This is a genomic window from Methylacidimicrobium tartarophylax (genome assembly GCF_902143375.2).
GTDB classification, from domain to species: Bacteria; Verrucomicrobiota; Verrucomicrobiia; order Methylacidiphilales; family Methylacidiphilaceae; genus Methylacidimicrobium; species Methylacidimicrobium tartarophylax.
On sequence record NZ_CABFVA020000012.1, the window covers coordinates 1 to 56176 of the forward strand.

52 protein-coding genes and 1 tRNA gene (1 of these 53 cut by a window edge) are annotated in these 56176 nt (G+C 60.5%); 28 read left to right on the forward strand and 25 right to left on the reverse strand.

Annotation, left to right across the window (positions count from 1 at the left end):
* The 3 genes from MAMT_RS01400 to MAMT_RS01410 all read right to left on the reverse strand — a co-directional run.
* A partial coding sequence (locus tag MAMT_RS01400; RefSeq protein ID WP_178086841.1) for a roadblock/LC7 domain-containing protein occupies positions 1 to 150 on the reverse strand: 150 nt, incomplete at its 3' end.
* A 147-nt stretch (positions 151 to 297) separates the two neighbouring features.
* Positions 298 to 807: a GTP-binding protein gene (locus tag MAMT_RS01405; RefSeq protein WP_142659163.1), complete on the reverse strand. Its 510-nt coding sequence runs from the start codon at positions 805 to 807 to the stop codon at positions 298 to 300.
* Positions 800 to 1648: a DUF4388 domain-containing protein gene (locus MAMT_RS01410; RefSeq protein WP_142659164.1), complete on the reverse strand. Its 849-nt coding sequence runs from the start codon at positions 1646 to 1648 to the stop codon at positions 800 to 802. Before MAMT_RS01410 ends, MAMT_RS01405 begins: the two co-directional genes overlap by 8 nt.
* Before the next feature lie 220 nt (positions 1649 to 1868).
* Here MAMT_RS01410 and nadC point away from each other — a divergent pair, with 220 nt between their 5' ends.
* From nadC to MAMT_RS01425, 3 genes are read left to right on the forward strand one after another with little or no spacing between them, the layout of a single operon-like run.
* Entirely contained in the window at positions 1869 to 2738 is an 870-nt protein-coding gene (nadC, locus tag MAMT_RS01415) for a carboxylating nicotinate-nucleotide diphosphorylase (RefSeq protein ID WP_142659165.1), read from the forward strand.
* A gap of 26 nt (positions 2739 to 2764) precedes the next feature.
* A complete protein-coding gene (gene thrB / locus MAMT_RS01420; RefSeq protein WP_178086842.1) occupies positions 2765 to 3709 on the forward strand; it encodes a homoserine kinase in 945 nt (314 codons plus the stop codon).
* Positions 3699 to 4247: a cytochrome C gene (locus MAMT_RS01425; RefSeq protein ID WP_142659167.1), complete on the forward strand. Its 549-nt coding sequence runs from the start codon at positions 3699 to 3701 to the stop codon at positions 4245 to 4247. Before thrB ends, MAMT_RS01425 begins: the two co-directional genes overlap by 11 nt.
* A 12-nt stretch (positions 4248 to 4259) precedes the next feature.
* Here MAMT_RS01425 and MAMT_RS01430 read toward each other — a convergent pair whose 3' ends face one another.
* Positions 4260 to 5204: a histone deacetylase family protein gene (locus MAMT_RS01430; protein ID WP_142659168.1), complete on the reverse strand. Its 945-nt coding sequence runs from the start codon at positions 5202 to 5204 to the stop codon at positions 4260 to 4262.
* Between the two features lie 185 nt (positions 5205 to 5389).
* On the opposite strand from MAMT_RS01430, the gene MAMT_RS01435 reads away from it, so the two are divergent.
* Positions 5390 to 6250 carry a menaquinone biosynthesis family protein gene (locus MAMT_RS01435; protein WP_142659169.1) on the forward strand — a complete coding sequence of 287 codons (861 nt, stop codon included), beginning with the start codon at positions 5390 to 5392 and terminating at the stop codon, positions 6248 to 6250.
* Positions 6251 to 6374: 124 nt separating this feature from the next.
* Positions 6375 to 7163: a thiazole synthase gene (locus MAMT_RS01440; RefSeq protein ID WP_142659170.1), complete on the forward strand. Its 789-nt coding sequence runs from the start codon at positions 6375 to 6377 to the stop codon at positions 7161 to 7163.
* A gap of 197 nt (positions 7164 to 7360) precedes the next feature.
* Here the strand turns inward: MAMT_RS01440 and MAMT_RS01445 are convergent, their stop codons facing one another.
* Both MAMT_RS01445 and dnaB read right to left on the reverse strand, forming a co-directional pair.
* A complete protein-coding gene (locus MAMT_RS01445; RefSeq protein ID WP_142659171.1) occupies positions 7361 to 8236 on the reverse strand; it encodes a YihY/virulence factor BrkB family protein in 876 nt (291 codons plus the stop codon).
* Positions 8237 to 8609: 373 nt separating this feature from the next.
* Positions 8610 to 10016 (reverse strand): replicative DNA helicase, encoded by a 1407-nt coding sequence (gene dnaB, locus MAMT_RS01450; protein WP_246186460.1) that lies wholly within the window; start codon positions 10014 to 10016, stop codon positions 8610 to 8612.
* A gap of 52 nt (positions 10017 to 10068) precedes the next feature.
* Here dnaB and mnmG point away from each other — a divergent pair, with 52 nt between their 5' ends.
* The 3 genes from mnmG to MAMT_RS01465 all read left to right on the forward strand — a co-directional run bounded on the left by mnmG (position 10069) and on the right by MAMT_RS01465 (position 15044).
* Positions 10069 to 11991, forward strand: a complete 1923-nt coding sequence (gene mnmG / locus MAMT_RS01455) for a tRNA uridine-5-carboxymethylaminomethyl(34) synthesis enzyme MnmG (protein ID WP_512698669.1) — start codon at positions 10069 to 10071, stop codon at positions 11989 to 11991.
* Positions 11988 to 12683: a rhodanese-like domain-containing protein gene (locus MAMT_RS01460; protein WP_142659174.1), complete on the forward strand. Its 696-nt coding sequence runs from the start codon at positions 11988 to 11990 to the stop codon at positions 12681 to 12683. Before mnmG ends, MAMT_RS01460 begins: the two co-directional genes overlap by 4 nt.
* A gap of 75 nt (positions 12684 to 12758) precedes the next feature.
* Entirely contained in the window at positions 12759 to 15044 is a 2286-nt protein-coding gene (locus MAMT_RS01465) for a ComEC/Rec2 family competence protein (RefSeq protein ID WP_142659175.1), read from the forward strand.
* Here the strand turns inward: MAMT_RS01465 and MAMT_RS01470 are convergent.
* Entirely contained in the window at positions 14966 to 15970 is a 1005-nt protein-coding gene (locus MAMT_RS01470; RefSeq protein WP_142659176.1) for an L-histidine N(alpha)-methyltransferase, read from the reverse strand. The genes MAMT_RS01465 and MAMT_RS01470 overlap by 79 nt on opposite strands.
* A 44-nt stretch (positions 15971 to 16014) precedes the next feature.
* Here MAMT_RS01470 and MAMT_RS01475 point away from each other — a divergent pair, with 44 nt between their 5' ends.
* Together MAMT_RS01475 and MAMT_RS01480 are read left to right on the forward strand one after the other, a co-directional pair.
* Positions 16015 to 16749: an SDR family NAD(P)-dependent oxidoreductase gene (locus MAMT_RS01475; RefSeq protein ID WP_142659177.1), complete on the forward strand. Its 735-nt coding sequence runs from the start codon at positions 16015 to 16017 to the stop codon at positions 16747 to 16749.
* A complete protein-coding gene (locus tag MAMT_RS01480) occupies positions 16730 to 17359 on the forward strand; it encodes a riboflavin synthase (protein ID WP_246186461.1) in 630 nt (209 codons plus the stop codon). Before MAMT_RS01475 ends, MAMT_RS01480 begins: the two co-directional genes overlap by 20 nt.
* 12 nt (positions 17360 to 17371) lie before the next feature.
* On the opposite strand, the gene argF is transcribed toward MAMT_RS01480, so the two are convergent.
* The 8 genes from argF to MAMT_RS01520 all read right to left on the reverse strand — a co-directional run bounded on the left by argF (position 17372) and on the right by MAMT_RS01520 (position 24401).
* Positions 17372 to 18280: an ornithine carbamoyltransferase gene (argF, locus tag MAMT_RS01485; protein ID WP_142659178.1), complete on the reverse strand. Its 909-nt coding sequence runs from the start codon at positions 18278 to 18280 to the stop codon at positions 17372 to 17374.
* A 124-nt stretch (positions 18281 to 18404) separates the two neighbouring features.
* Positions 18405 to 19646, reverse strand: a complete 1242-nt coding sequence (locus MAMT_RS01490) for an aspartate aminotransferase family protein (RefSeq protein WP_246186462.1) — start codon at positions 19644 to 19646, stop codon at positions 18405 to 18407.
* A 46-nt stretch (positions 19647 to 19692) separates the two neighbouring features.
* Positions 19693 to 20559, reverse strand: coding sequence for an acetylglutamate kinase (gene argB / locus MAMT_RS01495; RefSeq protein WP_142659179.1), 867 nt, complete (start codon positions 20557 to 20559; stop codon positions 19693 to 19695).
* A gap of 70 nt (positions 20560 to 20629) precedes the next feature.
* Positions 20630 to 21844 (reverse strand): bifunctional glutamate N-acetyltransferase/amino-acid acetyltransferase ArgJ, encoded by a 1215-nt coding sequence (gene argJ, locus MAMT_RS01500; protein WP_142659180.1) that lies wholly within the window; start codon positions 21842 to 21844, stop codon positions 20630 to 20632.
* The gene (gene argC / locus MAMT_RS01505; protein WP_142659181.1) at positions 21841 to 22872 is read right to left on the reverse strand and encodes an N-acetyl-gamma-glutamyl-phosphate reductase; all 1032 of its coding nucleotides are present in this window, start codon (positions 22870 to 22872) and stop codon (positions 21841 to 21843) included. Before argC ends, argJ begins: the two co-directional genes overlap by 4 nt.
* 70 nt (positions 22873 to 22942) lie before the next feature.
* On the reverse strand, positions 22943 to 23338 hold the full coding sequence (gene rpsI, locus MAMT_RS01510; protein WP_142659182.1) for a 30S ribosomal protein S9: 396 nt from the start codon (positions 23336 to 23338) through the stop codon (positions 22943 to 22945).
* Positions 23339 to 23345: 7 nt separating this feature from the next.
* Positions 23346 to 23777 (reverse strand): 50S ribosomal protein L13, encoded by a 432-nt coding sequence (gene rplM, locus MAMT_RS01515; protein ID WP_178086843.1) that lies wholly within the window; start codon positions 23775 to 23777, stop codon positions 23346 to 23348.
* A gap of 216 nt (positions 23778 to 23993) precedes the next feature.
* The gene (locus MAMT_RS01520) at positions 23994 to 24401 is read right to left on the reverse strand and encodes a bacteriohemerythrin (protein ID WP_142659184.1); all 408 of its coding nucleotides are present in this window, start codon (positions 24399 to 24401) and stop codon (positions 23994 to 23996) included.
* Positions 24402 to 24726: 325 nt separating this feature from the next.
* On the opposite strand from MAMT_RS01520, the gene ilvB reads away from it, so the two are divergent.
* On the forward strand, positions 24727 to 26529 hold the full coding sequence (gene ilvB / locus MAMT_RS01525; RefSeq protein WP_142659185.1) for a biosynthetic-type acetolactate synthase large subunit: 1803 nt from the start codon (positions 24727 to 24729) through the stop codon (positions 26527 to 26529).
* Here ilvB and MAMT_RS01530 read toward each other — a convergent pair.
* The gene (locus tag MAMT_RS01530) at positions 26501 to 27445 is read right to left on the reverse strand and encodes a dihydropteroate synthase (RefSeq protein ID WP_142659186.1); all 945 of its coding nucleotides are present in this window, start codon (positions 27443 to 27445) and stop codon (positions 26501 to 26503) included. The two genes, ilvB and MAMT_RS01530, sit on opposite strands and share 29 nt — an antisense overlap.
* A gap of 24 nt (positions 27446 to 27469) precedes the next feature.
* A complete protein-coding gene (gene hisB / locus MAMT_RS01535) occupies positions 27470 to 28072 on the reverse strand; it encodes an imidazoleglycerol-phosphate dehydratase HisB (RefSeq protein ID WP_142659187.1) in 603 nt (200 codons plus the stop codon).
* A gap of 175 nt (positions 28073 to 28247) precedes the next feature.
* Here hisB and MAMT_RS01540 point away from each other — a divergent pair, with 175 nt between their 5' ends.
* Positions 28248 to 29531 carry an ATPase, T2SS/T4P/T4SS family gene (locus tag MAMT_RS01540; RefSeq protein ID WP_178086844.1) on the forward strand — a complete coding sequence of 428 codons (1284 nt, stop codon included), beginning with the start codon at positions 28248 to 28250 and terminating at the stop codon, positions 29529 to 29531.
* Positions 29486 to 30643 carry an ATPase, T2SS/T4P/T4SS family gene (locus tag MAMT_RS01545; RefSeq protein WP_142659189.1) on the forward strand — a complete coding sequence of 386 codons (1158 nt, stop codon included), beginning with the start codon at positions 29486 to 29488 and terminating at the stop codon, positions 30641 to 30643. The genes MAMT_RS01540 and MAMT_RS01545 overlap by 46 nt, the downstream gene beginning before the upstream one ends.
* Here the strand turns inward: MAMT_RS01545 and MAMT_RS01550 are convergent.
* A tRNA-Pro gene (locus MAMT_RS01550) sits at positions 30635 to 30709 on the reverse strand. The two genes, MAMT_RS01545 and MAMT_RS01550, sit on opposite strands and share 9 nt — an antisense overlap.
* A gap of 229 nt (positions 30710 to 30938) precedes the next feature.
* On the opposite strand from MAMT_RS01550, the gene sufC reads away from it, so the two are divergent.
* From sufC to sufT, 4 genes are all read left to right on the forward strand, one after another.
* Positions 30939 to 31727 (forward strand): Fe-S cluster assembly ATPase SufC, encoded by a 789-nt coding sequence (sufC, locus tag MAMT_RS01555; RefSeq protein ID WP_142659190.1) that lies wholly within the window; start codon positions 30939 to 30941, stop codon positions 31725 to 31727.
* Positions 31728 to 31751: 24 nt separating this feature from the next.
* On the forward strand, positions 31752 to 33176 hold the full coding sequence (gene sufB / locus MAMT_RS01560) for a Fe-S cluster assembly protein SufB (protein ID WP_142659191.1): 1425 nt from the start codon (positions 31752 to 31754) through the stop codon (positions 33174 to 33176).
* A gap of 26 nt (positions 33177 to 33202) precedes the next feature.
* Complete coding sequence (gene sufD / locus MAMT_RS01565) at positions 33203 to 34507, forward strand: Fe-S cluster assembly protein SufD (RefSeq protein ID WP_246186467.1); 1305 nt, start codon at positions 33203 to 33205, stop codon at positions 34505 to 34507.
* Between the two features lie 105 nt (positions 34508 to 34612).
* Positions 34613 to 35161 carry a putative Fe-S cluster assembly protein SufT gene (gene sufT, locus MAMT_RS01570; protein WP_142659193.1) on the forward strand — a complete coding sequence of 183 codons (549 nt, stop codon included), beginning with the start codon at positions 34613 to 34615 and terminating at the stop codon, positions 35159 to 35161.
* Between the two features lie 48 nt (positions 35162 to 35209).
* Here sufT and MAMT_RS01575 read toward each other — a convergent pair whose 3' ends face one another.
* Together MAMT_RS01575 and MAMT_RS01580 are read right to left on the reverse strand one after the other, a co-directional pair.
* Positions 35210 to 36502: an N-acetylmuramoyl-L-alanine amidase gene (locus MAMT_RS01575; RefSeq protein ID WP_142659194.1), complete on the reverse strand. Its 1293-nt coding sequence runs from the start codon at positions 36500 to 36502 to the stop codon at positions 35210 to 35212.
* An 81-nt stretch (positions 36503 to 36583) separates the two neighbouring features.
* Positions 36584 to 37204: a hypothetical protein gene (locus MAMT_RS01580; protein ID WP_142659195.1), complete on the reverse strand. Its 621-nt coding sequence runs from the start codon at positions 37202 to 37204 to the stop codon at positions 36584 to 36586.
* 215 nt (positions 37205 to 37419) lie between these two features.
* Between MAMT_RS01580 and MAMT_RS01585 the strand changes: the two genes are divergently transcribed.
* The gene (locus tag MAMT_RS01585; protein ID WP_142659196.1) at positions 37420 to 38571 is read left to right on the forward strand and encodes a complex I NDUFA9 subunit family protein; all 1152 of its coding nucleotides are present in this window, start codon (positions 37420 to 37422) and stop codon (positions 38569 to 38571) included.
* Positions 38572 to 38580: 9 nt separating this feature from the next.
* Here the strand turns inward: MAMT_RS01585 and MAMT_RS01590 are convergent, their stop codons facing one another.
* Positions 38581 to 39717 (reverse strand): cysteine desulfurase family protein, encoded by a 1137-nt coding sequence (locus MAMT_RS01590; RefSeq protein WP_142659197.1) that lies wholly within the window; start codon positions 39715 to 39717, stop codon positions 38581 to 38583.
* Positions 39714 to 40601, reverse strand: a complete 888-nt coding sequence (gene epsC, locus MAMT_RS01595) for a serine O-acetyltransferase EpsC (RefSeq protein WP_142659198.1) — start codon at positions 40599 to 40601, stop codon at positions 39714 to 39716. The genes MAMT_RS01590 and epsC overlap by 4 nt, the downstream gene beginning before the upstream one ends.
* Positions 40602 to 40797: 196 nt before the next feature.
* Here epsC and aroE point away from each other — a divergent pair, with 196 nt between their 5' ends.
* The 7 genes from aroE (at position 40798) to MAMT_RS01630 (ending at position 47862) form a co-directional block, all read left to right on the forward strand.
* Positions 40798 to 41676: a shikimate dehydrogenase gene (aroE, locus tag MAMT_RS01600; RefSeq protein ID WP_178086846.1), complete on the forward strand. Its 879-nt coding sequence runs from the start codon at positions 40798 to 40800 to the stop codon at positions 41674 to 41676.
* A gap of 359 nt (positions 41677 to 42035) precedes the next feature.
* Positions 42036 to 43409 carry a chromosomal replication initiator protein DnaA gene (gene dnaA / locus MAMT_RS01605; protein ID WP_142659200.1) on the forward strand — a complete coding sequence of 458 codons (1374 nt, stop codon included), beginning with the start codon at positions 42036 to 42038 and terminating at the stop codon, positions 43407 to 43409.
* 213 nt (positions 43410 to 43622) lie between these two features.
* Positions 43623 to 44723 (forward strand): DNA polymerase III subunit beta, encoded by a 1101-nt coding sequence (gene dnaN / locus MAMT_RS01610; protein ID WP_142659201.1) that lies wholly within the window; start codon positions 43623 to 43625, stop codon positions 44721 to 44723.
* The gene (locus MAMT_RS01615) at positions 44716 to 45105 is read left to right on the forward strand and encodes a hypothetical protein (protein WP_142659202.1); all 390 of its coding nucleotides are present in this window, start codon (positions 44716 to 44718) and stop codon (positions 45103 to 45105) included. Before dnaN ends, MAMT_RS01615 begins: the two co-directional genes overlap by 8 nt.
* Positions 45102 to 45641 carry a signal peptidase II gene (gene lspA, locus MAMT_RS01620; RefSeq protein WP_142659203.1) on the forward strand — a complete coding sequence of 180 codons (540 nt, stop codon included), beginning with the start codon at positions 45102 to 45104 and terminating at the stop codon, positions 45639 to 45641. The genes MAMT_RS01615 and lspA overlap by 4 nt, the downstream gene beginning before the upstream one ends.
* Positions 45642 to 45721: 80 nt before the next feature.
* Positions 45722 to 46396 (forward strand): response regulator transcription factor, encoded by a 675-nt coding sequence (locus MAMT_RS01625; protein ID WP_142659204.1) that lies wholly within the window; start codon positions 45722 to 45724, stop codon positions 46394 to 46396.
* The gene (locus MAMT_RS01630; RefSeq protein WP_142659205.1) at positions 46393 to 47862 is read left to right on the forward strand and encodes a sensor histidine kinase; all 1470 of its coding nucleotides are present in this window, start codon (positions 46393 to 46395) and stop codon (positions 47860 to 47862) included. Before MAMT_RS01625 ends, MAMT_RS01630 begins: the two co-directional genes overlap by 4 nt.
* Here the strand turns inward: MAMT_RS01630 and MAMT_RS01635 are convergent.
* The 3 genes from MAMT_RS01635 to glnT all read right to left on the reverse strand — a co-directional run bounded on the left by MAMT_RS01635 (position 47845) and on the right by glnT (position 52305).
* A complete protein-coding gene (locus tag MAMT_RS01635; protein ID WP_142659206.1) occupies positions 47845 to 49551 on the reverse strand; it encodes a GNA1162 family protein in 1707 nt (568 codons plus the stop codon). The two genes, MAMT_RS01630 and MAMT_RS01635, sit on opposite strands and share 18 nt — an antisense overlap.
* A 209-nt stretch (positions 49552 to 49760) precedes the next feature.
* A complete protein-coding gene (locus tag MAMT_RS01640; RefSeq protein ID WP_142659207.1) occupies positions 49761 to 50936 on the reverse strand; it encodes a pyridoxal phosphate-dependent aminotransferase in 1176 nt (391 codons plus the stop codon).
* Entirely contained in the window at positions 50920 to 52305 is a 1386-nt protein-coding gene (gene glnT / locus MAMT_RS01645; protein ID WP_246186463.1) for a type III glutamate--ammonia ligase, read from the reverse strand. Before glnT ends, MAMT_RS01640 begins: the two co-directional genes overlap by 17 nt.
* A gap of 222 nt (positions 52306 to 52527) precedes the next feature.
* On the opposite strand from glnT, the gene nadA reads away from it, so the two are divergent.
* From nadA to MAMT_RS01660, 3 genes are all read left to right on the forward strand, one after another.
* Complete coding sequence (nadA, locus tag MAMT_RS01650; protein WP_142659208.1) at positions 52528 to 53457, forward strand: quinolinate synthase NadA; 930 nt, start codon at positions 52528 to 52530, stop codon at positions 53455 to 53457.
* 221 nt (positions 53458 to 53678) lie between these two features.
* Positions 53679 to 54968, forward strand: coding sequence for a UDP-glucose dehydrogenase family protein (locus MAMT_RS01655; protein ID WP_142659209.1), 1290 nt, complete (start codon positions 53679 to 53681; stop codon positions 54966 to 54968).
* A protein-coding gene (locus MAMT_RS01660) for an adenylosuccinate synthase (protein WP_342799817.1) crosses the window boundary here: on the forward strand, positions 54955 to 56176 show its 5' portion. It continues 80 nt past the right edge of the window; 1222 of the gene's 1302 nt are visible here — the first part of the coding sequence; it begins with the start codon at positions 54955 to 54957; its stop codon lies off the right edge, out of view. The genes MAMT_RS01655 and MAMT_RS01660 overlap by 14 nt, the downstream gene beginning before the upstream one ends.

The following is a 56176-nucleotide window of genomic DNA, read 5'->3' on the forward strand; positions in this document are numbered from 1 at the left end:
CGCCATGGCGGCAAGGCGATTGGCATCCCCCGCGTTCATCGAGTGAGCGATCGGGAGCCCATCGGTGGTAGCGACCAGAGCAGCGCTCAATTCGGGCACGCTCGTGCGAAGTCGCCCCAAAAGAGTATTCAAGTCATCTGCAACAGCCATGTTGTCGTTCTCCTCCTCTTCGATTTCCTCTCCTCGGGAGCCCACAGCGGCAAAGCTGCCACCGCTCCTAAGAATTGGACGGTAATTAAGAGTAGAGGAAAGCCCTCTTGACAAGCAAAAAGTGCGAGGCGGCGTTTCCCCTGCAGACTAGGCTCGCTCGACACAGTCGAAGAGACGCACCAAGAGTTCGGTGGCGCTTTCGAGATCGGTGGCGTTGATGGGTACGGCCGCCGCCGGATCCAGATCGAGATACGAGGCGACTTCCTTGCCATCCCAGCAGTTCGGATGATCCTGGTGCGTGATCCCTAGGACGAGCGGGACCGGGTTCCGAGAGAGGAGATAGTCATAGATGCGGCGTGCTTGCGGGAAGTGGGTGGCATCCTTGCCGGAGACCAGAAGGAGCACGCCCAGAGCACCGTCCAGCAGAATTTCCCAGGTGAAATCGAAGCGCTCCTGGCCGGGGGCGCCGAAGAGGTGAATGGCATACTGGTCGAGCTGGAGTTGACCGAAATCCATGGCGACGGTAGTCGACCGATTGGCCGTGGAGCAGGGGACATCGGTGTTCACCACCGGAGACTGACTCAAAGTCTGGATGAGGGTGGTCTTGCCGGCGCCCGACGGTCCGGCTACGAGGATCTTGATCGCAGTTTCATTCATACATTTTTTCGAGAATCCCGCGGAGTCCGGCGGCGATTCGAGCCAGAACGCCGCGGCGGGGTTGGACCGTCTTCTGGACCTGAGTCGCCAGAGCCGTGGGAGACGGTACCGGGGCGGACGAAGGGGGGATAGGCGGCAGGGCAGCCTCCGGGGCGACTACCGGTTCAGGCGGTGGAGCCGCCGTCGGTTCCGGAGCGGAGGGGGCGGGCGGAGAAGGCGGAAGCTGCGGCAGAGGGGGAGCATCGCCCGGAGGCGCGGGTGAGACCGTATGCGAAGGAGCGTGCAGCGGAACGATCACGCCCAGGACCCGCAGTTTGAAGAGCTCAAGCTGAACGTGCGGAAGCGGGATGCCGAGGGTGGCAACGATGTCGCTTGCGCAGACTCCGGAGCGGAGGAACCGTTCGGCGCTGACCCAGAAGGCGAGCAGGTCTTCCGTCAGCCACGGGGTCGTCTGTTCCGCCGCACGGAAACGAGTGCCGGGATGCGGAAGATGGGCGGCGACGCGCTCCGGAGAGCGGATGGCGGCCAGGGAGGAGAGCAGAATCTGGTCGAGGGGGATCGATAAGCCGCCGAGCGGCTCGCCCATGCCCGCGCTCCCTTCCTGAAAGACGAAGGAGGCTCGTTCGTTGGTGGAAAGTCGTTGGATCGCCGAGTGCAACGCAAGCGTGTCGGGAATCGGCCCGTCTGCTTCGGAAGCGGAAACAAGCTTCCCCGCGGACAGGCTGAACGAGAAGCGCTCCCCTGTGGCTTTGTCCGTAATCTGTAATTTCCCGTTTCGATCGCGCAGCAGCCGAAGAATTTCCGGGAAGGGGAGTTCGCTTAGGTCGCCGGAGAGGGGCATGGATGATCGTTGGCGTTTCGGCGGAGGACGCCGCTCAGCGGATGGCCCCCGCGTCGAGGCCCGATGCGGCTTCCTCGTTTGGCTTGGGGGGTAGGGCCCTTCACGAGTCTGCAAGTGAAGACCCCTTTTGACATGACGATGGTTCTCTCGCAAGGAGAAAGAGGCTCCTTTTGATAGGATGGAGCTTCCCTCTTTTCGCCCCGTTCATTAGCCTTGGGCAATGCATCTGCTGGGAGAAGAGGCTCGGGAGGCCGTCCGCCGAGCCCTGCAGGAGGATTTGGGCCAAGGGGACGTGACTTCCGACGGCTTTCTTCCGAAAGAGGCCTCTTGTCGGGCGGAGATCTTGGCCAAGGAGCGGGGAGTCGTCTGCGGGCTGCCGGTAGTGCAGGCCGTCTTTCGGGAAGTCTCCCAGGAAGGTCTGCAGCCGGAATGGGCATGCAAAGAGGGCGCGGTCGTCGAAGCCGGAACGACGGTCCTGTCCGTGTCAGGGCCGGCGGCGCAGATTTTGGCCGCGGAGCGAACCGCGCTCAACTTCCTCCAGCATCTCTCGGGTGTGGCCACGCTCACCCGGCGATTCGTCGAAAGGATCGATGGGACGGGGGCTCGACTTCTCGATACGAGGAAGACGCTTGCGGGCTTGCGCTCGCTGGAAAAGTACGCCGTCCGTTGCGGCGGGGGGGGCAACCATCGCGTTTCGCTCGGGGACCATGTGCTGGTGAAGGACAATCACTTGTCGCTGCTCAAGGCGGCCTACCCGAATTCGTGGAGCAAGGAACTGGGCTTGCGAGCGGATCGGATTCGCCGTTTGCGGCCGCTGGTCCGCGTCGAAGTGGAGGCGCAAAGCCTGGAGGAGGTGGCGGAGCTCCGTTCCCTCCCGCTCGATCTCCTACTCCTGGACAATATGAGCGTGGAGGAGTTGCAGAGTGCGGTCCAGATCGTGGACGGACGCATGCGGCTCGAGGCTTCCGGAGGGGTCTCCTTGGAAAATGTTCGTGCGATCGCACAAACCGGCGTCGACTTCATCTCCGTCGGGGCATTGACCCACAGCGCGAAGGCGATGGATTTTTCTTTGCGCGTGACGATATCATGACTCCTTTCGCAGTTGCTACGGCGCTTATGGATTCTCTTTCCGGGCGTGGAGGGGAGGAACAGGCCGGACCGGTCGAATGCCGGGTCCGCGTGCCGGCAACGACCACGAACTTCGGACCGGGCTTCGACACGTTCGGAGCCGCCTTGCGGTTATATAACTGGATTGTGTTGCGGGTCGGTGGCTCGGAGCCTGCCGGTCCCCCGCATCCCATGGTGCAAGAAGCGGCGGCGGCATATGCCAGGGCCGCGGGCTCCTCGAGCCCGCCCTTCGAATGCACGATTTCCGGCGATGTTCCTTGCGCGAGGGGCTTGGGAAGCAGCGCCACGGTGCGCGCAGGAGTCTTGGTGGGATTGAACGAGGTTCGGGGACGGCCTCTCTCGCGTGAGCAGCTGGTGGCGTTGGGCAGTGAGCTGGAGGGCCATCCCGATAATGTTGCGGCCGCGATCCTCGGAGGATTCACGATCTCCACCGGCGGAGGCCAGACGCGAGTGCCGCTGGGAAGCCGGTTGGAATTTGTCGCTTTTGTCCCCGAGATGGAGATGGAGACCAAATGGGCCCGTTCGGTCCTGCCTCAAGCCGTTTCGCTGCCGGACGCGGTTTGGAATCTGCAGCGGGCAGCCCGGATCGCCGCTGCCATCTGCTTGCGCCGATACGAAGAGTTGCGCGGGCTCTTCGAAGACCGCTGGCATGAGCCCGCTCGGGTCGAGCGCATCCCGGGATGGGAACAGATCAAGAAGAGCGCCTACGAAGCCGGAGCCCTCGGGTTTTACCTGAGTGGAGCGGGCTCGACCCTGATGGCGCTTGCGGATGGGCGCGGGGCAGAGGTGGCGGAGGCAATGACACGTGTTGCGTCGAGTGCGGGATTAACGGGAAGCTGCCTGCAAGTGAAGGCGGAAAATCGGGGCGCCAAGGCATGGGTGCGACACCTTCCCCGACGCGTCGTACATGGAGGAAGGAAGCATGTTTCTTAGGTGGTCGCTTCATGTCGGGCTGATTGCGACGACGATCGGGCTCTTCTGCGGGAGGAGTTGCTTCGGACAGGATGAGGAGTTTTTGCGACAACTTCCGGATGAGCCGATGGAAACGGCTACCGCGGAAAAGGAGCGACCGGCCGAAAAAGGACCGGGAGAGCGAACCGGGGAGCGAATCCAGCATGGAAAATATCTCGTCGAGGCCGTCGCTCTCTGCAGCGAGTGCCATACGCCCCGCAATGAACGAGGGGAGTTGCTCCGCGACAAATGGTTGCAGGGGGGATTCGTTCCAGGGCTCGGCACAGAAAGCATCGGCTCGCTCGTGCGTGAGGCACCTCCCATCGCGGGCCTGCCGGAAGGGTGGAGCCAGGCGGACATGGTCCAATTCCTGGAGACGGGGATGAACCCTGCCGGCAAATACCCACGACTGCCCATGCCGCCCTATCGGATGAGCCACGCGGATGCCTTGGCGATCACACTCTATCTCGAAGGACTCAAAAGCAAGCGAGCGGCCCCGGAGCCCAGCGGGCCGCCCTGAAGACGGCGGAGGTTATTTTGCCTCCAAGGCGCAGAGATGCGCGTCAAGGCAGCGGGCTAGGGCGTCGAGATGATATCCCCCTTCCAACACGGAAACGAGCCTGCCGCGGCAGTGGCGGTCAGCGACCTCTCGAATGAGGGTCGTCATCTCCGCAAACCCCTCTTCGCTGAGCAGAAGATTGCCTAAGGGGTCATCCCGATGCGCATCGAATCCCGCGGAAACGAGAACGAAGTCGGGCTGGAATCCATCGGCGGCGGGAAGAACCTTTTCCTCGAAGGCAGTTCTGTATTCGGCGTCGCCCGATCCGGGCCTCATCGGCAGATTCAAGGTAAAGCCCTCTCCCTCCCCTTTTCCTCGTTCCGAGGCATGACCCGTGCCCGGATAGAGCGGCTGCTGATGGAGGCTGATGAAAAGGACGGACGCGTCCTCCTCGAAAATCTCCTGCGTGCCGTTTCCATGGTGAAGATCCCAGTCGAGAATCAGGATGCGCCGATAGCCATGTCTCCTCTGTGCATACCGAGCCGCGATCGCTACGGTGTTGAAGAGGCAGAAACCCATGGCAGCATTCGGCCGGGCATGGTGGCCGGGCGGCCGGACGAGTGCAAGAGCGTTGGCCGCTTCTCCGGAAGCGACTTGGTCGATTGCCGTCTCTGCCGCCCCAACCGCCAAGAGCGCAGTGTCGAAAGAGTGCGGTCCCGCGAAGGTATCCCCTTCGTCGAGGAGAATCAGGCCGTTGTGCGAGGCCTCCTCGACCCGCCGGATATACGTCGGAGCGTGCACGGACCGAAGAAGATCGCTTTCCCCCATCCGGGGGTCGACCCAACGAATCGTTTTCGGGAGGGAGGAGCGCAGGCGCGGAAGGGTTGCCGTGATCCTTTCGGGACTCTCCGGATGGCCACGCGGGGTGGGATGTCGGGCAAAGTCGGGATGCGTTACAAGAAGGGTGGGAAGCGGCATAAGTCGATCGGATCTGGTCGATTCCTCCCGGAAGAAGCGAAAGAGGTGCTCTGATTTTCTTTAGCCGCAAGGAGGAGAGGGAGCCAAGGGAATTTATTGCATTATGGGGCTGCGGCAACACGGAAAAGAGACCCGAATCAACCCCGTGGTTGACTTCACGGCGGGTCCGTTGGAATACGAAAGAGATGACACAGAGTGGACAGAGGGAAATCAGCCTGGGGCATTCTCCGGATGCGGACGATGCGTTCATGTTTTACGCCTTGGTGGCCGGGAAGCTTCCGAGTGGGGCCATCCGGTTCCGGCAGGAGGTGACGGATATCGAGAGCCTCAATGAGTTAGCGAGGAATGAGGCCATCGATCTGACCGCTGTTTCCATTCACGCCTACGGCTTTCTGCGGGACAACTACTGGCTTCTCCCGTGCGGTGGAAGCATGGGAGAGGGCTATGGACCCCGTGTCGTCTCGGCGAAAAGCATGACCCGGGAGGAGCTTTCCCGCGCACGGATTGCCATTCCAGGGCGGAAGACGAGCGCAGTGATGGCCTTGAGCCTCTATCTTGGCATCGGGCCTGAGAAGCTTCCCCTCATCGTGCGCCCCTTCGATCGCATCTTGGATTCCGTGCGTTCGGGGGAAGCGGAAGCCGGCCTGGTGATTCATGAAGGGCAACTCACCTATGCGGACGAGGGGTTGGCACTCTGCGTCGATCTCGGCCACTGGTGGAAGGAGGAAACGGGCCTCCCTCTTCCTCTGGGAGGGAACGCGCTGCGCAAAACTCTGGGGATCGATCTTGCCAGGGAGTGCGCACGGCTGCTTCGGGAAAGCATTCGGTGGGGATTGCAGCACCGGAGCGAAGCCTTGCAATACGCCGCAGGGTTTTCCCGGGGATTGAGCACCGAAAAGCTCGATCAGTTTGTGGAAATGTACGCGAATGAACGAACCTTCGATTACGGCACCGAAGGCCGGCAGGCCATTGAGCTCTTCCTGAGGCGGGGAAGAGAAATAGGGATGCTGCCTGCCAGCGCGGGAGTCGACTGGCTCCCGGAATAGAAAAGAGAGGCGGGAAGCTCTTGCGTGCTTACGGTGTGCTATCGATGAGATTGAGAGATTCATCAGGATCCTCGCAAAAGCTCGCAGAAGGCGATAGGCCGTGCAAAATCGAACCAGCGGATAGATGAGCCCAAAGGAGAACAGTGATCCATTCCCGATTGCAGGCCGGACTTTTTCTTCGCGCTTGCTGATCGGCACCGGAAAATTTGGATCCCATGCCCTCATGGCGGAAGCGCTCGAGGAAAGCGGGACCGAAATCGTAACCGTAGCTTTGCGGCGGGCGGAAATGGGAGAAGTCCGACCGGAAGAGAATATCCTCTCCTACCTTGATCCGGAACGATACCTCCTCGTGCCTAACACGAGCGGCGCGGCAAACGCGGAGGAGGCGGTGCGGTTGGCCCGTCTGGGCGCCGCCGCCGGGATGCCACGCTGGGTGAAACTCGAGATTCACCCGGAAAGCCGTTACCTTCTGCCCGATCCGGTGGAAACACTCCTCGCCGCCGAGGTGTTGGTCCGAGAAGGTTTCGTTGTGCTCGCCTACATCAATGCCGATCCGGTTTTGGCGAAGCGGCTGGAGGAGGTGGGAGTCGGCGCGGTCATGCCGCTGGGCTCTCCGATCGGTTCGATGCGCGGCTTGGAGACCAGAGCCCAATTGGAAATCATCGTGGAACAGGCGGAGATCCCGGTCATCGTGGATGCGGGCGTAGGTGCCCCCTCCCATGCGGCCGCGGCCATGGAGATCGGGGCTGACGGCGTCCTGGTCAACACCGCGATCGCCGTCGCCGAGGATCCCTGTGCCTTGGCACGAGCATTCCGGATGGCGGTCGAAGCGGGTCGGATCGCCTACCGCCTTGGCCGATCGCCACGTCCGGCGCAGGCGGTCCCGACAAGCCCTCTCACTGCTTTCCTCTGATGTAACCAGCCTGTCTCACAAGCGTTCTCCTGCGGCTTGCTAAATGGGCCTGTCTGCTTCGTTGGGACTTGGTTTCCTTTCCTCGCAGGTTGTCGTCATACCGTTTCGGGGGAAAAATCTGCGCCCCGCCTTGCATCCAGGCCCATCGGCCCGCGCCTCGGGTACGAACTTTGTGAGCCATGCAGGTTGGCGCGACGTCATGTTGGGTGCCGGCGGTGGGTCGCGCGGCCGGAGCCGAAGCGGTATGCGTAGGCTCGGGTGAGTTCCGCGCCGAGAAAGAAGATCTGAGCGGAATAGTAGATCCAGAGGAGGAGGATGAGAAGAGATCCCACGGCGCCGTAGAGCGAGGCGATCGAGCTGTGGCTCAAAAAGAAGCCCAACCCGGAGCGACCGACTTCGAACATCAGCGCAGTTCCGATGCCACCGAAAAAAGCCTCCTTCCAGGACACGGGTCCTTGCGGCAAGACGCGGAAGAGAACCGCGAAAAGAAGCACGACGGCCAGGAAGGAGGTGAGCACCCGCGCGATATCATAAAAGGCCGGGTACCAAGGGAAGGCGTTGGAGAGCGGCTGGGAGAGGGCGTCCATGGTCGTGACCGCGAGCGGAGCGACGAGCAGCAACATCCCCACGACGGCAACCATCGCGAAGGAAACCGCGCGATCCCAGATCAGCGCAAGGAGGGGCCCCTGAGTCCGTTCGGTGACTCCCCAGATGGTATTGAGGGAGTCACGCAACTCGACGAAGACACCCGAAGCGCCAAAAAGCAGGGAAACGGTCGCGGAAAGAGCCGCCGGTGTACCGGGATGCGGCGGCCATGCGGTGGTCAGGAGCAGTTGAACCGCCGATGCCATCGGCGCTCCACCTAAGTCGTGAAGGGCCTGAGCAAGGTAGGACTGCGCTTCCTTCATGCTAAAAAGGATGCTCGTGAAGGAGAGGAGGAAGAGGATCATCGGCGCGATCGAAAAGATCGTGTAGCAAGCGAGGGCCGCACCCATTTTGGGAGCCTTGTGGCGAAGCCAGCCCTTCAGGGCATCCCCGAAGAGGAAAGAGACGCGAAGGGAAAAGCGACGCATCCGTCGAAGAAGATTTCCGAGCAAGGGCGAGCGTGCGTCGGAATGCAGAAAGAAGAAGGGGTGCAAGACGTTCCCGTATTTAGCCGCCGGGGCTAACCTGCATGGCTCACAAGCTTTCTCCTGCGGCTTGCGCAATGGACCTGTCTGCTTCGTTGGGACTTGGTTTCCCCTCCTCGCAGGTTGTCGTCATACAGCTTCGGAGGAAAACCTGCGCCCCGCCTCGCATCCAGGCCCATCCGCCGCGCCTCGGATACGAACTTTGTGAGACATGCAGGTGCAACTTATAGACGATCGAACGCATCCGGCCAACCCCCAACGGAGAGAAAGCCCCCACACCGGCTCTTTGGAGGCGAAGGAGCGAGAGACCTCGGGTCTAGCCGTTGTGGCGTACGGGATCCTCGAAACGAGTGTAAAGCGCATTAAAGCGAATCGCAATCTTGTCGGTCGGCCCATTCCGCTGCTTGGCCACATGGAGGGAATACGGGATCTCCGTCGGCGAACTCTCTTCTGGAGAGTCGGGACGGTGGAGCAAGAGGACCACGTCGGCATCTTGCTCGATCGCTCCCGACTCGCGGAGATGGTGAAGGGCGGGTTCCGCCTTGCCCTCTTCGACGCGCCGATTGAGCTGGGCCAGGACAATCACCGGGATATCCAGCTCCTTGGCGAGTCCCTTCAAGCCTCTAGAAATCTCCGCAATCTCGACTTGTCGGTTGTCGCGGGCCTGCGCGGAATCGGAACGAAGAAGCTGAAGATAGTCGACGATGAGCAGGTCGATCTTGTATTGATCCTTCATGCGGCGCGCCTTGGCGCGCAACTGGTGGATCGTGAGGCCGCTGGAATCGTCCAGGTAGAGGGGCCATTCCTGCGCATCGGCCGAAATGCGCCGCAACTTCTCGAGCGCCGAACTGTCGAGCTCGCCGCGCCGGATCTTCTGGAGGCTTTCGCTGGCTACGGAAGCGAGCAGTCGAAGCATGATCTGGGCGTTCGTCATCTCCAGGGAAAAAAAGCCGACGGGGTGTCCTGGCTGCACCCAGGCATCCTTTTCGGCATCGTACCGCTGGCGAATGGCCTGGCGTGCAAGGGTGAGCCCTAGCGCGGTTTTTCCCACTCCCGGGCGAGCGGCGAGGACGATCATGTCTCCCTTCTGCCATCCCGTCGTCAGGCCATCGAGCTCATAGAAGCCGGTGGGAATGCCAAAAAGCTTGCCCTTTCGCTGATGGAAGGAGTCGATGAGATCAAGGGCGCGCCGGAGTTCGACGGAGACCGGGGTGCTCGACCGAGTCAGGGACAGGTTCGTGACGCGAAAGATCTCCCGCTCGGCATAATCGAGCACGGAGGAGGGCGACTGCGGGTCGTCGCTGATGCGCTGGACGATGCTGCTGCAAGCCCGATGGAGATGGCGGAGAAGGCTTTTGTCTTTGACCATCTCCAGGTAGGTGCCAATGTTGAGATGGCTGGAAAAGGACGCGGTCAATTCGGCAAGGATGGCGGGACTCCCTACGTCCGCCGAAAGGTTGCTATCGACGAGGCTCTGGTGGACAGTGAGGACGTCGATCGCCTGGTGGCGCGCATCCATCGTTCGGAAGAGATCGAAAAGAATGCGGTGGGCGGGAACGAAGAAATCCTCGGACGAGAGAGACTCAAAGGCCTGATTAAGAACGAGATCTGGGTGGAGGAGCAACGAGCCCAGAACGGCTCGCTCCGCCTCTGCGCTATAGAGGACGGTAGGAAGAGGCGTTTCGGACCGTGACTCTTTGACGACAGTCTTGGCTCGGGACACGGAGCGAGGATATCCAAAAGGCAACAGGGGACCGAGCAAGAAACTCTTTCTCGTGAGAACTACGGGTTTGGAAGCGATGCATTGGCTCAAAGAATACGATGTGATCGTGGTGGGAGGCGGGCATGCGGGCGTGGAGGCGGCCTTGGCTGCGGCCCGCACAGGATGCGAGGTGCTGCTTCTGACCCTACAGCTCGACGCGATCGCCCAGATGTCCTGCAATCCCTCCATTGGAGGGGTGGCAAAAGGCATCTTGGTCCGCGAAATCGACGCGCTGGGAGGTGTGATGGCGCAGAATGCGGACGCAACCGGCATTCAATTTCGTATGCTCAACCGCCGGAAGGGTCCGAGCGTCCAAGCACCTCGGGCTCAGTGCGACAAGAAGGCCTACCAGTTTCGCCTGAAGGCGATCTGCGAGTCGACGCCCAACTTAGACATCCAGCAGGGCTCCGTCGCAAGATTGTGCGTGAAAGGCGATGCGGTGACGGGGCTTGTCACCGACCTCGGAATCGAATTTGCAGGAAAGGCTCTTGTTATTACGACTGGAACATTCCTTCGCGGACTGATCCATATGGGATCGGAGCAGCGGCCTGGAGGCCGGGCGGGCGAAGGAAGCAGCGGGTTGTCGCTCGAACTCAAGAAACTAGGTTTGGAAATCGGCCGTCTGAAGACGGGGACTCCGCCGCGGATCAACGGACGGACCATCGATTTCGCGGCCTGTGAGCAACAACCGGGCGAAGTCCCGCCTCCCACGTTTTCCCTTTGTCTCGATGAACTGGAGGGAGGGGACGAAGAGCTCTTCACCCTCAATCGGTGGGATGGGCAAATGTTCCACGTGGAACAACAGCCCTGCTGGATTACCTACACGACTTCGGAGACACATCAGATCATCCGAGACAATCTCCACCTCTCCGCCATGTACTCGGGGCAAATCCAAGGGGTGGGACCCCGGTACTGCCCTTCGATCGAGGACAAGGTAGTCCGATTCGCCGAGCGCGAACGACACCAGATCTTCCTCGAGCCCGAAGGAAGACATACCCAGGAGTTCTATGTCAATGGATGCTCGACGAGCCTTCCCTTTTCGGTTCAATCCGCTTTCCTCCGAACGATTCCCGGGCTGGAGAAATGCCACATCCTCCGGCCTGGTTACGCGGTCGAGTATGACTATTGCCCCGCCACGCAACTCCTTCCTTCCCTCGAAACAAAGCAGATCGGACGACTTTTCCTGGCAGGACAGATCAACGGAACTTCAGGATACGAAGAAGCCGCTGCGCAAGGTCTTATGGCAGGCCTCAATGCGGCAAGGTCGGTCCGGGGAGAGCCGCCGATCGTGCTGCGCCGAGACCAAGCCTATATCGGGGTTCTGATCGATGATCTGGTCACTCGTCCCATCCGAGAGCCCTACCGCATGTTCACGGCGCGCGCCGAGCATCGGCTCGTGCTGCGTCACGACAATGCCGACGTCCGTCTTTCCGACATCGGTTCGATGGTGGGATCCCTTTCGATACGGCGACAAACGAAGTGGCTTGCGAAAAAACGCCGCGTCGAAGAACTCTTGGAAGATTTGAACGAAGCCAAAACGGAGGGACGCACGCTCTTTGAATGGCTTCGGCGACCTGACTTTCGCTGGATGGACCTGCCGCAGCCGTTTCACAGCGTGGAGCCGGAGATCGCGGCGCATCTTGAATGTGAAATCAAATATGCGGGATATATCGCTCGAGAACGGGAGCAGATCGAGCGCGTTCGGGCGATGGAAGATCTCCTCCTTCCCGCTTGGCTCGATTTTTGGAGCGTCGTGGGTTTGAAACAGGAGGCGCGGGAAAAGTTGCAGCAAATCCGTCCGGCAACCTTAGGACAGGCGGCGAGGATTCCGGGAGTCAATCCGACCGACCTTGCGGTGCTCAGGATCGCTCTAAAAAGAGGAGCTCCCCATCGCACCTCCAGCGAAGTAGGCACTCTCCCAGAGGAACAACCATGACCACCGCACCGCGTTATCGGCTCCTTCTCGATTCTTTGCGGCAGCGCGTGCAGGAGATCTCCCCGGCTCAGGCCTTTCACTGGATGCGGGAGCAGAAAGGGGTCTGCATCGACCTGCGCCACGCGCGTCAATGGGTCGCGGGCCACCTCCCGGGCGCGATCCACGTGGAGTTCGGCCAACTGCCCGGCGAAATCGAATCGAAGATCCCGGCGGGTGAAGCGCCTCTCCTCTGCTACAGCAGATTCGGCGAACGGTCGCTCATCGCGGCAGACCTGCTCCGGCAAATGGGCTCTGCGGCTGCTTATTCTCTTGCCGGCGGCTGGGAAGCCTGGCAACAAGCGGGACTTTCCATAGAGGTCGGTGCCTTTCCCTCTTCTCCTCTCCCGGACGAGCGTCTGGCGGGGATCGCGCAGCTGCCCCATCTGATCGATTCGATCCGTCGCCTCTCTGCCGGACTGGTGCCCTCGGTGACCCCGTTCGTTCGCAAAGAAGACCGCTCCGTCATGGAGTTTCTCTGCATCGATCCCCAAGCCATGGAGCAGATCGTCCTTTCCGCCGACTCCGATGCGGATATTTTGGCTCGGCTCAAGAGAGAACTCGGACCCTCGTGGCCCAGCGATCACGCCATACGCGAGTTTAATGCCCGCGTTCTCCACCGGCGGAAGACGCCGGAAACCACGGATGACTCGTAAGCGGCGAGCCCGCAGATTTCCAAAGGCCAGTCTCGCTGCGATCCCCTCCTCTCTCATGCACGGAGCCCGGCGACCATGCGGACAAAGGAAATGCCCGATGCCGCTTCCCGCGAGGATACTGCGCGGCGGTCCAACTTCGCGCGCGCTCCTCTGCTCCTCCCCGCATTGATTTTCGCGGCCGGCTGCGCCTGGGGAGCCGGATCGCCGGCTCTCTTCTGGCCCAGTCTTGCGACCGTCGCCTTTTGGGGCGCTCTCTGGCTTCGAAACCTCTCTGCGCAACGATCGCTCCTCTTCTTCCTGGGAGCCCTATTCTTCGTGGGAGTCTACGGCGCCTCGTTTCACAGAGGATGGAGGCCAGCAGACGATCTGCGCCACCTTCCCCAGGCAAAGTTTGGAGCCGACTGCTGGTGGGAGGGAACGATCCAAAGCGTGCCCGTCGAAAAAGAACGCGCGGGAGAACGAACCACGACGGCAATCTTTGCCGTTCGTCGAGCATGGCTTTCCGGAAGTTGGCAATCCGCTTCCGGTCGGGCGCTCCTCGAAGTTCGTGCGGCTCCCGTCGGCGGCTTGACGCTCTCCCAGAGACTTTGGGTCCGGGGAGCCTTGCGGCGGCCCGGAGAGCCGCGCAATCCGGGAGATCCCGACTGGCGAGAGATCTTGGCTGTTCGTCATGTCGCCTACCGCTTGAAAGCAACTTGGAGCGACATCCGCCCCCTCAATCCCGGAAGCTGGCTCGGACGGCAAATTGGGATGGCAAGGCGCTGGGCTTCACGTCTCTTGCGGACGGGGATCGAAAGTGACCCGGAGGCGGTCGCCCTTCTTCTGGGAATGATTTACGGTCAAACTGGAGGGTTGCCGGCCAAAACCGAGGAGGACTTTCGGCTGGCCGGCGCCTATCACGTCTTCGCCGTGAGCGGGCAAAACGTCGGCGCCTTTCTCACCGTGGGCCTCGCCTTGCTCGAGGCAGGGAGAGTTTCTCGGTGGAGATGGGGTTGGGCTCTTTTCCCTGCTGTCGCCTTCTACGCATTCTTCTCCGGCGGCTCCGCCAGCGTGGGCAGGGCGGCGCTTCTCTCCTCGCTCGTCTTGGCCGCCTGGCTGATCCGCCGCCCCGTGAGCCTCTTGAACCTTTGGGGAGCCTGCCTGCTCCTTTTCCTCGCTCTCGATCCGCTTTCCGTTCAGGACGTGAGCCTTCAACTCTCCTTCGGCGTCGTCTTGGCGCTGCTCTTGCTGAGCGGGCCCCTCTCCCGATGGATGGCATCTCCTTTCGTGCCCGATCCCTTCATCCCCCGAAGCCTTCTTCCCCGCGCAGCGCGCTTCCTGGAAAGGGTGGGCGGAGGATTTGCTCTCCTCTTGGGCTCCTCTCTCGCAGCCTCGATCGGCGCCCTCCCGTTCGAGATCGTTCATTTTCACTTCGTCAGCCTTGTAGGCCCGATCGCCAATCTGCTCATTGTTCCGCTCGCCGAACTGGTGGTGACGGTCGGAACGCTTTCGCTCTGCTTGGGCGCGCTCTCTTCCCTTCTCGGAGTCCTTCTCAACAATGCCAACTGGCTTTTCGCTCATGCTCTGCTCGCCACGGTCGCCACGGCCGCGCGACTCCCCGCGGCGGGCATCGCCGTCGGGGACCCCTGGACTTTGCTCAGCGGAACTCCGGGCCTCCGGCTACTCTTCCCGGCAACCCCTTTGGGCTCCGCTTGCCTGGTTCGCCGGCAAGGGAAGGTGCTCCTGATCGAAGCGGGAGAAAGGGGAGTCCTCCTGCCGAGAATCGATCCGATCCGGCGCTTCTACGGGTGGAACTGGCTAGATGGGGCGATTCGAAGAGAGGGGAGCAGTTGGCGGATCGCCCCGCGCACGCCTTGGGGCGTGGAGGCAGCTTTCGCGCCCATGAAGCAGTTCTCCCTAACGAACACCCTTTGCCTGCAGCCTGTTGCGTACGCGTTCCCGAAAAGAGGCGCAGTCGATGCCGGAACTGCGCTGCTTTTTACGGGAAAGGAGCTGCCGCTCTTTGTTCTCTGCCTTGACCCGCCCTCCGGCGTAGAGGCGCCAAGCCCGCGACCAGGCACAATCGATCTTCTTTTGGCCCTCGGGCCCGCAGCGGCCACTCCTCGCCATCGTGCAACCCTCCAGGGCCTATGGCTCTCCTTAGGACCAAGCGGCGCTCTACTCGGGGAACTCGACCGGAAGGGGACGCCCAGAAAGGTCCGCAGCCTCGGGAGGTCCGCCGTCGAGGTCACTCTGGAGCCCGGTCGAATCCAGTTTCGGCCGTATCGCCAGCCGCCGCTCTCCTATGCCGCCGACCCCGCCCAAGAAGACAAAGGGGCCACGAGCCAAACCCCTTCCTCTCCCGAGGGCAGCGTCCAATAGGTGAGCGGCTCGAATCCGGTCGTCCGAAGAAGCCGGGCGAACCCTCCCGGCGTGAAGCGATAGCTCGAAAAAAGCCGAAGGGGCGCCCCCGCCAGAACGGACAGGGAGGAGCCGTCTTCCAGAATGATCTTTCGGTTCCTCTTCCACCGCACCGTTGCCTCATACCGAATCCACCCGTCCCGCTCCACGGCCTGCATCGCATAGCCCTCGACCATCTCCCGCACTCCCCAGTCGCGGAGCAGCTCAGTCAACCAGAGGCGGGTCGATCGGTTCGCATACTGCGGCAGGATTCGCTCGGCCGACGCCCGATAGTTCTGCTCGTTCTCCTCTGGAACGCGCACGAGATTGATGCCCAACAGAAGCCGGTCTTGGGGAGAGACCTGTGCCCGCAAGGCTCCCAAAAAAGAGTCAGGAGACAAATTGGGAATCAATCCGAAGGCGGTGATCAGACGGGTCATTCCCTCTCGTGGGGCGACCCGCCGAAGAAGATCCGGGAGCAGGACATCAGCCAAGACGAGCCGGACCGCTTCCCCGCGACTCCGGCAGAGACGGCCCGCCTCCAGCAGCAGGGCCAAGCTGCCGTCAATACAGACCCAATCCGGTTTCCAGGACCGAGCGCCGAGCGCCTCATAGAGAAGCCAGTCCTTTTCCGCGGTTCCACAACCGAGAGACACCAGCTGGTCGGGATCCTTCGAGAGGAGCGCCACAGCCTCCCTGGCGCTCCGAAGGTATAGCGTCCTTCCTTCCTCGGTGGAGAAAGGAGAGTAGCGCCGGAAAAGCGTCATCCAGAAGTTGGCTTGCCGGGCCGTCGCATAATGGAAGGCAGGAGCAATCTCGCCTTGCTCGAGGGAAGCCCGCTTCGCAGCAAGCCAAACCGAAGGGAGATGCGAAGCAGCGACTTCGAGGTGAGTGAATCCTATTTTCATGGCGCTTTACGCTCTTCTTCTTCTATAAGAAGCTGCGCAGGAGGATGGAACAATCGCAATGCAAAAAGGTGGCGCTGGTCACCGGGGCCGGGCGTGGTCTCGGCGCGGCGCTGGCTCGCAAACTGGGCCAGGATCGCTGGGCGGTTGCCGTGCACTACCACGCGAGCAAAGAAGGCGGACATGAGGTTGCCCAGCAGATCCGGGCAGCAGGCGGCGATGCCGAGGCATTCGGCGCGGACTTACGACATCAGGCAGAAGCCCAAACCCTTTTAAGACAGGTGGAGAGCCGATTCGGAGGATTGCGGCTCCTCATCAACAACTCGGGAATCTATCCGCCGGTCGGCCTTCTCGAAACCAGGGAAGAGGACTGGCAGATCGGATGGCAGACGACAGCGACGGCAATGCTGTTTACCACCCTGGCGTCTCTTCCTCTGCTCCGGGCTTCCGGGGCAGGCCGGATCGTGAACATCGGCGATTCCGCCTGCGACCGGCTCGGCGCAAGGGAGATGGCGCTCGGCTATCACATTGGAAAGGTGGGAGTCTACCTGCTTTCTCGCTCCCTTGCCAGGGAAGAGGCCCGACACGGCCTTACCGTGAATGTCGTCTCCCCCGGCTATCTCGAAGAAAGCGTCCACCTTCCCTCACTCTCCAAGATCCCCGCGGGTCGCTTTGGAACGCACGAGGATGTCTGGCGCGCGATCCAGTTCCTGATCGACGAGAAAAACAGCTATGTGACCGGCGCCCACATCATCGTCAGCGGTGGATGGAACCTCCGGTAGGTCGCTCATGTTCACCGGCATCGTCGAAGCAGTGGGGAGAGTGCAAGCGAAACCAACGGCAGCTCTTCCCGTACTCTGGATTGACGGCGGGAAGGTTGCAGAATCCCTTAAGCCCGCAGACAGCTTGGCGGTCAACGGTTGTTGCCTCACCGTGACGCAAAAGGAGGCAACCTCGCTGCGATTCGACATCCTCGAGGAGACCCTGCGACGAACCAACTTGGGCGGATTGGACAATGGAGATCTCGTGAACCTCGAACGCCCCGTCGCGGCCGGCTCCCGGATCGACGGCCACTTCGTGACAGGGCACGTGGATGGGCAGATCCGCCTCGTCGACATTCGACATCAGGGCGCCGAACACGAACTCTCCCTCGAGCGTCGCAAGGATTGGGAAACCGTGATTGTTCCCAAGGGGAGCATCGCGCTCGATGGCATCAGCTTGACTGTCGGCATCACGAAAGAAGATCGCTTCTCGGTCTGGATTACTCCCTTTACCTGGCAGGCAACCACTCTTCGGACCAGGAGGGCGGGAGATCTCCTCAACGTGGAGATCGACATCCTCGCCCGCTATGTTGCCGCTCAGTTGGGCAAGCCCCTGTCCGAGAGACTCTGATCCAGCGCTTCCTTACCGTGCTGTGAGCCAGCAAAGAAGTCCTTTTTGCACGTGGAGGCGATTTTCCGCCTGGTCAAAGATGTCCCGAGCCCTTTCCTCGAAGAGATCTCCCTCAATCTCTTTCCCCCGATAGGCGGGCAAGCAGTGGAGCACCAGCGCGTCGGCTTTTGCCCGACGCAGCAACGATCGATTGAGCTGGTAGGGAGCAAAGGCCTTTTCCCGAAGGGCGCTTTCCTCCTCCCGACCCATGGAGATCCAGACATCGGTATACAAGAGGTCAGCATCTCGAACCGCTTCGTAGGCCGATTCGGTTTGCACGATCCAAGGGTTCTCGACGTCGCAGAAGAAGGCGCGGGGAGCTCCGAAGCGGAGCTGAAACCGGAAAAGAGAGGCGGCCAGTGCCCAGGATCGGGCTACGTTGCAGGAGGCGTCGCCCAGGAACGCAACGGTCTTGCCCGAGAGCGGACCGCGCTTTTCCTCAAAAGTAAAGATATCCGCCAGAACCTGACAGGGATGCTCCTGATCGGTAAGGGCGTTCACGGTGGGAATCCCGCTGCTTCGGGCAAAGGTCTCGATCTCCTCTTGCGCGAATGTACGAATGATCGCGCCTTGAACCATCCGGCCCAGCACGCACGCCGTGTCCCCCATGGGCTCTCCCCGGCTCAGTTGGAGCTCGGCTGCGCTCAGGAACAGGGCGGAGCCGCCGAGCTGGCGGATCGCGAGTTCGAAAGAGACTCGAGTTCGCGTGGACGGCTTCCGGAAGAGAAGGGCCCATACTTGGCCCTGCAAGGGGAGATCTGACCCGCCCCCCTGGGCTCCACCCCGCTTCTGGTTCGCCACCTGTTCGAACAGGGCGCGGGCCTCGGCTTCGCGGATGTCGGTCACCGAAAGGAAATGGCGAGGAAGGTGAGATGAAGCCATGAGCGGGTCACACGATACGGGGTTAATCGCAACTTTCGGCAGGCCGCCTACAAACCATCGCCTCTTCCTCCGATGTGGCAGAGTTCGGGAGCCGCAAAAAGGCGGCGTCTTCCGACGGCGGAGATCAAGTGGTTTCCTCCTCCTCTCGATTGGCTGCGCCGAGAATCGCAACGGCCTCCGAGATTTCTTCCAAGGATACGTTGAGAGGGGGGAGAAGACGGACGACATTCTCCGCGGCGGGCGCAACCAGAAGTCCCCGATCCAACAACTCACGAGCAACCGTCCGGGCATCCCTCCGAACCTGCACCCCCAAAAGACCTCCCACCCCGGAAACCGATCGGATCAGTCCTCGATCCGCAGAGATCAGTGCTGCCAACTCGTTGTGCAGCCGTTCCCCTTTCTCCCGAATCTGCTCGCCGAGTCCATGTTCCTCCATGTGCTGGAGAACCGCGAAGGCAACCGAGCAGGCCAGGGGCGAACCGCCGAACGTCGAAGCATGGGAGCCCGGGCCGAGCAGATCCGCATACGGCTCTCGAATCCAAGTTGCCCCTATGGGGTAGCCGCCTGCCAACCCCTTGGCCATTGCAATTCCGTCCGGCAGAAAGCCAGTCTCCTTTCCCGAGCCTTCCAGGAGTCGCTGAAAGGCGAGAAACCGGCCCGAACGGAAAGCGCCGGTTTGCACCTCGTCGAAAAGCAAGAGCAGCCCATGGCGATCACAGATCTCGCGCAAACCCTCCAAATACGATCGGGTAGCGGGGCGGATCCCGCCCTCGCCCTGGATCGGCTCGACGAGAATCGCCGACGTCGCCGGTCCAACCGCTCGCTCCATCTCCGCCAAGTCAAGGAAAGGGACGTGACGAAATCCAGGCACCGGCGCGCCGAATCCCTGCCTCACCTTGTCCTGACCGGTGGCCGCCATCGCCGCCAATGTCCTCCCGTGGAAGGAGCCTTGTGCCGTCAAAATTTCAAATGCGCCACGTGGCTCTCCAAAGCGCCGAGCGAGCTTAAAAAGGCATTCATTTGCTTCCGCTCCGCTATTCGAGAAAAATACTTTCCCAGCGCCGATCCAGCGTACGAGGATCTCTGCCAGCTTCGCTCCCATCGGATGATAATAGAGATTGGAACAGTGAATCAGCCGACCAGCCTCCTGTTCCAGTGCCTCTGCGACGATCGGGCTCGCATGTCCCAAGACGTTCACCGCGATCCCACCGCAAAAGTCAAGATAACGGCGATCCTCTGCGTCCCAAAGGTAAGAACCCTTCCCTCGCACGAAGGCCACGGGGAAGCGGGAGTAGGAGGGGACGACAAACCGACCATAGCCCTCCAAGATCTCCGCAGTCCCAGGGTCAACCATACGATGGGTCATGAGAGGAGGGCCGGCCGGGGGGAACGGGGAGTGTCGGAATCTCGGTTCACAGCACAAGTTCCGTACCGACCCCGGAATCGGTGAATACTTCCAGGAGAAGCGCATGGGGGATTCGTCCATCCAAAAGGTGAACCTTTCCGACTCCGGCCCGAAGCGCCGCCAAGGCCGACTGCACCTTGGGCAACATGCCTCCCCGCAGCACAGCCCGCTCCTGGAGCACGGCGACGTCCTTGGGAGTCAGGACCGAGATCGTCGATTTGGGATCCTGCGGATCCCGAAGCACGCCGTTGACGTCCGTCAAGTAGACCAGCTTTTCCGCTCGCAGGGCAGAGGCCAGGCAGCCGGCAGCGGTATCAGCGTTGATGTTGTACAACTGGCCGTCCTTTCCGCGTCCGAGCGGAGAAATGACGGGAATGACGCGCTCGGCCAAGAGCGAGTCGATCGACTTCTCGTTGACGGAATCCGGCTCTCCGACAAATCCCAGGGTGCTCTGCTCTCCATGAAATCCGGTCATTCCCAATGGTTTCACGGAAAACACCCCTTGGCCGAGAAGTTGCCGCGCCTTCCCGCCCAGACTCTCCAGCGTCCCCACCAGGGCCGGGCCGACCTCATGGCAGAGCACGCGCTCGATCACCTGCAGGGTGGCGGCGTCAGTGATCCGCAAGCCTTCCACAAAGGAAGATGAGATCCCCGCCTCTTTCAACGCGCGGCCGATCGCGGGTCCGCCCCCATGGATCAACACCACGTGAATGCCCACCGCCTCGAGCAGCACCAGATCTCGAAGGGTGTGGCGCACCAACTCCGCATCGTCCATGGCGGCACCGCCGTACTTCACCACGAAGCGCGCGTTGCGGAAGCGCTGCACGTAGGGCAGCGCTTCGAGAAAAATCTTAGCCTTATCCGCAGGTGTCATAGGATGGCTCGGAGAGCGGAGCAGCACTACCGTAGTAACGGAGCCCGCGCCTCACAAGAAAAAGCGGAGGCTATTCCCCCTTGTTGATCCGAACGTAGCGTTCGGTCAGATCGGTGGTCAGGAGCCGGAAATGCCCGGATCCGATTCCCAGGTCGATGAGAATCGTAAATTGGGGCAAGCGGACCACTTCTAGCAAAAGTCCCGCCGGAGTTCGAGAGCGCCGCGCTCCGCCCGCGACCGCCTGCACCCCGTTGTAAAAAATATCCACCCGTTCTCCATCCACGGCGGCTCCCGAATAACCGATGGCGGCTAAGAGCCGTCCCCAATTGGGGTCCTCTCCATGCCACGAGCATTTGACAAGAAGCGAATGAGCCACCGCCCGAGCCACGCGTTCGGCATCGCGATCATCGGCAGCCCCTTGCACCAGAATTTCGACCACTTTGGAAATTCCCTCGCCATCCTCCACGATCATGCGCGCCAATCGGCCCATGAGGAGCGAGAGCGCCGACTGGAAGAGACGAAAATCTCCGCTCTCCAGAGTTAAAGTGGGGTTGCGGGCCAAGCCGTTGGCGAAGAGCAAGACGGTATCGTTGGTCGAACAGTCTCCATCGATGCTGATCCGATTAAAGCTGTCGGCCACAGCCCGGCGCGCGGCGGCGGCAAGCGCTTCTTCCGAAACATCTCCGTCGGTCGTGATCACGCAGAGCATCGTCGCGAGATGCGGATCGATCATGCCCGCACCCTTGGCGATGCCGCCCAGAAAGAGCTCCTGCTCCCCCAAGCTGACCCTGAGCCCCATCTTTTTGGGATAGGTATCCGTCGTCAGAATTCCCAACGCCGCATCGTCCCCGCCCTGAGGGCTGAGCTGCTCGATCGCCTCATCGATCCCCCTTCGCACCTTCGCCATCGGCAACGGGATGCCGATCCGGCCGGTCGAGCAGACGAACACCTCCTCGGGCGGGCAACCGATTCCAGAGGCCACCCGGTTGACCATCTCCGTTGCGTTCGCCATCCCGGCCGGCCCGGTGCAGGCGTTCGCATTGCCGGAGTTGATGACAACGGCGCGTCCTACGCCCCGCGCGGCATGCCCCCGCGAAAGCAACACCGGCGCGGCGGGCAGCCGGTTCTCGGTAAAGAGCCCCACGACACGCCCAGCCCGCTCGGAGCAGATCAGGGAAAGATCTTTCTCCCCGCGGGCCTTGATCCCGCAAGCGACCCCGGCCGCCTGAAAGCCGCGCGGCGTCGTGACACTCCCTTCTTCGACCGGCGTAATATCTTCGGTCACCGCAAGAGCCCTTCTTCCTCGGGAAGGCCGAGACGGAGGTTCATCGCCTGCACGGCTTGACCCGCCGCCCCTTTCCCCAGATTGTCGATTGCGCAAAAAAGCAGGAGACGACGATGCGCCCCGTCATATTCCAGGGCAACCTCCGCTCGGTTCGTCCGGACAACGTGGCGGAGGGCAGGAAGCTCCCCAAGCGGCAACACGCGAACGAAAGCATCGGCTCGATAGGAAGACCGGTAGTGTTCATGCGCCTCTTCCGGACCGATGTCGGCCCGGAGGGGACAGACGATCGTCGAAAGGATGCCCCGAGCGAGCGGAATCAGGTGAGGCACAAAGGCAAGGTCGACCTTCCGGCCCGCCAGCCGATCGATCTCCTGCTCCATTTCGGCCACATGCCGATGGCGGGGGACCCCGTAAGGACGCGCATTTTCGCTCATCTCGCTAAATAGGAGGGGCACTTCCGGCCTTCTCCCTGCTCCCGAGGTTCCGCTGAGCGAGGAAGCGACGATCCCCTCCTCACGCAACCAATCGGCGGCAAGGGCGGGGTAGAGAGCCAGGAGAATGCTGGTTGGGTAGCATCCAGGCATCGCAAGCAGGTCCGCCTGACGAATCTGTTGCCGGTGCAGCTCCGGCAGGGCGTAGACCGCCTGGGAAAGCAGCGTCGGAGCAGGGTGAGACCACCCGTAATCGACCTCGTACTGTCGTGGATTCCGCAAACGAAAATCCGCGCTCAGATCGACGACAATCTTGCCCGCTTCTCGCAGCGGGATGGCATATTCCGCAGCGGCTCCGTGAGGCAGAGCCAAAAAGACAAGATCCGCCTCGCAGAGCCGAGAGATCTCCGGCTCCTCGAAAATGAGCCGGCCGGCCGCATCCGGCAACCCCGAGATCACCTTGTCCGCTCGCTCTCCCCGGCGCGTACGGGAGGTCAAGAGCGAGAGAGCAACCCCGGGATGACGAGAAAGAAGCTGAACGAGTTCCTCCCCCGCGTAGCCCGCTGCGCCGACCACGGCAACTCGGTACGACCCCATGATGGTGCCCGTTTCGGGGAGAAGGCAGCAGTCGGTCTGCCCTGGCTTCTTCTCGGTGAACGAAGAAGCGTTACCGCTTCGAAAATTGAAACCGCTTCCGTGCGCCCGGTTGACCCGATTTCTTTCTCTCCTTCATCCGGGGATCTCGGGTAAGGAGGGAGGCTTCCTTAAGTTTCGGCCGGATTTCCGGTTGCCACCGCACCAGGGCCCGGCTCAACGCCAGACACAAGGCATCCGCCTGACCCGTCAAGCCGCCGCCTCGTACGCGGGCTTCGAAATCGAATTTCTTCAGGGTTTCACTGAGTTCCAGGGGTTTGTAGACGGCAAGACGCTGGGCGGATTCCGGAAAATAGTCCTCGAGCAGCCGCCGATTCACGTGAAAGATCCCCGTCCCGGAAAGGAGCTTCACCGAGGCAACCGCTGTCTTGCGCCTGCCCGTTGCCTTCCATTCACTTTGCGTCGTCATAACCTTGTCAGAGATTCGGTGCGGCTACGGGCTGCTGAGCGCCATGCGGATGCTCCTCGCCTACGTAAACATGAAGCTTCTGGAAAATTCTTCGCCCCAGCCGATTGTGAGCAATCATGCCTTTCACGGCGTGTTCGATCAAAAATGCGGGCTTCTTCCCCCGAACGTCCCTCACCGTATCGGAATGGTGACCGCCGATGAAGCCCGAATACCGCATGTAAGTCTTGGTCACCTCTTTTTTCCCGGTAAAGCTCGCCCGCCCCGCATTGATCACGACGACATGGTCACCCGTGTCGACGTGAGGCGTATAGTCAGGCTTGTGCTTGCCGCGAAGCAAAACCGCCGCGCGCTCCGCAATCCGACCCACGGGTTGATCCGCTGCATCCAGTATGTACCAAGAACGCCGAACCTCGGCGGGTTTCGCACTAAAACTTTTCACGGGAAGAAAGACAATAAGGAAGCGAGAAACGACTGTCAAGCCTGCTGCATCCACTCTTCTTGATTCCCGCGTTCCTTCCCCCGTTTCTTCCTAAGCCGCCATTGCTCACAAAGTTCGTAGCCGAAGCGCCGCAAATAGGCTTGCATTCGAGAAAACACGACGGGGCCGGGCACGCAGCGCGCCCGACCCCGCACATCCCGAGAAAGGCTCCTCCGGCTAGACGATCCCCTTGCCGTTCATGTGAGGGCCATAAGCCTTGTCGATGTTTGGGATATGGTTGTAGAGCCAGTCCCTTACGAAGGCGGTTGTCTCCGGGGTCACCTCCGCCCCGCCCTCATGGAACTTCTTTTGCAGATCTACACAGGTCTCGACTAGCTTATCATGCGCCGCTTTGTGGGCCGCCAGTCCGGGATAGCCGATCTTCTGCATGTTCGCTTCTTCCGAGGCAAAATGCTTCGCGACCACATCGATCAGCGAGTCCAAGGCCGCTCCGATTGCTCCTCGGTCTCCCGAGACAAGCGTCGAGTCCAGGTTGTTCAGCCTCTCGAAGAGGGACTGATGCTCTTGATCGTGAACGGAAACATTCGTGCCGAACTGTTCTCGTGTCCAAGTGATGAGTGCCATAAGGCGAGTTTTCTCTTCGCCTGATTCTTCGGTCAATCTTCCCCCACTCGGTCATCCCACGGTATTAATTTAGCATGAAGTTCAGGGTGGTAACCGGTCTTTCCCTCAGGATGTGCGCGGGCATTTCCTCAGTTCTCGATCCAACGCTTTAGCCTGCATGTCTCACAAGGTACGTACCCGAGGCGCGGCGGATAGGCCTGGGCCCAGATTTTCCAAAGTCCGCCTAGACGGGAATCGGCGTTTGATCTACGTTTTCGTGTTTTCTTCTCGCAGAAGAAAGAGGTGAGCAAGAGAATATCCTCCTGGCAGATATCCTCCAAGCGATATGCAAAACGTGAGCCGCAAGGACTTCGAAAAAACTACCCCACACGGCAACCCTGCTTCCCATCCGGCCGAGTTCTCCGGGCAGAGCTACAAGAACGGCGCCGACGCTGTCGTGGCCGCTTTGGAAAAAGCCGGCGTCGATACTGTTTTCGCCTATCCCGGCGGAGCCAGCATGGTCCTGCATCAGTCGTTGAGCCGCTCTCGGAAGATCCGCACCGTTTTGCCCCGTCACGAACAGGGGGGCGCCTTCATGGCCGAGGGATACGCCCGGGCCAGTGGGAAAGTGGGGGTCTGCATGGCGACGAGCGGCCCGGGTGCGACGAACCTCGTCACCGGAATCGCAGATGCCTACATGGATTCCGTGCCGCTCGTCGCCATTACGGGTCAGGTGAAACGAGAGATGATCGGTCGGGGGGCGTTTCAGGAGACCGACGTCTTTGGGCTTACGCTTCCGATCGTCAAGCATAGCTACTTGGTCATCTCTCCCGACGACCTCCCCTCGATCGTGCACGAGGCGATTCTGCTCGCCCGCACCGGGAGGCCCGGTCCCGTCCTGCTCGACATCCCGAAGGATGTGCAGCAGGCTCCCGTCGATTCGCAACCGTCCAGCCCATCGTTCGGAGGATGCAAGCCGGTGCCGCAGGCATCGGACGAGGAATTGGAATCGCTACTGGTTGCGCTGGAAACCGCAGAGCGTCCCTTGCTTTATGTCGGCGGAGGCATTCTCTCCGGCGACGCCTGGGAAGCGCTCCGTTGCTTCGCGGAAAAGACCCACGTGCCGGTGGCCACGACCCTTATGGGAATCGGCTGCTTTCCCGAAACGCACGACTTGTCTCTCCGGTGGCTGGGCATGCACGGAGCCGTCTACGCGAACTATGCCGCCGATGCGTGCGACCTTCTCTTGGCCATGGGGGTCCGCTTCGATGACCGCGTTACCGGAAACGTGGAAGAATTCGCCAAGCGGGCCAAGATCATCCACGTGGACGTCGACCATTCCGAGCTCAACAAAAACAAGAGAGCAGACTTGCCGATTCTCGGTGACATCCGGGACGCCCTGGACCGGCTGAACGAGATGCTCGCGGCCGAGCGTCGCCCGAGGAAGGTTCACCAAGCCTGGCATGCGCAAATCGCCCAGTGGAAGTCACGCTATCCTTTCTCCTACCGTCCTGTCTCCGGAGCGATCCTGCCGCAGCAGGTCGTCGAAGAGCTTTTCCACCTGACAAGAGGAGAGGCGATCATCACCACCGGCGTGGGGCAGCACCAGATGTGGGCGGCCCAGTTTTACCAGTTCACCCGGCCCCGTAGTTTTCTTTCCTCTTCGGGCTTGGGTACGATGGGTTTCGGCTACCCGGCGGCCTTAGGGGCAAAGGTGGCTTTCCCGGATCGGCAAGTGATCGATATCGACGGCGATGGAAGCTTCTTAATGAATATTCAGGAGCTTGCCACCGCGGTTACCGAGGGGATTCCGGCAAAGGCGGTCATCCTCAACAACCAGCACCTGGGAATGGTTGTGCAATGGGAGGATCATTTTTTCGCCGGGAATCGGGCCCACACCTATCTCGGCAACCCCCGGAATACGGAGCAACACTATCCTAGCTATCGGAAGATCTGCGAGGGCTTTGGTGTTCCCGCGGAAGAAGTTCGCCATCCCGAAGAGCTGCGTCCCGCGCTCGAGCGCCTCCTCTCGGCCGAAACCCCCTACGTCGTCGACGTCCACGTCCCCTATACCGAACATGTCTTGCCGATGATTCCGGCGGGCATGACCGTGCGCGAAGTCATCCTGGGACCTCTTGCCGAAGAGTAGGACCCGACGTCTGCCGGCTGTCAAAGAGCCTCATCGCCCGGACGACTCCCAGGACACGGCTGACTTCGTGAGTGCGTAAGAGGTCGGTCTGGCCGAGGAGGGCGAGGACCGCGAAAAACGGTTCCGCGCATCGGACTTCCTGCTCGAAGCATTCGAAGGCGTGAGGCAGCGCATGGCAGACCGGCCAACCCAACTCGTGCAAGCGAAAGGTTCCCAAGAACATTTCCATTTGCCGCTCGATCCGCACCGCCCCGTCCTGGAGATTCGGATAATAGAATCCTAGACCCGGATCAATCCAGAGCCTGCGCACTCCGGCGCTTTCCACTAAGCGGCACCGCGTTTCAAAATACGGCAGCAGGCTGCCGATGGCGTCGTCAGAGAGGCGAACCGAGCGGGGATCGCGCACATGCGCGCCTTCCACAAAGTTCAGGATCAACCCCGCGTCTTCCTTGGCAATGAGCGGAAGGAGTTCTTCCAGACCGTCTCTTCCGGTGAAGTTGATGATCGCAGCCCCCGCGCGAAGAGCGGCCTGCGCCACCAGAGGATAATAGGTTTCTACGGAAACAAGGAGTTGCCGAGCGACCAACCCTTCGACGACGGGGATCAGCTTATAAATCTGGGCTTCCGGTTCGACACGAGCCGCATAATCGAGGGAGGACTCGCTCCCGATATCGAGGATGGACGCCCCGCTGTCGATCAGGAGCTGCCCCCGGCGGATCGCAGCTTCCGGTGTAAGGACCACACTCTCTCGATACCAGGAGTCGGGAGAGAGATTGACCACCCCCATGAGATGGGGAGAGGAGGCAGTCGATCGACCGCCGAAGGTCCTGCCCCGGAGATCGAACGCTTTGGTCGGCCGATCTAAGAGGGGAGCATATCGCTCAGCAAGACGGGCCAGATCGCGTAGCGAAAGCACCTCCCCTCCTTTCCCAAGGTTGCGCTACAAAACCCCCTTCGTACTGGGTATATCGACCACCCGCTCGTCCTTCTCCACGCTCATCGCCAGCGCACGCGCCACCCCTTTGAACGACGCCTCCAACAGGTGATGCGGATCCCTGCCGGCACGGATCTCGAGGTGGAGCGTCAACATCCCATGGACAGTCAGGGCCCGCAGAAATTCTTCGAGGAGTTGTGCGGAAAAGGAACCTGCGTAGAGAAGGGAGAGGGGAGGGGGATCCGCTTTGCTTAAGGCAAAAAACGGCCTGCCGCTCAGGTCGAGCGCCACCTGCGCCAAGGCCTCGTCCATCGGAATCAACGCGAATCCGTAGCGGCGAATACCTTTCTTGTCGCCCAGCGCCTTTCCCACGGCTTGTCCAAGGCAGATGCCCACATCCTCGACGGTGTGATGGAAGTCGACTTCGCGATCGCCGCGAGCATGAACCTGGAGGTCGAAGAGGCCATGTCGGCCGAAAAGGGAGAGCATGTGATCGAAGAAGGGAATCCCGGTCTCGCACTCCGCCCTTCCGGAACCGTCCAAGTGGAGCGAAAGAGAGATCTCGGTCTCTTTCGTCGATCGTTCGACCGTCGCCGTTCGTGGAGACATGACCCATTCCCTCTAGCAGAAACCGCTTCCTTCGCAAAGTACAATGGCTCTTCCCGCGGGAAGATCGTCGGGGGCTCTCGCCCCCTCTGCCTCCCTCCGACCCCGGCAATGGAATCGCGCGGGCTTGGAATCGGTCTTCCGCCATCATAGAGTGGCGGCGGTAGGACGCTTATCCGTGGACCCTCTGGAGAACGAGCGCATTCTGGCGGTCGCCGTTGTCCGTCGCTGGCTGGAGGAGGCGCGGCTTCCCGCGATCCGCGCCGCCCTGTCGGCGTTGCCCGAGGCGAACGCGGCGGATCTGCTATGCGAACAGGGGATCATCGACTCGAACCAGCGGATTGCGCTGCAAGGGAAGGAGACGACGCGGCGGGAAGAAACGCGCCGACAGCCGTTCGTCGATCAGTGCTTGACGGAAGCCGCCGCGCAGGGAGCGTCCGACCTGCACTTGGTCCCATTCCATTCTCCTCTCTGCCGTTGCCTGGGGCTGCTCCGAGGTCTGGGAGCGAGCTGGGGCATCCTCTCCCCGCAGCAAACAGAAGAGCTGGTCGAACAGATTCTTCCGTCCCGCGATCGGGAAACACTGAAACGACAGGGATGGGCCTCCCTCCCCTACGGGCGAGAGCAGCCGCGAGCCCGGCTTACCGTCGGCCGCGATGCAACGAGCTACTTTCTGAGCTTTCGCTTGCCATTTCCCGATCCGATCGAACTGCGTGCGCTCGGAATGGAAGACGCGGGGGAACTGGCCGCAATCCCATCGGGGCTGGTGGTCGTTGCGGGCGGTGTCGGCCAGGGGAAAACGACTCTTTTCTCGGCCCTTGCCCGGCGCATCCACCGCACGCGCACCGGAAGGCTCGTCCTCTTGGAGCAACTTCCGGAACATCCCTGGAAGGAAGAGGGCCGGCCGATCGTCCGCATCGCCTTTTCCGACCTCAGGGCGGATCGCAACAAGGTTCTTCGCGCGGCTTTTGCGCTCGACCCCGATATTCTCCTTCTTGATGCCTCCGTCGGACGGGGAACGCTTCGCCTGCTGGTCGAGGAGACCGCCCGGACCGGCGTACTGGTGATGGCGACGCTCGGTCTTCGAAGCGTAACGGAGGCCCTGCGGGAGCTCTGTGCGGCGATGCCCCATGGGGGGAGCCGTTCCTTGCTCGTGCGAACCCTCCGGGCCATTCTCTCCCTGGAACTGGTGCCGCTTGCCACAGGGAAAGGGCGCGTAGCCGCATGCGAACTCTTTCGAAATGTACCGGCGGCGGGAGTCGCCTTGTTGAAGGCGGACCCTAGTCGGCTAGAGAACGTTCTCGACGCGGCAGGCGGATCTCATTTTCAGCCGATCGACGACTCTCTTTGGCGGCTGTTTCAACAAGGTCTTATCAGGATGGAGGGCGCTTATACCCGCTGTCGAAACCGGTCGCGATGGGCGGAGAGAATGCACGCGCCCAATCCTTCCCGCGTCTGGTGAAGAATCTCAACGACATTCTAGGGTCGGCCCTTCAAGCCCGCTCGACCGCCATCCACCTCTTCGAGGGGGAAGCACCCTCCGCGCGGGTGGACGGAGAGCTCCACCCCTTGCCGTTCGCTCCGGTCTCGCGCCAGCAGGCGACCCTTTGGCTTCAAACGCTGGTCGGCCACGAGGGATGGAGCGAGGCGGAGCAAATCGGCACCGGCCAATTTCTCTTTTCCGGTCCCGACGGCGTTCTCTTTCGCGGTCGTTTCCTTTCGGGAGAACAGGGTCTTGGAGCCGTCCTTCTGCCTATCCTTCCCCCGCCAGCGATTGACGAACGGAACCTCCCTCCCGCTCTTCGCCATTTAGCCGACCTTCGAGGGCTGGTTGTGCTCGGGGGCGGAATTGCCACAGGGAAGACAACCCTCCTCGGCAGCCTGGTCGCTTGGCTGAGCAGCTCCCAATCCTGGCATATCCTCGTGCTGGAAGACGCACCCGCCCGATTTTCCTACCGTCCGGAACAGAGCTGGATCAGCCACTGGGAGATTCCTCGGCATTTTCCCGACATGACCAGCGCACTGGTCTCTGCTCTTGCTCTGGAGGGGGAACTGGTGGCCATCGATTCCCTGCGCGAGGCGGCGGAGATCGAAGCGGCGCTCGATCTCGCGGAATCCGGCAAGTTGGTGCTCGCCGCTCATGAGGCCGAGGGCGGAGCTGCCGGCGCGATCACAAGCTTGCTTCGAACGCTCGCCCAGAGCGGCAAGCGTTCGGAAGCCGACCGTCTGGCGGCAACCCTGCGCACTGCTGTCTCCCAGACCCTCCTGCCCCGTCGGGATGGGCAGGGAGTCGCCGTCCTCTACGAGATCCTGCCCGGCCATCCCGCAGTAGCAGCGGCCATTCGCGCCGAAGCATCCGCTTCTCTGGGAGAGTTCGTTCAAGTCGGCCCGCCGGGCGGCAAGCGCGTCGACGAAGCCATCCTGGACCTCTGGGAAGCCGGAATGGTCACTGCCGACGATGCCTTTCGTCATGCCAGGGACAAAGAGCGAGTCCTTGCTCATCTCGACGGAGCCAAGGGGGGGATCGCTCCCTCCACGGAAATCGGATCGACCACCCGCCTCGCCTCGGAGTGACAGGATTCGAACCTGCGACTTCTTGCTCCCAAAGCAAGCGCTCTAACCAGGCTGAGCTACACTCCGTCTTTCCGGGCAGAGCGGCCTCCCGCTCCGGGATCGCCTCTTCGCCTACGAATACCTTATGGTTGGTATTAAAAAAGACAAATTGCTGCTTCTTCTCCTTTTCGCCATGTTATGGTCGCGACAAAGTGTAGAGTTTTCTCCGAGAGCGCTAGGTCTTTCCCGGAGAGCTGAAGTCGGCACGGTTATTGCTCACCGGGAAGAAAAGGAAAACGAAGAAACCACTGGATTCATGAGTCTTCAAATCTGCGACCTCCATGCAAGAATCGTCGAACGGGCCATTCTCCGTGGGATTTCCCTCGAGATTCGGCCAGGGGAGACCCATGCCATCATGGGCCCGAACGGGTCCGGGAAAAGCACCCTCTCCAAGGTGCTGGCCGGCCATCCCGATTACGAAGTCACCCAGGGCTCCGTTGTCTTGGACGGCGTCTCGCTCCTCGAGCGGGAGCCCGACGAGCGCGCGAGAATGGGGCTTTTCCTCGCTTTTCAATACCCCTGCGAGATCCCCGGAGTCAGCATCGCCAACTTCCTGCGCGCCGCTACACAAGCTCGGCTCCCCGAGGGGGAGTCGCTCTCCGTGACCGACTTCTACCAGAAGCTCTATCACGAAATGGACGCCCTCGGTATGCAGCGCACCTTCAGCTCCCGCCCGCTCAATTCCGGGTTTTCCGGGGGAGAGAAGAAACGGGCGGAAATCCTGCAAATGGCCATGCTCCAACCCCGCTACGCCGTTCTGGATGAAACGGACAGCGGCCTCGACATCGATGCCCTGAAGGTCGTCGCCGGTGGGGTCAATCGACTGCGCGGCCCGGAAGCGGGTCTCCTCATCATCACTCACTATCAGAGGCTCCTCGATTATATCTCGCCCGACTTCGTCCACGTCATGGTCGCCGGCCGGATCGTCCAGAGCGGAGGTCCTGAACTCGCTTTAGAGCTCGAGAAGCGCGGATACGGCTTCCTGGAGGAGCGATACGGCTCCTCGGAAGTTTCTCCCCTGGCGGGGGCAGGTACTCCGGGATAGGTTAAAGAAAAGGAAGACTCGATTATGACCGAACAGCAGGCGATTGCCGGAACGGATCTGCTCCAACTCGACCGGGGCGTGGGAGACTTTCACTATAAGATGGAGTATGCCTACGACGCGGGAGCGGGCCTCTCCGAGCAGACCATCGATTATATCTGCGAGGCCAAGAACGACCCCGAGTGGCTCCGCGACTTCCGCAAACGGGCATTAGCAACCTTCCTCCGAGAACCGCTTCCGACTCACTGGGCAAGCAAGCAATTGGCGGAGCTCGACTTTTCCCAGATCCGGTATTATCTCGCCCACGGCCAGAAGGCCGGCAGGACCTGGGAAGATGTTCCGGAGGAAATGAAACGGACCTTCGAGCGACTCGGCGTGCCAGAACAGGAACGAAAGTTTTTGGCCGGAGTCGAGGCCCAGTTCGACAGCGAGGCGGCGTATTCCAACATGAAAGAAGCGCTGCGCGACCAAGGCGTCATCTTCGTGGGGAGCACCGAGGGGCTTCACAAGCACCCGGAAATTTTCCGCAAATGGTTCGGCAAGGTCATTCCGACGGGCGACAACAAATTTGCCGCATTGAACAGCGCGGTTTTTAGCGGCGGGAGCTTTATCTACATCCCTCCGGGGGTCAAGCTGAGCCATCCGCTGCAAGCCTATTTCCGGATCAATGCGGAAAGCTTCGGCCAATTCGAACGCACTCTCATCATCGCCGACGAGGGCTCCGAAGTGACCTACATGGAGGGCTGCACGGCACCTCGCTTCGATACGGCGACGCTTCACAGCGCTGTCGTCGAGCTGGTGGCGCTTCCGGGAGCCAAGATCCAGTATATTACGGTTCAAAATTGGAGTCCCAACGTCTTCAACCTGGTCACCAAGAGGGGGATGGCTATGGAAAACTCGGAGATTCGTTGGATCGATTGCAACATCGGCTCCCGTTTGACGATGAAATATCCTGCGGTAATCCTTCGCGGCCGGAAGGCGCGCGGAGAGGTCCTCAGCATCGCGCTGGCCAACAACGGTCAGCACCAGGATACCGGGGCCAAGATGATCCATCTCGCCGATGAGACGACCAGCAACATCATTGCAAAAAGCATCAGCATCGGCGAAGGGCGCTCCAGCTATCGGGGATTGGTGAAGATTCCGAACCATCTCAAGGGTTGTAGAAACAACACGGAATGCGATGCGCTTCTCATCAACACAAGCTCCCGCACCGATACCTACCCGGCCATCACTCTCCGCGGGAACCGGAGCTCGGTCCAACATGAGGCAAGCGTGAGCAAGATCAGCGCGGAACAGATCTTCTATATGCAGCAGCGCGGCCTGCCGGAGGCCGAAGCCATGAGTTTGAGTGTCAACGGCTTTGTCAACGATCTCGTCCGAGAGTTCCCGATGGAATACAGCGTCGAACTCAAACGATTGATCGACCTGGAGATGGAAGGCTCCGTCGGTTGAACGTCGATCGAGGACGGGACGTGAACATGATCAGACGAATGCTCCCCGAAATGTACAACGGCGGAACAAAGCAGACCCCGCTTCCCACCTGGTGGAAGGAAATCCAAGAAGCGGCATGGGTCGACTACGAGCGCTTGCCTATGCCGAGCCGTAAAGACGAGCGGTGGCGCTTTACTGATCTCGGTAAGCTGGCGTTCACCGGGTACACGGCTGGGTTTCCCGTCCCGGAGCCCTCCCGGACCGAACTTCAGGCCTTCTTTCAGCGCGGACAGGCGCCTGCCCTTTTATTTGCCAACGATTCTCTTCTCTTTTCCCGATCGCTCTCCCCGGAAGCGAAGAAAAAAGGTGTTCTCCTTACCCCTCTGCTCGAGGCCGCGAACGGCGCAGCAGACCTTCTGAAAAGCTACCTCTTCCGCGAACGGGTCGCCCTGGGCGCGGAGAAACTCGAAACCCTCCATCGCGCCTGCGCCACCGCAGGAGCCCTGTTGTACGTCCCCGCCGGAGTCGAGTTGGAGCAGACCGTGGATCTCTCCTTCTGGTTGAGCGAGGAGAATGCGGCGACTTTCCCTCACATCCTGGTCGTCCTCCAGGAAAATGCCCGCGCGCGGATTCACCTCCGGTTCGGCTCCACAAACCCCAAGGGGGGATTTGCCTGTTCCGTGCAGGAGCTTTTCCTTGGCGCGGGAGCCCAACTCGAAATCTTCACGGGTCGGAACTGGGCGGAAGGAACCTGTTCGTTCGATCTCGCCTCCGTCCGACTTGACCGCGATGCGAATTCCACGAGCTTCCAGTTGAATCGAGGGGGAGGATATACGCGGACCGAAAGCAGAAGCCGCCTCCTCGGTCCCGGCTCCCGGAGCGTCATGCTCTCCGCCACCATGGCGCGAGATCGACAGGAATTTGACCAGCGTTCCTTTCAGGAGCACTCCGCACCGAACACAAGAAGCGACCTTCTCTACAAAAGCGCCTTGTACGACTCCTCTCGAACGATCTTCGCCGGCATGATCGACGTCGACCCGGGAGCTCAACAGACGGATGCCTATCAGAGCAACCGCAATCTCCTCTTGAGCCCGGACGCCGAGGCCAACGCTTTACCCGGACTGGAAATTCTGGCCAATGACGTTCGCTGCACTCATGGCGCTACCATTGGGCAGGTTGACCCGGAAGAGCTCTTCTATTGCCTGCAACGCGGCATCCCGCTCGAAGCCGCGCAGCGGCTTTTCGTTCTGGGCTTTTTAACCGACGTGATCGACCGGATTCCGGATGCCGATGCCAAGCGGACCCTGGCTGAGGAGATCGACTCCTCCCTGAGCCAACCAAGACGTCCCTGAACCTTCTTCCGAACTTCCTCGCGTCTACTTCCCTATTGCCTCCGGCTCAAGGAGAATCTAACCTTCGATCCATTCAGCCTAAGATCGGCGAAGCGAGGAACAACAATGGCACAAGAATCCGTCTTCTTAACTCGAACCGTGGATGCGGTACAGATCCCCAGCGGCGCGCCTATCCAACTTCAGAAGGACAAGCCGGTGGTGATCACGCAATCCCTCGGCGGATCGTTCACTCTCTTGTACGATGCCCGCTCCCTGGTACGCCTGGATGCCAAGGATGCCGACGCCATCGGCCAAGCCTCGCGTGCGGAGGAGTCCGGGGCTCTGCCTCAGCCCGGGGCGCACGTGGATGAGGAAATGGTCTACAGCCGCCTCCGAGAGGTTTTCGACCCGGAAATACCCGTCAATATTGTCGACCTGGGCCTGATCTACGACTGCCAGATTCTCCCTCGCGAAGAGGGCACCTTCGAGATCGTGATCAAGATGACGCTCACCGCTCCCGGCTGCGGCATGGGTGTCGTCATTGCCCAGGATGCCCAATCCCGCATTCGACAAATTCCCAACGTGGCGGATGCTCGTGTCGATCTGGTTTGGGATCCGCCATGGAACCCAGGGATGATCAGCGAGCAAGGCAAGATGCAGCTCGGGCTGATCTAGCCCCCATTTCTCGCAAATTTCGTAGCCGAGGCGCGCCGGCTTAACTCGTCAGTGATGGACCACGGCCGACGTCGGTCCACCTACCCAGGCAGTGACGCCGCGTGCCAGGATCTCCCCATATTCGGCGAAGATGCTCCGATAGGGCTGGCCGCCGATGATCCTGGTCCCCTCATAATCCCCCGCGATGATCCGGTCGTAGGCATCCTGGGCATTCATGTAGGGACCTTCGACAAAGACCACCGGCCCACGGTAGATGCGGTTTGCCAGGAGATTCCTGGCAAATACGTACGGACTTGGCCCAACCCGTCGAGCCGCGCTCCAATTGGCATAATTCTCCGGCGGGTAGTTCCATGTCGCTGCCATCTGCTTGGCGATCGATTCCGCCGCTTCCGCCTCTGGGATGCTTGTGCGCGAGAAGAGCTTGAAGAGCAGATCCCACTTCTGATCGTCGTACATCAACTCTTCTTCGGAATAGTCGCCGTGAACGAACGCGACTAGGCGGCTTTGAGGGATGAGTTCCGCACGGGTCGGCTTGCTGGACCATTTGTCCGCATTGAAATGAATGCAAAGGGTCAGATCGGGATGGAGCTTCGCCACCAATTCCGCGCGCGCCCGAATTTCCGCATTCCGATAGAAGAGAACTTCTTCTTCCCGGACGATGCTGCGCTCCAATTCGGGAGAAAAGCTCGCCGGCATGGTCGCCGCGCTTCCAACGGGATAGAGGACGGCCAGAGCCTCCTCGCGAAGACTGGCCGGACGAAGAGCGGTTACCGGCTCGAACAGCCGCTTGGTCCAGACCACCGTGGCACCCTCGCTCTCCAACAACTTAGCCGCATGTCGCGCCGCCCGCATGTTGAGCTCCGCCTCGAGAACCGGCGGATCCGAGCCAATCCGAAAGTAGCGCCCCTCCATCTTCGCCCACGGGCCACCGATATGTCCGGGGTCAAGACAAACCACGAGGCCGCGCAGCGGCTTCGCGTTGGTCGCTCCGGCCTTCGAGAGCTTCCAAGCGCTCACCATCGTCGCCCGGAGGGGGTTTTGCGATTCCAGATCCGGCGCCAGCCGAAGGCGGCAGAGGAGTCGCGTGTGCTCCTTGTCCCCAAAGAGCGTGACCTCGTTGCCATTAATGACGGTAAACTTCCAGAAGGAACCATCCGGAGAGAAGAGGGTGTTGATCCAGTGAACGAACTCCTCCCTCGTCATGGTTTCCTGGAACGCGTCGAGCGCGCCCCAATCGGGTTCGGGAGCCAGAGGGCTCAATTCCGCTCGGGAGGAGAACGGCAGAAGAGCCAGGACCACTACGCTCCCGACCAGCGAGAGCCATCGCAAAAACGCGCTCATGTCTGCTTCCGCAGCTCAAAAACTCGGTCAACTCCCCTCGGAGCGGGCGTCCTGCCCGCCGTCTTCTCCTGTCTTGTCCAACTAAGACCCTTCGGCCACCCGGCCCGGATCCAGCCGCAACTCGAGAATCTTTCCGGAAACCGCCCCCACGCGAGCTTTCCCGATGTCTGCTTCCACCCCCCGCCGGTCCGCATAGAAGCGCATTTCCCAACTCGGCTCCCGTTCCTCCCCCATTCGGGCGAGCTCGAAAAGAACGGTGCTCAGCCTCGCCTTCCCGGCCGCTCCCGTCTTCAAGATAACCTGGAGGGCTCGGTCCGAGTCAACCTTTAACCGGCTCGGGTCAAAGGCCTGTTCCTCCTTGTACCGCAGCACGCCGCGCCGCCCGATCTCCACAATCCCTTCCCGCACGTCACGCACCTGGCCGCCAGCCACCGTAATCCGCTTGAGATTCTTCCATCCGCCCTGGTTCCAATACACGAACTGCCAACTGGTCGGGGTGAGAGAGGTCTTGCTGCGTGGGCCGACGATGGCCAGCATCTTTGCTTGCGACCCCTCGGGAGCATACTGCTGTGCCACCGCAAGCGCCGAAAAGGCCGTCGGCGCCCCTTGCCTGCCTCGCGCCGGCGGCTCCGATCCTTTGGCAAAGCAGAATGCGTACGCAGAGAAGGCATAGACAGCAATCAGAAGAGGCCATCGTTTCATGGAATCTGCCCAATAGCCGAAATCCGGACATTTCGCAAATCCCCTTTGCACATCCTATTTTCCTGACTCTTTGCAACGAGGAGAGTTCACGCTTGCCAGTGGGTCCGATTCGAGAGTACCCAAGCTCTTAGAGGCGGTGTGTGCAGCCGCCGGATGGACTGGACGAGGGAAGGGAGCAGGCTTTCCCCCATCGATTGCTCAAGGAGAAAAGGCAGATGGCGACCGTTCTCGTGACCGGGGGTACCGGCTTCGTCGGAAGCCATCTGATCCCCCGGCTGGTCGAACTCGGATACCAAGTTCGGCTCCTCACCCGTCGGGCGACCCGCGGAAGAGCGCTCCCGGCAGAGCGCTGCACCATCATCGAAGGAAGCCCTCTCGATCCGGATGCCTGCCGTCGCGCATCCCGGGAAACCGATGCGATCATTCACCTCGTCGGGATTTTGACGGAGAATCCGCAGAGCTCTTACCGGGAAGCGCACGTTCAGGTCACGCGCCACCTGCTCGCTGCGGCAAAGGAAAATGGCGTACGCCGCTGGATCCATATGAGTGCGCTGGGTGCCCGCCCCTATGCCGCCTCTCGCTACCACCAGACGAAGTGGACCGCCGAAGAGCTGGTTCGGTCGAGCGATCTCCACTGGACCATCTTCCGCCCTTCCGTCATCTACGGAAAAGGCGACCGCTTTCTTAGCGTCCTGCGCAATCTCTTCTCGCAAAGCTTTTTTCGCTACTTCGGAATGCTTCCCCTTCCCGGGGGAGGGGCTAGCCTGCTTCAGCCCGTCGCCGTTCGCGATGTCGTCACCGCCTTTACGCGGGCACTCATCCTCCCGGAGACGATCGGAAAAGAGTATCCGCTCTGCGGACCGGATCGGATCAGCCTTTCGGAGATCTGTTTCCTTCTCCTGCAAAGAGAGCACCAGGTGGTCTGCCGTACTCCTTCCTGGCCTCGGCTCTGCTCGCGTCTCTTCCTCTTCGCGATACTCTTCGCCTTTTTTCCGCTTTCCGCTCTCGTTGCCTTTGCCGGCGGCTTTTCCCCGGAAGACTGGAGCGTCTTGCTGGCCGCTTGGGGTAGCTTGAGCTTGCTGAGTCTGCGATCCCGTCCCGTTCTCTTTGTCTCCATTCCCTGGTCCGTCGTGCTCGGGCTCGCGCCTTTCGCGGCAAAGCTCCCCTCGAACCTGCCCATTGGACGGGAGCAGCTCCTCATGCTCGAGGAAGGAAACATCGCCGACTCATCCATCGCCGCCAGGGATCTCGGCCTGGAGTTCCTCCCCTTCCGCGACGGCCTTGCGAGCCTCTTCCCAGACGGGCAGGTCTCGCTTCCTCTCCCGGAATCGAGCGCCGGGCAGGAAGATCGGGGGCAACTCTTATAAGACAGGCTGTCAACCTGCCAACTGCTCCAGGACCACTTTCCGGAATCGAGCGGCGCTCTCCTCGATGTCTGCCGGCCCCACTCCTTTTCCCAGCGAAAACCGGACCATCGAGCGGGCCTCCGCCTCGCTGGCTCCCAGCGCCAAGAGAACGGGCGAGGGGCGCAAGGTTCCGGAGGAGCATGCCGCACCCCCCGAAACGGCGATTCCTTCCAAGTCCAGTCCGATCAACAGGTTCTCTCCATCCAACGCCGAACAGCTGACCGCAAGGGTGTTGGAGAGCCGCTCCACCGGATCGCCCCATCGCACGACCCGGGGAAGATCGGCAATTCTATGCCAAAGGAGTTCCGTGAGTTCGCGCTGACGTACGGCCTCGTTCTCCCGCTCTTCCTCAGCGCATGCCAGCGCTTCCGCCATGCCGACGATCGCCGCGACATTCTCCGTGCCCGCCCATCGGCTTCCTTCCTGCTCCCCTCCAAAGATGACCCGATCCAGGGGGAGGCCGGCCCGGACATAGAGCAAGGCTCCTCCGAGCGGCCCTCCAAACTTATGAGCCGCCAGGCTGGCAGAGGATACCCCCCAGTGCGCGAAGCAAAGCTCTTCCTTCCCGGCGCTCTGGACGACGTCGCTATGAAAGACAACCCCTCGCTCCTCGCAGAGCTCTCCAATCGCCCGCATCGGCTGCCGCGTACCGATCTCGTTGCTCGCCGAAAGAATGGAGACGAGCGTCGTCTCGGGGCGAAAGCTTTCTTCCAGCGCTTCCAGACGGACGGCCCCGAATCGATCGACCGGCGCCCTGCATACGGTGAATCCTTCTTCTTCGAGGAAGGCCATCGACTTGAGCACCGCTGGATGCTCCACAGCCGAGCAGATCAGGTGCCTGCCCTTTTTCTGCAAGCCGCGCGCCAGCCCGACCACGCCCAGGGTGTCGCTCTGGCTGCCGCTGGCCGTGAAGACGATCTCCCTCGGCTGCACCCGCAAAAGGGCGGCAATTCTTTCCCGGGCTAGATCCACTGCCGCACGTGCGCTTCTTCCTTCCGCATGCAAGCTGGAGGGATTGCCCCGCGGATCCAGGTAGGGCTCCATGGCCGCTCGAGCCCTGGGCTCCAAGGGAGTCGTCGCATTGTAGTCGAGATAGATCCGACTCATGCGCCGTCGACGATTCCGGGGTCCGATCCCCGTTTTCGAACTTCGGCTTCCTGCGCGACCAACGTCACCACCGAGTAGGGCGGCACCGCCTCCGTGAGCCAGACGTTTCCCCCAATCACGCTGTGCGCGCCGATAACCGTCTCTCCCCCGAGGATCGTCGCGCCGGGATAAATCGTCACGTGATCCTCGATCGTCGGGTGTCTCTTGCTTCCTCGAAGCTTTCTTCCCCCGGCGGTCGATCGCGCCCCAAGGGTGACGCCATGGTAGATCTTGACGGCTTCGCCAATCCGACAGGTCTCCCCGATGACAATCCCTGTTCCATGATCGATGAAGAAGTGAGGGCCGATCTCCGCGCCAGGATGAATGTCGATTCCCGTCCGGCTGTGGGCCCATTCCGTCATCATGCGCGGCAGCAGCGGCACACCGCGCAGGTACAGAAGATGGGCCAGCCGATAGGTCGCAATCGCTTCCACTCCCGGATAGGCGAGCAGGACTTCTTCGGTGCTTGCTGCCGCCGGATCTCCGCAAAACGTCGCCGCGACATCGGTGGCAAGCCTCTTCCGTATTTCCGGAAGCTGTTCGAGAAACCAGCCGGCGACCGCATCCGCCGCCAACCCGGATTCCTCGTTCTGGCCCACACTCATGCGAAGTTCTTCGATCAAACCCCGATGGAGTCGCGCCAGCCTCTCCTCGACGAAGTCGGTCAACTCCCGAGAGGAGTGTGGTGGAGGGGAGTGAAAACCGGGGAAAAGCAGGGCCAGAAGATCTTCCATGAATCGGCCTACGGCCGGCTTCGAAGGAAGGTTGGCACGGTCGGCCCGATTCGCGCCCCCATCCTCTTCGTAGGACCGGAGCATCGCTTCGCAAAGTCCGGGAAGTGGCATCACCTACCGGACGAATCTCTGTCCGCCCCTCGCACTCATCTTCTTCTCTTGTCGACCGCCAAGCTCCAGCCCGGTTCGCTCCAATGAGGGCATCTTTCCCCATCGGGTTCGTTGTCGATCCTCTTCTTTTCCTCTAAATTCTCATAAATTCCCCCATATGGCCGCCGTCGCAAGCGCAATTTGGCATCTTCTCAACTTGCCTGAGTCTCTCCCATGGCCGAAATCCTACGCGGTTCTCGGCTCCCCGATCGCCCATTCCCTCTCTCCGGCGATCCACCAAGCGGCATTCGCCGCCATCGGCTGGCCGGGAGGATACGGGCGTGTAGAGGTGGACACCGCCGGACTCGGCTCGGTCGTCGATCGGCTCAAAAGGATCGGCTTTTCCGGATGGAACTGCACCGCCCCCCTCAAGCAGGAGATGTTTCGGCTCTGCGACCGGCAGGCCACCACCGCGGTACAGCTCGGTGCGGTCAACACGGTGCGGCACGAGAAAGGGATGCTCGAGGGGCACAATACCGATGGGAAGGGATGGGTGCTCGCCCTGGAGGAGGCCTTTCCTGTTTCCCTTCGGGAACTGCGCGTCCTCTTCCTGGGCCTCGGTGGGGCGGGTGCGGCCCTCGCTCGCCAGGCTTCCTGGGAGGGTTGCCCGCTTCTTCACCTCGCCAATCGCACGACCTCCAAGGCCCTTAGCCTGGCCGGAGAGCTCGAGCCGCGCTCCCGGATCGAGGTCGTACCGTGGGAGGATGTCCCTCTTTGCCGAGCCGCCTCGAATGCCGACCTTCTCGTCTGTTCTCTCACCGATGAGCCCGCTCTTTTGAGGAATCCCGGCTTTCTCGATCGGCTGCTTCGTCCCGGTCTTTTCGTCTTCGACCTGCGCTATTGGCCCGCCCATCTGCCTCTGCTCCAAGCTGCTCGGACAAGAGGCGCCTTGACGGCGAACGGACTCGGAATGCTCCTGTATCAGGCAGCCCTGGCTTTTGAACTCTGGACGGGGACTTCCGCACCCATTTCAATCATGCGCGAAGCAGTTTCTGCTTCTCTTGCCCCGAGCACAGCCGAAAAGGGTTCCGGCTGAGTACCCGCTCCCGTCCCCTCCCTTCCGCCGATTCCAGATTGACGGAATTTCGTCTTCCGTTTCGGCCAAGGAGGAGCAGGAAATATTCTGCCGTCAACGGAAAGGAAAAATAGTTTCCCCGCTGAGAGATTCCCTTGTCCACTCTCCTTCCAAAACTTAGGATCCGTCTTTCTACCGAGCACGAGGCCGATTCGTCGGTCGAAGTTCCTGTGAACAACCTTGCAAATTGGTGCGTAGGCTTGCTCTTGTCGATTGCTCGAATCCAACCTTATTCTATCATGCAACAGTTTGATGGTCATATATTTATGAACTACAAGCTCTGCGAAGTCCGAGCTCATGCCCATCTTGGTGAATAAGTTGTGAATAACACGTCCGCAGAGTTCGGGTGGATCTGGGAAAAAGTCTGCCAGGAGATGCAAACTACGGCGTCTCGCGACGCGGTGGAACGCTGGTTTTGCCCCCTTCGAATTCTGGCCCTCTCCGAGGAGCAGATCACCCTGGAAGCACCAGACTCCATTTACCGTTATTGGATTGAAGAAAATTATCTGCCTCAGCTTTCCAGCGCCTTGGCGAAAATTCTCGGGCGACAGGTGCGTGTCGTCTTTCCCGCCGCGCCCTCCGGAACCCATGCCGCTGCTGCAGAGCAGCCCCGGAAGGCAGAGAAACCGGAACTACGAACGAATGGTGCCTCGGAAACGGTCTCTTCCAACGGCTTGAATCCCCGGTACACGTTTGACTCCTTCATCGTCGGAGCCAATAGCGAATTTGCTGATGCCGCCGCCCATGCCGTCGCAAACGCACCGGCACGCGCCTACAACCCCGTTTTCTTTTACGGCAAAGTCGGCCTCGGAAAAACGCATCTCATGCAGGCGATCGGCAACGGGATTCATCGTCTTCACCGTTCCCTGAAAGTCCAGTATGTTACTTGCGAGCAGTTCACCAACGAGTTCATCGACGCGATCCAAAAGGGAGCCCTGCTCCGTTTTCGCAGGAAGTACCGAGAGGTCGACGTTCTCCTCCTCGACGACGTCCAGTTTCTGGCGGGAAAAGAGCGGTCGCAGGAAGAGTTTTTTCACACCTTTAACTGCCTCTTCGATGGGAGTAAGCAGATCGTTCTGACCAGCGACGCGGTTCCCAGCGCCATGCAGACTCTGGAAAAACGGCTCACCTCTCGATTCGAATGGGGGCTGACCGCTGAACTTCTTCCTCCACAATTGGAAACCCGCTTAGCGATTCTGCGCCACAAGATGCGTATCCTCTCGATCTCGGTGCCCGATGAAATTCTCTCCACCATCGCAGAGCGTATCCAGAGTAACGTCCGCCAACTCGAGGGTGCCCTCAATCGAGTCGCCGCCTTCGCCGCCCTTCATCCGGAAAGACTCACGGCCGGACAGGTGCAACTCCTTCTTAAGGATCTATTTAATAAACATTCCACTCATAGCGTGACCATCGAGTCGATTCAGAAACAGGTTGCCGAGACCTTTGATATTCGGCTTGCGGACATGACCAGCAAGCGAAGGCTGGCTCACATCACGCTGCCCCGCATGGTCGCCATGTACTTGAGCCGTAAGTTCACTACCTGCTCCCTTGCGGAAATCGGCGAAAACTTCGGCGGCCGAGATCACGGAACCGTCCTTCATGCCCAGCGCGTGGTGGCGGAAAAACTGCAATCCGAATCGCGTTTCGAGACTGTCGTCCGCGAGCTGATTGAAAAACTAGAGAATCCGGAGTAAACAAGCGAAGAACCGTGGTGAATAACTCGATGCATTGGGTTTCGACAGAGGAGTTGATCGCGGAAACCCCACTGGACAACTAAGTTATTCACAAAATCGCATCCAGCACAAAGCGTTGTATTCCATAAGCTTACAGAATTATTCCCAGGCTTTGCGCGCCAAGAAGATGATTACGATGAAGAAATCCTTTCTCCTTTAACCACAGACTTGCCCATGCAATGCGAAATTGTTCGAACTTCCTTTCTGGACGCCCTTGGCTTAGCCCAAAGCGTTGCCGGTGGCCGCACCACGCTGCCGATCCTGAACAATGTGCTCCTAGAAGCGGATTCGGCGGGAAAACTTTCGCTTTTTGCGAGTGATCTTCAGACGACCCTCCGGCTTCGGATCGATGCGGAAGTAAAAGAAGCCGGACGAACTACCCTACCTGCCCGCCGCCTCTTCGCGATCGCCAAGGAAGTGTCCGCCAAGCAGCTTGCACTGACGACCAACGAGAAAGAGGAAAGTACGGTTACGGGAGGCTCTTCTTCGTTTCGTCTTTTCGGCTTGGCGGCTGCCGATTATCCGGCTCCTCCCCCTCTGAGCGATTCTCCGTCCTTCGGCATTTCGCAAGCTGCTTTGGTAAGACTGCTTCGCCATACGGCTTATGCCATGTCGAACGACGAAATGCGCTATGTGCTCAATGGAGCTCTCTTTTGCTGGAAAGAAAAAAACCTCACCGTAGTGGCGACGGACGGAAAACGTTTAGCCCTGATGGAAAGTCCGGTTTCGGACGGGACGGAGGACGAGATCCAGGGGATCGTGCCCGCGCGGGCAGTTACGGAACTCCTGCGGATTCTTGGCGATGAGGAGAGGAAGGTCACGATCTGGCTCGAGCCGAACCGGCTCCTTTTGCAGTCGGGGGAGGTCTTGTTTTCGTCGAAGCTCGTAGACGGGAAATATCCCAACTATCGAGCGGCGATTCCGGAGGGCGCCTCGGAAAAGATTCATGTTTCACGAGAAGCATTCCTCTCCGGCTTGCGACGGGTCTCGATCGTTGCGGGAGAAAAGGTTGTCCCGGTCCGACTGCGCTTTGAAAATAACGAGCTTGAGCTCTCCTGCAGCTCTGCGGAGATTGGGGAAGCGAAGGAGGCGATTCCGATCCGCTATGGCGGTAAGGAAATTCGTGCCGCATTCAACGTCGCTTATCTGATCGATCCACTACGGGAAAGCACGGTGGACGAAGTAGTCCTCCAGGTCGGAGAAGCTTCGGGGCCTTGCACGTTCAAGGACGAAGAAACTTTCCTCTACGTTGTGATGCCGATGCGCAATGCTTAATCGATCTGGATTTGTGGCTCTTTTCGAGGAACCTCTCGATCGGGACAGGGTCGAGGAAATGGTTACCCACTGGATTGCCCGATTTGAAAGGGTGGAGCAGGCCCTGCCGGGTGGAGTGGGAGCGGGGGCGGCGACGATGGAAATCCGAGTTGCTTCGGACCTCTTCTGGGAAGATTACCCCCAGTTCCGAATCTCGGAAGGAGAGACCTTTGCCTGGGTCTACCTGGCGATGACCCGAAGGAGCATCGAGACGACGGGGTTTTCGACGCCCGGGATTCCGCTTTCCCTGGAGGTTCTCCTCGAACTTCCCCGGATTTGCGAAATCATCGACGAGAAGAACGAAGAGCGTTTAACTCAGCTGGAGCAGCAAGGCATCCTATGACTTCGCTCCTTCGCCCGAACGGCGATGGGCTCGGGTCCGTTTCTTCTGGAGAGCGAAAAGGCGAACCCACGCGCCGGAGAGCGCCAGCGCCTTTCTTTTGGGGACTTTTGCTCGGGTTATTTCTTCTCGACCAGGGGACGAAGACATTGATTCTCCGCTTCAGCGATCACTTAACCCTTTCCGTGATTCCCGGGCTGCTGAATCTTGTTTCCGTCCGGAACACCGGAATCGTCTTCGGGCTCTTTTCCGGGGAGAACTGGTTATGGATCGGAGTAGGAGCCGCGTTTCTTCTCGTTGGATTCTGGATTGGCCGAAGGCTCGATTGGAGGCGACGAGAGACAAACGTGATTGCTGCCCTTCTTGCGGCGGGAGCGGCTGGGAATCTCAGCGACCGGATCCTTCACGGATTTGTCGTCGACTTCATCGATCTCTACGTCGGTCCCTGGCACTGGCCGAGCTTCAATGTCGCCGATAGCTGCCTTTGCCTCGCTTCTCTCTGGATTGTCTTTCGGTTTGGCCTTGCTCCGGGTCGCTGACTCGGACGCCGCCCGAACACGAAAAGGGGGCAATGGATGGCGTAGGCTGCCGCGTCGAAGCACGCGAGATTCCACATTCCATGCGAATATTGATCGTCGAAGACGAGGAGAAGATCGCCGCCTTTATTCGGAAGGGCTTGGAAGAGCAAGGTTTTGTCGTAGACACACTGACGCGAGGCGACGAGGCGCTCTTGGCCCTGGCCAACCAGCCTTATGATGCGGCGGTGCTTGATGTCTTCTTGCCTGGGCGCGATGGTTTGAGCGTGCTCCGTGCCGTTCGGCGCCGCGGCATCCATCTGCCCGTGCTCTTGCTGACGGCCAGAGGAGAGATCTATGAACGGGTCGAGGGACTCGAGAGCGGAGCGGACGACTATCTTCCCAAGCCGTTTGCCATGGAAGAGCTGGTGGCGCGTTTGCGTGCCCTCCTTCGCCGCGCGGCCGGGGTGGGACTTTCCCTCTACCAGGTGGATGATCTGACCTTGAACCTGGTGAGCCGGGTCGCCACGAGGGGCGAGCGAAGAATCGAGCTCACGGGCCGGGAGTTTTCCCTCTTGGAGCTCTTGATGCGCTCTCCCGGAAAGGTTTTCACGAGAACCGAGATCTGCGAGCATGTCTGGAACTTCCACTTCGATCCGGGAACAAACCTGGTCGATGTCTACATTCAGAAATTGAGGAAGAAGATCGACGAGGGGCAGGACCGGAAACTCATTCAGACGGTCCGGGGAATCGGATATCGAATCGAGGAGTCCTCATGAGGAAAGTTTCCCTCCGATGGAAAGTCGCTCTCCTCACGGGAGCGACGGTGGGGCTTGCGCTCGCCCTCGTCGGAGCGGTCGCCGACTGGACCCTTTATCGTAAGCTCGTCGAAGAGGCGGATCTCCAGATGACATCGGATGCGCGGGAAATGGTTTCGGCGCTGAAGAGCCCGCGATTGCTTTCCAAGGGAAAGCTTCCCGAGAACCTGGAGGGAGAGGAGAGCAACCTATGGGAGATTGATCGGGTGGGAGGAGCAGTCCTCTATCGAGCGCCGTTTTTTAAGACGCAGCATCGACTGGCGAAGGACGGCTTTCGCTTTTTGTCGATCGGGAAGCAAAGCTTTCGTGTTCTGGTGGTCACCAAGGGGGGGTATCGATTGATGCTCGGGCGAGACACGCGGCTTCAGAAGGCGATCCTGCAAAAGGCGGAAATTGCCTACCTTCTTTCATTTCCTCTCGCCCTGGCTATCGCCATTTGGGGAGGATGGTATCTTTCCGGATATGCCTTACGGCCGGTTCGAGCGATCGCCGCGGCTGCGGAGAAGATCGGTCCCCATGCCCTCCATGGGCGAGTCGAAATTCCCTCCGAAGATCCAGACTTGGCACGGCTCGCCCAAATCCTGAACGCGATGTGGGAGAGGATCGAAGCCGCGTTCGAGCAGGAAGCGCGATTGACGGCCGATGCCTCCCACGAGCTTCGAACCCCGCTGACGATCCTTCGGAATCAGTTGGAGGCCGCACTGACCGAATCCAAGGGACGCCCATTCTCGGGAGAAGAAGTCTTTCTTTCTCTCTTGGAGCAGGTGAAGCGGTTGACCACGATCACCGAGAACCTTCTTTTTTTGTCCCATGCCGAGAGCGGTCAGCTTCGGCTGCGCAAGCAGCCCGTCGATTGGAGTAAGATGGTGGAGGAGGTGGCCGAGGACGCCCGCCTTCTTGCGGTTCCCTCGGGCCTTTCCGTTGCAAGCTCGATTCCTCCCGGACGATGGATCTCCGGAGACGGAGAGCTTCTGCTTCGCCTCCTTTGGAATCTCGTGGATAACGCGGTGAAGTATAATACGGCCGGCGGCTCCATCTGGATTACGCTACTAGAAGATGACTCGTGGCTGATCTTGAGCGTCTCCAATACCGGCCCGATCATCGAGGCGGCGGACCAGGCGGAAATCTTTCGACGTTTCTACCGGGCGCGAAGTGCCCGAGACAGTCAGGCCAGGGGCAGCGGACTCGGCTTGAGCCTTTGTCGGGAGATCGCGGCCCTCCATGGAGGGGAAATTCGGTACGACAATCCGGCCGAAAACTGGAATCGCTTCACGGTCTGGCTCCCAAAGGGAGAACCCCAAGGGCCGGGTCGTGAGCCCGCCTCGACCACCGACAATGCCCCATCGAATCGATCTTTTGTCGCCGCCAAGAATGCGACTCAGGCGGAGGCCGGCCGAAGCGCGATCCACTCAGTGCGTTCTGGGTGAGAGAGTCGGCTCCGAGAACGGCAGAGAAACTTTCTGCGTCCTTTCGGTCGAGGGCGAAAATGGAGGAACGTTCGGGACGGGGATGCGAAGGGCTATCTCTCGGCAGAGTTCGTCTTCCGCTCTCTTGAGCGTGATGTCGCGAAGGAATCCGGCCGCCAAAACCGACGAGATCGCGATATCGATCGGAAAAATGGCCGGAAGAAGTGTGGAGTCCTGCCGTTGACCAGTCACCTCGATGAGGGTGCGACCGGTGCGCCCCGATGCGATCCTTACCCGAAGCCCGACCCGCCAGGCGGAGTAGAGCAAGGCGTAGATGGCTACGGAGTCTTGCACCTCTCCGTAGACAAGCGCGTCGACGCCGAGCCAGTCGGCTACCCGTTCTACTTTCTCGCGGAGCATGTCCCCTGCCGTGTGCCAGCCCATTTGCTGTAGGATCATGTCCGTGAGAGCGGGGCTCTGCACCCAGAAATCCCTCTGCCCGAGGTAAGTTGCCATTCCGCGCCGAAGACGGTTGGCCGTCGTCCACTTCCAGCGGTCCTGCTCAGCCCGGGAACGAGGTTTGGCGGGGACGCCGTTGAGGAGAAAGTTTCCCCCGGTTGCCCGATCGACGAAGGGAAGAACGGCGAGTTGGAACGGTCGGTCGGTCGCCAGATCCGGAGAGGCGACGGTTTGGAATCGCGAGGGATCCAGATCGATCAGGTAGTCGAGGGGATTTTTTTTCCCGTGGGTGGATTCCTGCTGCTCGGGGAGAAAAAAGCGCTCCGGGGGAAGATTCGAGAGGGAAGAGGAATTCCAGGGACGCAGGGGAACGCGGAAGGCGACAGCAGGAAGAGCGCCTTTTTGGGGAGAAAGCGCGGGACTGGTGATCACCGGCAGTGCCTTCTGCACGATATCGGTCGCGGAGCGGGCCGATCGGGGCGGATGCGGGACGCGAACGACAAGCTCGCGACAGGCCTCGTCTTCTCCCCGTCGCAGGGTGACATCCCGCAAATGGACTAGATTAGCGATAGAGGCAAGGGCAAGATCGATGGGATTGGTTGCGATCCGGAGCCCGATAATGTTGCGGGTGGCGGTGCCCGAAAAGATTTCGCAGCCCGAAATTGCCGAGACCATCCTGATCGACAGCGTCACCCTCCAACCGGCGGCGAGGAGCATATAATAGCTGCGATAGGTCGAGAGCTTGCCGTAAACAAGAGTATCCGCATCCAGGAAGCGACCCAGGAGCTGCGGTTCTGTGTCGTCGAGGAGCCGGTCGGAAGAGATCTTGTGCGCGGCGAGGGTAGCGTCAACTAGGGCCACTGGGATGAGGTCGAATTCTCGCGCCGCGAGATAGCCGTGAACCATTCGACGAAGCCTTTGCGAGTGTGTCCATCGCCATATGTCCAACGCCTCCCCTCTTCGTCCCGGCCATCGGATTTCGTTGAGCACATAACTGCCGGTTCCCTCGTCGATAAATGGGAGCACGGCGATTCGGCAGGGGGCCGACTCCGCATAGTTCGGACTGATCTGGACGAGACAAGAACCCGGATCGGGGTCCATGGCATAGTCATACCAGCGCTTTCTGCCATGAAAGTCGGCACCTTCTTCCTGAAGGAAGAGGCGTTGGTCCTCGGTTTCTTCCGCCGCCAGACAAGGAACGACAAAAAGGAAGAGCCCAAGGAAAAAGGAGACGAGAAAACTAATCTGCATTGATCACGAGGCTTTGGCTTTCGACTTGCAGAGCGGATTCGCCTGCTTCGCTCTCCCTGGATTTCCCTCCCGGCGGTATGTCTTCCTAGCGCTCCGGGGGAAAACCGGCGCCCCGCCTCGTATCCATGCCTATTTGCTTTTTCTCGGGTACGAACTTTGCGGGACATGCAGGCTAGGTGCGGAAGCGACTGCTCCGCTCGGGACGACCCTCATACCAGCACGCGCTGCCGGGGGAGGACTTCGCGGATCGCCTCGTGAAGACCGCCGAAGAAGAGCAGCAACTCCTCCGGACTGCCCACCGTGACCCGGAGCCAGCCGGGTAGTCCCCAACCCTCCAAGCTGCGCACGAGAACGCCTCGGCGAACCAGTGCCTTCCAGACTTCTTCCGCCTGCGGGATGCGGACCATCATGAAGTTGGCGCTCGACGGGAGCCAATCGAGCCCGAGTTCTTCGAAGCAGCGTTCGAGGCGAAGCCGACCCACCCTCACGTTCTCCTTGGACTGTTTTTGGTGGGGTTTGTCCCTAAGCGCGGCGGTGGCGGCCTGATGAGCGATCCCGTTGGTATTTGTGGGAAGAGAAGCCTTCTGGATTGCACAGGCGATTTCGCGCGGCGCGAGGGCATAACCGATTCGAAGGCTTGCCAAGGAATGAAGTTTGGAAAAGGTCCGGAGAGCCACGATGGGAGCCCCGTCCCGAACGGACGCGACGAGGTCCGGCGGATGCTCCAAGAAATCCGCGTATGCCTCGTCCAGGGCCAATAGGACGCGCGGCGGTAGACTTTCGGCAAAATCGAGGAGCGCGGCATTGTCCACCCGGGTTCCCGTGGGGTTGTTCGGATTCGCCAGGAAGACGAGCCGTGTACGAGGGGTAATGGCGCGGCGGAGGCTTTCCAAGTCAACGGAAAAGCCGCGATCGGGCGCGAGACGAAGGTGGCATCCAAAACGTTGCGCGAGAAGTTCATACAAGGGAAACGAGTATCGCGGTACCACGACCTCCTCTTGTCTGTTGCGGACGTAGACATGAAAGAGCAGCTCGAGTAGTTCGGTCGAACCGTTACCCACCACAATCTGTTCCGGAGAGGCTCCGATCTCCGATGCGATCAGCTCTCGAAGACCTTCTCCTGCAATCTCGGGATAGCGATGAGCTTCGTCCGCCGCCCTCCGAATTGCCTCCAAGGCGAGCGGGGAAGGTCCCAGCCCATTTTCGTTGGCGTCGAGCCGGACCAGGGGAAGATGGCGAGGCAACAGGTCCTGGATCGGACAAAGCTCGCGGTAGGATGTAAAATGAAGCTGGAGGATCCAGGGATTGGGCGGCGGGAGAAGGCCGGCAACCTTTTCCGCTCGGCTCTCCCTCCGGCGCGCGGCAGCGTTAGAAGAGGGTTGCATAACGCATCACTTCCCAATGGGTTACTTCCTGATTGTATTCGTCCCACTCTGCAAATTTGCATCGAAGGAACTCTTCCCGCAGGGATCGACCCAGAGCCTTTTCGACCAAGGGATCGGAGGCAAACTCCGCAAGCGCCTCGCCCAAGGATCGCGGGAGAAGATCTTCATGCGGCAACCAGTTCTTCTGGCGCTCGGGCCAGGAATAGATGCTTTTCCGCTCCGGTGCGCGCGGATCGAGGTTCTGTTGAACTCCTTCCAGCCCTGCTTCCAGGACCAGGGCCGCGGCGAGATAGGGATTGCAAGACGAGTCGGGAATCCGGACCTCGCACTGGCCGCCCCCCAGAGGGATGCGAAAGGCATGGGTTCGATTGTTCCCTCCAAGCGAGTTGAAGACGGGCGCCCAGGAATAGAATTGCATCGCGCCCTTCTTGATCAGGCGCTTGTAGCTGTTCACCGTGGGGGCGAACGCTGCACAGAGCGAGCGGCCATGCCGGAGCAGCCCCGCGAGAAACGCGTACCCGAGACCGGAAAGGCCTAGTCCGCGAGGATCTTCGCCCGGCTCTGCGAGGAAAAGGTTTGCACCGGTCCGCGAATCGGCCAGCGAGAGGTGAAAGTGGGCGGCATTGCCGGGTTGATCGGCAAAAGGTTTTGCCATGAAGACGGCCGCCAAGCCTTGCTCCGAAGCAATTCGACTGGCCAGGCAGCGGAAAAAGACGAGGCGGTCGGCCATCTCGAGCGCTTCGCAATGACTGAAGACAAATTCGAATTGAGACCGGCCGTCTTCGTGCTGCACCGAGGAGACTTCCCATTCGAGTCCCTCAAGCGCCTCCAAGATCCGGTCGATGATGTTTGCCCTCTCGAGCAGCCTTCCGGCGTCATAGCTGCCTTTGGGAAGGGTTTCCCGCGGACTGGGAAAGAGCAGCCGGCCGGAAGCTCCCCTTTGGAGAAGGTAGAGCTCACATTCGATCCCGAGCCGAAGGCGGAAGCCTTGATCCTCCGCCTTCTCGAGAGATCGCTTCAAGGCGGCTCGCGTGCAGGCCGGAAACGGAGCGTCGGCAAAGGTGAGGTGCGAGGGGATCCAGGCCAGCTCCGGCTTCCAAGGAACAGGAAAGCCACGCTCCCAGTCCGGGGCGACGGCCACCTCGCCGTCTTCCGGATGCGAGCCCAATCCGTCGAGCGCATGGCCGGAGAACAGTTCCCCTCCTCGGAGGGATCGCTCGACATGGGAGAGCGGAACGAGCTTCCCTTTGGGGACTCCATGGATATCGACGAAGGCCGGGAGGAAATACCGGATATTTTGGCGTTGAAGGTTCTCTCGAATCTCTTGGATTTTAGAAGGAAGGTGCATTGCCGCGGGAAGCGGGTCCATCGGGTGGTCGTCGGAGCGAGGAGGGCCGCTGTTCTGACCCGATCCTCGCAGGAGAGGATGAAGGGAAGACGAAGAAGAGATGAATTTATTTTCATCCTTGCGCATGCTCTGCCGAGGAGCTTCACCGAGGCACAGGGGCGTTCCACTCTCTTGTCACGACGCGCTAGACAAGCCTTCTAGGAGTGGACAGAGTAAAAGGAGACGAAAGGCTTACCGTTTGCGATGGATACCAGACAATGGCAGGAGGAGGTTCGGCGCCTCAAAAAAGAGAGGAACGCCGTCATTCTAGCCCATAATTATCAAGTCCAGGAAGTTCAGGAGATCGCCGACTTCGTAGGCGATTCGCTCGGCCTTGCTTACCAAGCGCATCGCACCGGAGCCGATTGGATCGTCTTTTGCGGCGTCCATTTCATGGCGGAGACCGCGAAGATTCTCAATCCGGAGAAGAAGGTGCTCCTTCCCGACCTGGAGGCGGGCTGCTCGCTTGCGGACTCCTGTAGTGAGGACGAACTTGCCGAGGTGCGTCGAAGTTCCGACCGCCTTTTCGTGGTCACCTATGTGAATTCCACCGCCCCGGTGAAGGCGCTAAGCGACGTAGTCTGCACCTCGGGCAACGCGGTCAGGATCGTGAACCGGGTCCCGCCGGAGTACGAGATCCTCTTTGTCCCGGATCAAAATCTCGGGGAATGGGTAAAGCAGCAGACCGGACGCAACATGCGCCTCTGGCAAGGCCACTGCTATGTCCATGTGGAATTTACTCACGCGAGCCTTCTCCGGATGCGGCAGAGCTATCCGGGGGCACCGATCGTGGCCCATCCGGAATGCGATGTCGCCGTCCGGATGCTGGCGGACGAGATCTGTTCGACCGAGAAGATGGTGGACTTCTGTGGGAAGAGTTCCGCCAAGAGCTTCATCATTGCCACGGAGGCCGGGATGCTGCACCGTCTGCGCCGTGAGATTCCGGGGAAGGAGTTTCTGCCCGCTCCCACTGAGGGCTGCGCCTGCGCCAACTGCCGGTTCATGAAGAAGATTACGCTGGAAAAGGTCTGCCGAAGCTTGCAATCTGGCGAACCGGAAATCGTGGTGCCACGGGAGATTGCGGAGCGAGCCCGCCTCCCGATTGAGCGGATGTTGGATTGGAGCGCCAATTAAGGAAGGAAGATCGGCTCCACTCCTGCGTCCAAGAGTTGTGAGAGTTGTGGCTCCAGGAGCGAGGCTGGGTTCTTCGGTTCGCTTCAGCCGGGAAGGAGTGCAGAAAAGCGCGCCTGAGCGAGTAGTCGGAATGAGGCGAACAAACTAGAGGAGAAAGTTTGTCCGGGCGGCAGGCTGGGGCGACCTTGGCGCCTGCCCGTTCGGGCATGGGAGGTTCCATTATGAAACTTGCGATCATTGGTTCCGGATACGTCGGGCTCACGACAGGAGCTTGCTTTGCCGAAGTAGGCCACGATGTGCTTTGCGTGGACAGCGATCAGGCGAAGGTGAAGAGCCTACGGGGAGGGAGCGTTCCCTTCTATGAGCCGGGCTTGGAAGCCATGATTTCGAGGAACGCGGCCTTGGGGCGACTCCGTTTCGGGGAGTCCGTGGCGGAGGCAGTGGAGAACTGCCTGGCTCTCTTCATCGCCGTCCCGACCCCGCCCCATGCGGATGGCAGCGTCGACCTCCATTACGTGGAGAAGGTGGCTCGCGAGATCGCCGGCTCTCTCCGGGAGTACCGGGTCATCGTCGATAAGAGCACGGTTCCCGTCCGGACAGGGGAGAAGGTGGCCCAGACGATCGAGCGGTACAGCAAGCAGAAGGCAGAGTTTGACGTGGTGAGCAATCCCGAATTTCTCCGGGAAGGCTCGGCAATCGCAGACCTGATGAACCCGGATCGCATCGTGATCGGCTCCTCTTCGGAGCGGGCCACCGCGATCATGAAAGAGGTCTATGGACCCTTTCGGACGCCGATGTTGATCACGGATTTGAATTCCGCGGAACTCATCAAGCACGCGTCGAACAGCTTCCTGGCTCTGAAGATATCTTACATCAACATGATCGCGCAGATTTGCGAGGCTTCGAACGCGGACGTGCTCCTCGTGGCCGAAGGGATGGGCCTGGATCGGCGAATCGGGCGTTCCTTTCTGCAGGCGGGAGTCGGATGGGGGGGCTCCTGTTTTCCGAAGGACGTCTCAGCGTTCATCCGGATCGCCGAGGAGTTGGGCTGCGAATTTCGTCTGCTGAAGGAGGCCGCGTCGATCAATGAGGAGCAGAGGGAGCACTTTTTGAAAAAGATTCGCGAGGAGATCTGGCTTCTTCGCGACAAGACGATTGGTCTGCTGGGACTGGCGTTCAAGAACAACACGGATGACACGCGGCAAAGTGTCGCCATGGCTTTGGCGGAGTCCTTCCTCAAGGAAGGAGCCGTGGTTCGCGCTTTCGATCCGAAGGCGATGGCGAAGGCGGAGCAGCTTCTCCCGAAACTTCAGCTCTGTTCCTGCGGAGAAGACGTCGCTGCGGGTGCCGATTGCGTCGTAGTGGCCACGGAGTGGGAGGAGTTCCGGGACTTGGATTGGCTCGCCATGAAAAAGCGGATGCTGAGCCCGCTGGTTTTCGACGGACGCAATCTCTTGGACCGGGAAAAGATGGCGGCCTGGGGGTTCTCGTATCGCGGTGTCGGTCGATAACGGACAGTGGGTGAGCGGAGTGAATACGGTTCTTGTGGGAGCCCAATGGGGAGACGAGGGAAAAGGAAAGATCATCGATTTCCTCACGGGAGATGCCAACGTCGTCGTCCGCTGCCAAGGAGGGGATAACGCCGGCCACACGGTGAAGGTGGAAGGCGAACAGTTCGTTCTCCATCTGATTCCTTCGGGAATCCTCCGGAGGGAGAAGGAGTGCGTGCTCGGCAACGGAATGGTCATCGACCCGATCTCGCTCGTAGACGAAATCGAGGGCCTGACCGCCCGTGGAATTGCCCCGAAGGGCAGGCTTTTCCTTTCGGACTCCGCCCACTTGGTCTTGCCCTATCACCGGCGCATGGACGAACAGTTGGAAAGCCTTCGCGGCAAGAAGAAACTCGGAACGACGGGCCGCGGCGTCGGCCCCGCTTACGTCGACAAGGTGAGCCGCACCGGGTTGCGGGCTCACGATCTGTTGGAGCCGAAGGAGCTTCGGAGCAAGCTCGAAGAGAGAATCGAAGAGAAGAATCGGCTCCTCTCCTTTCTGGGAGCTCAGCCGATCGACGCGGAAGACGTGATTCATCGCTGTTCGGGCGCGGCGGATTTTCTGCGCGAGATGATCGTGAACACGGCGATCTGGCTCACCGATGCGATGCGGGACGGGAAAGACATGCTCTTCGAATGTGCTCAAGGCACCTTTTTGGACATCGACTTCGGAACCTACCCTTATGTCACCTCCTCCAACACGACGGCGGGAGGGGCGGTCACGGGGACCGGCGTACCGCCGCACCGCATGGACCGGGTCGTCGGCTGCCTCAAGGCGTATACCACCCGGGTGGGTGCCGGCCCGATGCCGGTGGAATCGGCCGAGCTGGCGGCTCTGCTGCATCGGAGCGGACGGGAGTTCGGAGCGACGACGGGCCGGGCTCGGCGATGCGGCTGGTTCGATGGGGTGATGAGCCGTTACTCCTGTCTGATCAATGGATTCGACGAGCTTGCCGTAACCAATCTGGACGGCCTCGACACGCTTTCGACGATCCCCGTTTGCCTCGCTTACGAGTGGCGAGGGCGACGTCTTTCTCATCCCCCGACCTCCGCGGCGCAGTGGCAGGAGTGCACGCCGGTCTATAAGGAATTTGAGGGCTGGAGGCAGCCGACGTCCGATGTCCGACGCTTCGCCGACCTGCCGGATCTTGCCAAACAATATCTGGATG

What these genes read in the sequence shown, in the direction of transcription:
- nadC (WP_142659165.1), top strand. Translation starts at nt 1,869, where the DNA reads ATGCATCTGCTGGGAGAAGAGGCTCGGGAGGCCGTCCGCCGAGCCCTG.
- MAMT_RS01520 (WP_142659184.1), bottom strand. Translation starts at nt 24,401, where the DNA reads ATGGCACTCATCACTTGGACACGAGAACAGTTCGGCACGAATGTTTCC.
- MAMT_RS01465 (WP_142659175.1), top strand. Translation starts at nt 12,759, where the DNA reads ATGCGGACAAAGGAAATGCCCGATGCCGCTTCCCGCGAGGATACTGCG.
- MAMT_RS01410 (WP_142659164.1), bottom strand. Translation starts at nt 1,648, where the DNA reads ATGCCCCTCTCCGGCGACCTAAGCGAACTCCCCTTCCCGGAAATTCTT.
- sufT (WP_142659193.1), top strand. Translation starts at nt 34,613, where the DNA reads ATGGCACAAGAATCCGTCTTCTTAACTCGAACCGTGGATGCGGTACAG.
- MAMT_RS01405 (WP_142659163.1), bottom strand. Translation starts at nt 807, where the DNA reads ATGAATGAAACTGCGATCAAGATCCTCGTAGCCGGACCGTCGGGCGCC.
- lspA (WP_142659203.1), top strand. Translation starts at nt 45,102, where the DNA reads ATGACTTCGCTCCTTCGCCCGAACGGCGATGGGCTCGGGTCCGTTTCT.
- sufB (WP_142659191.1), top strand. Translation starts at nt 31,752, where the DNA reads ATGACCGAACAGCAGGCGATTGCCGGAACGGATCTGCTCCAACTCGAC.
- MAMT_RS01655 (WP_142659209.1), top strand. Translation starts at nt 53,679, where the DNA reads ATGAAACTTGCGATCATTGGTTCCGGATACGTCGGGCTCACGACAGGA.
- MAMT_RS01635 (WP_142659206.1), bottom strand. Translation starts at nt 49,551, where the DNA reads ATGCAGATTAGTTTTCTCGTCTCCTTTTTCCTTGGGCTCTTCCTTTTT.
- nadA (WP_142659208.1), top strand. Translation starts at nt 52,528, where the DNA reads ATGGATACCAGACAATGGCAGGAGGAGGTTCGGCGCCTCAAAAAAGAG.
- MAMT_RS01430 (WP_142659168.1), bottom strand. Translation starts at nt 5,204, where the DNA reads ATGCCGCTTCCCACCCTTCTTGTAACGCATCCCGACTTTGCCCGACAT.
- MAMT_RS01590 (WP_142659197.1), bottom strand. Translation starts at nt 39,717, where the DNA reads ATGAGTCGGATCTATCTCGACTACAATGCGACGACTCCCTTGGAGCCC.
- argF (WP_142659178.1), bottom strand. Translation starts at nt 18,280, where the DNA reads ATGGCTTCATCTCACCTTCCTCGCCATTTCCTTTCGGTGACCGACATC.
- MAMT_RS01435 (WP_142659169.1), top strand. Translation starts at nt 5,390, where the DNA reads ATGACACAGAGTGGACAGAGGGAAATCAGCCTGGGGCATTCTCCGGAT.
- MAMT_RS01575 (WP_142659194.1), bottom strand. Translation starts at nt 36,502, where the DNA reads ATGAGCGCGTTTTTGCGATGGCTCTCGCTGGTCGGGAGCGTAGTGGTC.
- argB (WP_142659179.1), bottom strand. Translation starts at nt 20,559, where the DNA reads ATGACACCTGCGGATAAGGCTAAGATTTTTCTCGAAGCGCTGCCCTAC.
- MAMT_RS01625 (WP_142659204.1), top strand. Translation starts at nt 45,722, where the DNA reads ATGCGAATATTGATCGTCGAAGACGAGGAGAAGATCGCCGCCTTTATT.
- MAMT_RS01640 (WP_142659207.1), bottom strand. Translation starts at nt 50,936, where the DNA reads ATGCAACCCTCTTCTAACGCTGCCGCGCGCCGGAGGGAGAGCCGAGCG.
- epsC (WP_142659198.1), bottom strand. Translation starts at nt 40,601, where the DNA reads ATGCCACTTCCCGGACTTTGCGAAGCGATGCTCCGGTCCTACGAAGAG.
- ilvB (WP_142659185.1), top strand. Translation starts at nt 24,727, where the DNA reads ATGCAAAACGTGAGCCGCAAGGACTTCGAAAAAACTACCCCACACGGC.
- sufD (WP_246186467.1), top strand. Translation starts at nt 33,203, where the DNA reads ATGATCAGACGAATGCTCCCCGAAATGTACAACGGCGGAACAAAGCAG.
- rpsI (WP_142659182.1), bottom strand. Translation starts at nt 23,338, where the DNA reads ATGACGACGCAAAGTGAATGGAAGGCAACGGGCAGGCGCAAGACAGCG.
- argC (WP_142659181.1), bottom strand. Translation starts at nt 22,872, where the DNA reads ATGGGGTCGTACCGAGTTGCCGTGGTCGGCGCAGCGGGCTACGCGGGG.
- MAMT_RS01445 (WP_142659171.1), bottom strand. Translation starts at nt 8,236, where the DNA reads ATGCGTCGCTTTTCCCTTCGCGTCTCTTTCCTCTTCGGGGATGCCCTG.
- sufC (WP_142659190.1), top strand. Translation starts at nt 30,939, where the DNA reads ATGAGTCTTCAAATCTGCGACCTCCATGCAAGAATCGTCGAACGGGCC.
- MAMT_RS01615 (WP_142659202.1), top strand. Translation starts at nt 44,716, where the DNA reads ATGCTTAATCGATCTGGATTTGTGGCTCTTTTCGAGGAACCTCTCGAT.
- MAMT_RS01475 (WP_142659177.1), top strand. Translation starts at nt 16,015, where the DNA reads ATGGAACAATCGCAATGCAAAAAGGTGGCGCTGGTCACCGGGGCCGGG.
- MAMT_RS01490 (WP_246186462.1), bottom strand. Translation starts at nt 19,646, where the DNA reads ATGACCCATCGTATGGTTGACCCTGGGACTGCGGAGATCTTGGAGGGC.
- dnaN (WP_142659201.1), top strand. Translation starts at nt 43,623, where the DNA reads ATGCAATGCGAAATTGTTCGAACTTCCTTTCTGGACGCCCTTGGCTTA.
- MAMT_RS01425 (WP_142659167.1), top strand. Translation starts at nt 3,699, where the DNA reads ATGTTTCTTAGGTGGTCGCTTCATGTCGGGCTGATTGCGACGACGATC.
- hisB (WP_142659187.1), bottom strand. Translation starts at nt 28,072, where the DNA reads ATGTCTCCACGAACGGCGACGGTCGAACGATCGACGAAAGAGACCGAG.
- MAMT_RS01580 (WP_142659195.1), bottom strand. Translation starts at nt 37,204, where the DNA reads ATGAAACGATGGCCTCTTCTGATTGCTGTCTATGCCTTCTCTGCGTAC.
- MAMT_RS01440 (WP_142659170.1), top strand. Translation starts at nt 6,375, where the DNA reads ATGAGCCCAAAGGAGAACAGTGATCCATTCCCGATTGCAGGCCGGACT.
- thrB (WP_178086842.1), top strand. Translation starts at nt 2,765, where the DNA reads ATGGATTCTCTTTCCGGGCGTGGAGGGGAGGAACAGGCCGGACCGGTC.
- MAMT_RS01630 (WP_142659205.1), top strand. Translation starts at nt 46,393, where the DNA reads ATGAGGAAAGTTTCCCTCCGATGGAAAGTCGCTCTCCTCACGGGAGCG.
- glnT (WP_246186463.1), bottom strand. Translation starts at nt 52,305, where the DNA reads ATGGACCCGCTTCCCGCGGCAATGCACCTTCCTTCTAAAATCCAAGAG.
- MAMT_RS01460 (WP_142659174.1), top strand. Translation starts at nt 11,988, where the DNA reads ATGACCACCGCACCGCGTTATCGGCTCCTTCTCGATTCTTTGCGGCAG.
- MAMT_RS01585 (WP_142659196.1), top strand. Translation starts at nt 37,420, where the DNA reads ATGGCGACCGTTCTCGTGACCGGGGGTACCGGCTTCGTCGGAAGCCAT.
- MAMT_RS01470 (WP_142659176.1), bottom strand. Translation starts at nt 15,970, where the DNA reads ATGAAAATAGGATTCACTCACCTCGAAGTCGCTGCTTCGCATCTCCCT.
- MAMT_RS01545 (WP_142659189.1), top strand. Translation starts at nt 29,486, where the DNA reads ATGGGCGGAGAGAATGCACGCGCCCAATCCTTCCCGCGTCTGGTGAAG.